This window comes from Flavobacterium bizetiae, from assembly GCF_902804475.1.
Lineage (GTDB): Bacteria > Bacteroidota > Bacteroidia > Flavobacteriales > Flavobacteriaceae > Flavobacterium > Flavobacterium bizetiae.
Genome location: NZ_CADCSU010000056.1, coordinates 1 through 46,056 on the forward strand (window position 1 = coordinate 1; position 46,056 = coordinate 46,056).

At 34.0% G+C, this 46,056-nt stretch carries 42 protein-coding genes; 26 read left to right on the top strand and 16 right to left on the bottom strand.

Translation table 11 applies throughout. The features are described 5' to 3' along the window. The first annotated feature begins 81 nt into the window (after window positions 1-81). Window positions 82-1,599 (top strand): 2,3-bisphosphoglycerate-independent phosphoglycerate mutase, encoded by a 1,518-nt coding sequence (gene gpmI / locus FLACOL7796_RS05350; protein WP_173969836.1) that lies wholly within the window; start codon window positions 82-84, stop codon window positions 1,597-1,599. Window positions 1,600-1,698: 99 nt separating this feature from the next. On the opposite strand, the gene FLACOL7796_RS05355 is transcribed toward gpmI, so the two are convergent. Next, complete coding sequence (locus FLACOL7796_RS05355; RefSeq protein WP_173969800.1) at window positions 1,699-2,952, bottom strand: DUF445 domain-containing protein; 1,254 nt, start codon at window positions 2,950-2,952, stop codon at window positions 1,699-1,701. 246 nt (window positions 2,953-3,198) lie between these two features. On the opposite strand from FLACOL7796_RS05355, the gene map reads away from it, so the two are divergent. From map to pruA, 6 genes are all read left to right on the top strand, one after another. Next, entirely contained in the window at window positions 3,199-4,017 is an 819-nt protein-coding gene (gene map / locus FLACOL7796_RS05360) for a type I methionyl aminopeptidase (protein WP_173969801.1), read from the top strand. A gap of 26 nt (window positions 4,018-4,043) precedes the next feature. Next, window positions 4,044-4,817 (top strand): class I SAM-dependent methyltransferase, encoded by a 774-nt coding sequence (locus FLACOL7796_RS05365; protein ID WP_173969802.1) that lies wholly within the window; start codon window positions 4,044-4,046, stop codon window positions 4,815-4,817. 128 nt (window positions 4,818-4,945) lie between these two features. Next, complete coding sequence (locus FLACOL7796_RS05370; protein WP_173969803.1) at window positions 4,946-7,849, top strand: DEAD/DEAH box helicase; 2,904 nt, start codon at window positions 4,946-4,948, stop codon at window positions 7,847-7,849. 84 nt (window positions 7,850-7,933) lie between these two features. Then, a complete protein-coding gene (locus FLACOL7796_RS05375; RefSeq protein ID WP_173969837.1) occupies window positions 7,934-9,202 on the top strand; it encodes a type IX secretion system plug protein in 1,269 nt (422 codons plus the stop codon). A 79-nt stretch (window positions 9,203-9,281) separates the two neighbouring features. Continuing rightward, entirely contained in the window at window positions 9,282-9,668 is a 387-nt protein-coding gene (gene apaG / locus FLACOL7796_RS05380) for a Co2+/Mg2+ efflux protein ApaG (RefSeq protein ID WP_065452127.1), read from the top strand. A gap of 158 nt (window positions 9,669-9,826) precedes the next feature. Next, window positions 9,827-11,452, top strand: coding sequence for an L-glutamate gamma-semialdehyde dehydrogenase (gene pruA, locus FLACOL7796_RS05385; RefSeq protein ID WP_173969804.1), 1,626 nt, complete (start codon window positions 9,827-9,829; stop codon window positions 11,450-11,452). Window positions 11,453-11,546: 94 nt separating this feature from the next. Here pruA and FLACOL7796_RS05390 read toward each other — a convergent pair whose 3' ends face one another. From FLACOL7796_RS05390 to FLACOL7796_RS05400, 3 genes are all read right to left on the bottom strand, one after another. After that, window positions 11,547-13,292 (bottom strand): CocE/NonD family hydrolase, encoded by a 1,746-nt coding sequence (locus tag FLACOL7796_RS05390; RefSeq protein ID WP_173969805.1) that lies wholly within the window; start codon window positions 13,290-13,292, stop codon window positions 11,547-11,549. 136 nt (window positions 13,293-13,428) lie between these two features. After that, a complete protein-coding gene (locus FLACOL7796_RS05395; protein WP_173969806.1) occupies window positions 13,429-14,148 on the bottom strand; it encodes a LytR/AlgR family response regulator transcription factor in 720 nt (239 codons plus the stop codon). Next, window positions 14,145-15,206: a sensor histidine kinase gene (locus FLACOL7796_RS05400; RefSeq protein WP_173969807.1), complete on the bottom strand. Its 1,062-nt coding sequence runs from the start codon at window positions 15,204-15,206 to the stop codon at window positions 14,145-14,147. The genes FLACOL7796_RS05395 and FLACOL7796_RS05400 overlap by 4 nt, the downstream gene beginning before the upstream one ends. A 472-nt stretch (window positions 15,207-15,678) precedes the next feature. On the opposite strand from FLACOL7796_RS05400, the gene FLACOL7796_RS05405 reads away from it, so the two are divergent. Continuing rightward, window positions 15,679-16,410, top strand: a complete 732-nt coding sequence (locus FLACOL7796_RS05405) for a hypothetical protein (protein WP_173969808.1) — start codon at window positions 15,679-15,681, stop codon at window positions 16,408-16,410. A gap of 81 nt (window positions 16,411-16,491) precedes the next feature. Here FLACOL7796_RS05405 and FLACOL7796_RS05410 read toward each other — a convergent pair whose 3' ends face one another. Both FLACOL7796_RS05410 and rsmG read right to left on the bottom strand, forming a co-directional pair. After that, a complete protein-coding gene (locus FLACOL7796_RS05410) occupies window positions 16,492-17,907 on the bottom strand; it encodes an alkaline phosphatase (protein WP_173969809.1) in 1,416 nt (471 codons plus the stop codon). 163 nt (window positions 17,908-18,070) lie between these two features. After that, window positions 18,071-18,700: a 16S rRNA (guanine(527)-N(7))-methyltransferase RsmG gene (gene rsmG, locus FLACOL7796_RS05415; protein WP_173969810.1), complete on the bottom strand. Its 630-nt coding sequence runs from the start codon at window positions 18,698-18,700 to the stop codon at window positions 18,071-18,073. 107 nt (window positions 18,701-18,807) lie between these two features. Here rsmG and FLACOL7796_RS05420 point away from each other — a divergent pair, with 107 nt between their 5' ends. The 6 genes from FLACOL7796_RS05420 (at window position 18,808) to FLACOL7796_RS05445 (ending at window position 25,838) form a co-directional block, all read left to right on the top strand. Further along, window positions 18,808-19,902 (top strand): fatty acid desaturase family protein, encoded by a 1,095-nt coding sequence (locus FLACOL7796_RS05420; protein ID WP_173969811.1) that lies wholly within the window; start codon window positions 18,808-18,810, stop codon window positions 19,900-19,902. A gap of 67 nt (window positions 19,903-19,969) precedes the next feature. Beyond that, a complete protein-coding gene (locus FLACOL7796_RS05425; protein WP_173969812.1) occupies window positions 19,970-21,160 on the top strand; it encodes a pyridoxal phosphate-dependent aminotransferase in 1,191 nt (396 codons plus the stop codon). 348 nt (window positions 21,161-21,508) lie between these two features. After that, the gene (locus tag FLACOL7796_RS05430; RefSeq protein ID WP_173969813.1) at window positions 21,509-21,967 is read left to right on the top strand and encodes a ferritin-like domain-containing protein; all 459 of its coding nucleotides are present in this window, start codon (window positions 21,509-21,511) and stop codon (window positions 21,965-21,967) included. A 123-nt stretch (window positions 21,968-22,090) separates the two neighbouring features. Further along, a complete protein-coding gene (locus FLACOL7796_RS05435) occupies window positions 22,091-22,636 on the top strand; it encodes a dihydrofolate reductase family protein (protein ID WP_173969814.1) in 546 nt (181 codons plus the stop codon). Between the two features lie 48 nt (window positions 22,637-22,684). Next, window positions 22,685-23,707, top strand: coding sequence for an RHS repeat domain-containing protein (locus FLACOL7796_RS05440; protein WP_173969815.1), 1,023 nt, complete (start codon window positions 22,685-22,687; stop codon window positions 23,705-23,707). Between the two features lie 259 nt (window positions 23,708-23,966). Beyond that, complete coding sequence (locus tag FLACOL7796_RS05445; protein WP_173969816.1) at window positions 23,967-25,838, top strand: peptidase U32 family protein; 1,872 nt, start codon at window positions 23,967-23,969, stop codon at window positions 25,836-25,838. A gap of 43 nt (window positions 25,839-25,881) precedes the next feature. Here FLACOL7796_RS05445 and FLACOL7796_RS05450 read toward each other — a convergent pair whose 3' ends face one another. Then, window positions 25,882-26,676, bottom strand: a complete 795-nt coding sequence (locus FLACOL7796_RS05450; protein WP_173969817.1) for a hypothetical protein — start codon at window positions 26,674-26,676, stop codon at window positions 25,882-25,884. A 495-nt stretch (window positions 26,677-27,171) separates the two neighbouring features. On the opposite strand from FLACOL7796_RS05450, the gene FLACOL7796_RS05455 reads away from it, so the two are divergent. From FLACOL7796_RS05455 to FLACOL7796_RS05470, 4 genes are read left to right on the top strand one after another with little or no spacing between them, the layout of a single operon-like run. Next, entirely contained in the window at window positions 27,172-27,660 is a 489-nt protein-coding gene (locus tag FLACOL7796_RS05455) for a hypothetical protein (RefSeq protein ID WP_173969818.1), read from the top strand. Next, on the top strand, window positions 27,657-28,817 hold the full coding sequence (gene purT / locus FLACOL7796_RS05460) for a formate-dependent phosphoribosylglycinamide formyltransferase (protein WP_173969819.1): 1,161 nt from the start codon (window positions 27,657-27,659) through the stop codon (window positions 28,815-28,817). Before FLACOL7796_RS05455 ends, purT begins: the two co-directional genes overlap by 4 nt. Window positions 28,818-28,819: 2 nt before the next feature. Then, the gene (locus FLACOL7796_RS05465) at window positions 28,820-29,137 is read left to right on the top strand and encodes a DUF6370 family protein (RefSeq protein ID WP_173969820.1); all 318 of its coding nucleotides are present in this window, start codon (window positions 28,820-28,822) and stop codon (window positions 29,135-29,137) included. Continuing rightward, complete coding sequence (locus tag FLACOL7796_RS05470) at window positions 29,137-29,712, top strand: Crp/Fnr family transcriptional regulator (RefSeq protein ID WP_173969821.1); 576 nt, start codon at window positions 29,137-29,139, stop codon at window positions 29,710-29,712. The genes FLACOL7796_RS05465 and FLACOL7796_RS05470 overlap by 1 nt, the downstream gene beginning before the upstream one ends. A gap of 226 nt (window positions 29,713-29,938) precedes the next feature. Here the strand turns inward: FLACOL7796_RS05470 and aceA are convergent, their stop codons facing one another. Both aceA and aceB read right to left on the bottom strand, forming a co-directional pair. Then, window positions 29,939-31,219 (bottom strand): isocitrate lyase, encoded by a 1,281-nt coding sequence (aceA, locus tag FLACOL7796_RS05475; protein WP_173969822.1) that lies wholly within the window; start codon window positions 31,217-31,219, stop codon window positions 29,939-29,941. A gap of 89 nt (window positions 31,220-31,308) precedes the next feature. Next, a complete protein-coding gene (gene aceB / locus FLACOL7796_RS05480) occupies window positions 31,309-32,958 on the bottom strand; it encodes a malate synthase A (RefSeq protein WP_173969823.1) in 1,650 nt (549 codons plus the stop codon). A gap of 196 nt (window positions 32,959-33,154) precedes the next feature. Here aceB and FLACOL7796_RS05485 point away from each other — a divergent pair, with 196 nt between their 5' ends. From FLACOL7796_RS05485 to FLACOL7796_RS05505, 5 genes are all read left to right on the top strand, one after another. Then, window positions 33,155-34,636 carry a helix-turn-helix domain-containing protein gene (locus FLACOL7796_RS05485; protein WP_083693556.1) on the top strand — a complete coding sequence of 494 codons (1,482 nt, stop codon included), beginning with the start codon at window positions 33,155-33,157 and terminating at the stop codon, window positions 34,634-34,636. 5 nt (window positions 34,637-34,641) lie between these two features. Beyond that, a complete protein-coding gene (locus FLACOL7796_RS05490; protein ID WP_173969824.1) occupies window positions 34,642-35,001 on the top strand; it encodes a hypothetical protein in 360 nt (119 codons plus the stop codon). A 619-nt stretch (window positions 35,002-35,620) separates the two neighbouring features. Then, window positions 35,621-36,337 (top strand): pirin family protein, encoded by a 717-nt coding sequence (locus FLACOL7796_RS05495; protein ID WP_173969825.1) that lies wholly within the window; start codon window positions 35,621-35,623, stop codon window positions 36,335-36,337. Window positions 36,338-36,509: 172 nt separating this feature from the next. After that, a complete protein-coding gene (locus FLACOL7796_RS05500; RefSeq protein WP_173969826.1) occupies window positions 36,510-36,740 on the top strand; it encodes a (4Fe-4S)-binding protein in 231 nt (76 codons plus the stop codon). Window positions 36,741-37,031: 291 nt separating this feature from the next. Next, window positions 37,032-37,565: a YceI family protein gene (locus tag FLACOL7796_RS05505; protein ID WP_173969827.1), complete on the top strand. Its 534-nt coding sequence runs from the start codon at window positions 37,032-37,034 to the stop codon at window positions 37,563-37,565. A 257-nt stretch (window positions 37,566-37,822) separates the two neighbouring features. On the opposite strand, the gene FLACOL7796_RS05510 is transcribed toward FLACOL7796_RS05505, so the two are convergent. Further along, the gene (locus FLACOL7796_RS05510; protein WP_173969828.1) at window positions 37,823-38,686 is read right to left on the bottom strand and encodes a helix-turn-helix domain-containing protein; all 864 of its coding nucleotides are present in this window, start codon (window positions 38,684-38,686) and stop codon (window positions 37,823-37,825) included. Window positions 38,687-38,887: 201 nt separating this feature from the next. Between FLACOL7796_RS05510 and FLACOL7796_RS05515 the strand changes: the two genes are divergently transcribed. Together FLACOL7796_RS05515 and fabD are read left to right on the top strand one after the other, a co-directional pair. Beyond that, window positions 38,888-39,250: a DUF983 domain-containing protein gene (locus FLACOL7796_RS05515; RefSeq protein ID WP_041517577.1), complete on the top strand. Its 363-nt coding sequence runs from the start codon at window positions 38,888-38,890 to the stop codon at window positions 39,248-39,250. A gap of 71 nt (window positions 39,251-39,321) precedes the next feature. Then, the gene (gene fabD, locus FLACOL7796_RS05520) at window positions 39,322-40,197 is read left to right on the top strand and encodes an ACP S-malonyltransferase (RefSeq protein ID WP_056190824.1); all 876 of its coding nucleotides are present in this window, start codon (window positions 39,322-39,324) and stop codon (window positions 40,195-40,197) included. An 87-nt stretch (window positions 40,198-40,284) separates the two neighbouring features. Here the strand turns inward: fabD and FLACOL7796_RS05525 are convergent, their stop codons facing one another. The 6 genes from FLACOL7796_RS05525 to FLACOL7796_RS05550 form a co-directional block, all read right to left on the bottom strand. Next, the gene (locus FLACOL7796_RS05525) at window positions 40,285-40,608 is read right to left on the bottom strand and encodes a hypothetical protein (protein ID WP_173969829.1); all 324 of its coding nucleotides are present in this window, start codon (window positions 40,606-40,608) and stop codon (window positions 40,285-40,287) included. Continuing rightward, a complete protein-coding gene (locus FLACOL7796_RS05530) occupies window positions 40,596-40,790 on the bottom strand; it encodes a hypothetical protein (protein WP_173969830.1) in 195 nt (64 codons plus the stop codon). The genes FLACOL7796_RS05525 and FLACOL7796_RS05530 overlap by 13 nt, the downstream gene beginning before the upstream one ends. 58 nt (window positions 40,791-40,848) lie before the next feature. After that, window positions 40,849-41,754 (bottom strand): DMT family transporter, encoded by a 906-nt coding sequence (locus FLACOL7796_RS05535; RefSeq protein WP_173969831.1) that lies wholly within the window; start codon window positions 41,752-41,754, stop codon window positions 40,849-40,851. 78 nt (window positions 41,755-41,832) lie between these two features. After that, entirely contained in the window at window positions 41,833-42,849 is a 1,017-nt protein-coding gene (gene galE, locus FLACOL7796_RS05540) for a UDP-glucose 4-epimerase GalE (RefSeq protein WP_173969832.1), read from the bottom strand. A 16-nt stretch (window positions 42,850-42,865) separates the two neighbouring features. Then, on the bottom strand, window positions 42,866-43,306 hold the full coding sequence (locus FLACOL7796_RS05545) for a nuclear transport factor 2 family protein (RefSeq protein WP_173969833.1): 441 nt from the start codon (window positions 43,304-43,306) through the stop codon (window positions 42,866-42,868). A 2-nt stretch (window positions 43,307-43,308) separates the two neighbouring features. After that, a complete protein-coding gene (locus tag FLACOL7796_RS05550) occupies window positions 43,309-44,442 on the bottom strand; it encodes a DegT/DnrJ/EryC1/StrS family aminotransferase (protein ID WP_173969834.1) in 1,134 nt (377 codons plus the stop codon). A 136-nt stretch (window positions 44,443-44,578) separates the two neighbouring features. Between FLACOL7796_RS05550 and FLACOL7796_RS05555 the strand changes: the two genes are divergently transcribed. Beyond that, on the top strand, window positions 44,579-45,808 hold the full coding sequence (locus FLACOL7796_RS05555) for a 3-deoxy-D-manno-octulosonic acid transferase (protein ID WP_173969835.1): 1,230 nt from the start codon (window positions 44,579-44,581) through the stop codon (window positions 45,806-45,808). Window positions 45,809-46,056 lie beyond the last annotated feature (248 nt).

A 46,056-nucleotide genomic window follows, 5' to 3' on the forward strand; every position in this document is an offset into this window, starting at 1 on the left:
GTTCATTTTATTAAACATAATTGTACAATTGCTTTCGCGCACATTTTAGAAATGACTTATCTTTGTAAAAAACTAAAAATGATGAATAAAAAAGTAATACTTATGATTTTAGACGGTTGGGGAAAATCTCCCGACCCTAAAGTATCTGCAATAGACAATGCAAATGTTCCTTTTATAAACAGCCTTTACCAAAACTACCCAAGTGCACAACTTAGAACCGACGGATTAAATGTTGGTTTGCCTGAAGGACAAATGGGAAACAGCGAAGTAGGTCACATGAACCTTGGTGCCGGAAGGATTGTATACCAGGATTTAGCCAAAATAAATTTAGCTGTAGCACACCAGACACTTGCCAAAGAACAAGTTCTTGTTGATGCTTTTACTTATGCTAAAGAAAACAATAAAAAAGTACATTTTTTAGGATTAGTTTCTGATGGTGGAGTTCACTCTCACACTTCTCACTTACGTGGATTGATTGATGCATCGCAAGAATATGGTTTAGACCAGGTATATGTGCATGCTTTTACAGATGGTCGTGATGTTGACCCGAAATCTGGCGCAAAATACATTCAGGATTTAGAGGAGCACATTAAAGATACTCCGGTAAAAATAGCTTCTATCATTGGTCGTTATTATGCGATGGACCGTGATAAGCGTTGGGAACGTGTAAAATTAGCTTACGATTTAGTCGTAAATGCTATTGGAACTCCTTCTAAAAATGCAGTTGCAAGTATTCTTGACAGCTATTCTCACCATGTTACAGACGAATTCATCGAACCAATTGTAATGGTAGATGAACAAGAAAAACCATTAGCTACAATTGTTGAAGGTGATGTGGTTATCTTCTTTAACTTCAGAACAGATAGAGGTCGTGAACTTACAGAAGCACTTTCTCAACATGATTTTCATGAGCAAAACATGCACAAGCTAAACTTGTACTATGTAACGCTTACAAATTATGACGAAACATACCAAAACGTAAAAGTAGTTTACAATAAAGATAATATTACAGAAACTCTTGGTGAGGTTCTTGAAAAAGCCGGTAAAAAACAAATACGTATTGCCGAAACTGAGAAATATCCGCACGTAACATTTTTCTTCTCCGGTGGTAGAGAAACGCCTTTTGAAGGTGAGTCGCGTATTTTGAGAAATTCGCCAAAAGTAGCTACTTACGATTTACAACCAGAAATGAGCGCATATGAACTTACCGCTGCCCTTGTTCCTGAATTGAATAAAAAAGAAGTTGATTTTGTTTGCCTAAACTTCGCAAACGGAGATATGGTAGGCCATACAGGAATTATGAGTGCTGCAATCCTTGCTTGTGAAGCTGTTGATGCTTGTGTAAAACAAGTTATCGAAGCCGCTCTTGCCAACGATTATACAACAATCGTAATTGCCGATCACGGAAATTGCGAAACTATGATTAATCCTGACGGAAGCCCTAATACAGCACACACAACGAATCCTGTGCCGATTATTTTAGTTGACAAAGAATTAAAAAATATCCAAAATGGTGTTTTAGGTGACATTGCTCCTACTATTTTGGAGTTAATGGGAATTCAGCAACCAAATGCAATGACTTGTCATTCGTTGTTGTAGAAACACATTAATTTTTAAAACCATATAAGGATCTAAGTTCATTTAATAAAGCTACGTACAGCTTATAATAACTTATATTACTTATATGGTTTATTTTTTTTACATAAAATAGTGATACGTCCACTCGACGCAATAGATTACAATCCCGATTAAACCTCCAACAAGAGTTCCGTTGATTCGAATGTACTGAAGATCTTTTCCTATTTCTAATTCTAATTTTTCAGATACTTCTTTTCCGTCCCAGCTTTTTACGGTTGACGAAATTAAATCTCCAATTACTTTTTTATTGTTTAACAGAATAGACAACAAATCGTTTTTGATAAAATTATTGATCTTGTCTATCATTACGGGATCTTCTTTTATACCGTTTCCGAAACCCTGAATCAAGCCCGAAATACTATTTTTAATAGAGGATTGATCTCCTTTATCCAAATCATTCGAAATAGACAATTTTATTTCATCCCAAATTCCGTTTATATAATCCTGAACTTCTTTTTTACCTGCAAAACTCAAAATCATATTATTGATCTTGATTCGCATTTCTTCGGAGTTTTTTACTTTATCAAGAAAATTATAAACGTATTCGTCTATTTTAATTCTCACCGCGCTTTCCGGATTTTTAGCTTCATGTAAAAACTCGGCCAAGCCATTAAAAATACCTTCTGAGATTTTTTTATCGGCTAAGCCAAAACTCAAAAATGGCGTAGATTCTTTTACTTTTTTACGAATCAGATCCTTGTTATTACTTAGTTCCGTACTCATGACATCCAGAACATTGGTTAGCAATTCATCTTTTACATTTCCTTTTTGTAAAGGTTCTAAAGCCAAAGCAACCCAATCTCCAAAATTAATTCCTTCTAGCTTTTCTTTAAATTGATATTGAATAAATCGCTTTATATCTTCGTCTTTTATTGTTTTTAAAATTCCGGGAATAATATTTACCGCCACCAGATTGGCAATTTTATTGGCATTTTCTTCTTGTGACAACCAATCTGAAGCTTTTGTAGCAAAGTTGAATTCTTCTAATTTAATTTCTAATTTTTCGCGATTCAGAAATTCTTCTGAAACAAAATTTCCCAGGTTTTCTCCAATCTCATTTTTCTTAGTCGGAATAATTGCTGTATGCCAAATCGGAATTCCTAACGGATGACGAAATAATGCCACAACAGCAAACCAATCGGCAATTCCTCCTACCATTGCCGCCTCGCTAAAAGCCTGCAACATGGGAATTTTAAAATAAATAGCTATGATAAATAAAAGTACCGCAATACCTAAAAGTGCCAAAGCATTGCCTTTCATTTTATTTAAAGCTTTCTTTTTGGATATATTTTCCTGATCTATAGACGTTTCCATAATTTAAATAATTTTAACTCTTACTAATTTACGTTTTTTCTGCCAAATAGTAATTGGAAAAACCAATCGATATTAATTGTCGGTTCACCATGAATTCAGAAATTTTTCTTTATCAACTTTTGACTTAAATCCTGATTCATGAAATCTCACTACCTAAAACAATCTAATTTGTCTCAATTTGTGTCAATTCGTGGCGAAAAATTTTAAATAAAAAGTCGTACTTTTGCCAACTGAAAATCCGAAATTATGATTATAGTAAAATCACGTGAAGAAATCGAATTAATGCGCGAAAGTGCTTTGATCGTATCTAAAACATTAGGAATGATTGCTTCTGAAATTAAAGAAGGAGTTACCACATTATATTTAGACAAATTAGCTGAGGAATTCATCCGTGATCACGGTGCTGTACCAAGCTTTTTAGGTTTATATGATTTTCCGAATTCACTTTGTATGAGTCCAAATTCGCAAGTAGTACACGGAATACCTAATAATACTCCATTACAAAGTGGTGATGTTATCTCGGTAGATTGTGGTGCTTTTAAAAATGGATATCACGGTGATCACGCTTATAGTTTCGAAATTGGAGAAGTTGCCCCTGAAGTTAAAAAGCTTTTGCAAGTGACTAAAGAATCCCTTTATATAGGAATAAGAGAATTTAAAGCCGGAAACCGCGTTGAAGATGTTGGAAACGCAATTCAGAAATATACTGAAGGACACGGTTATGGAGTAGTTCGCGAATTGGTAGGTCATGGTTTAGGGCAAAAAATGCACGAAGAACCAGAAATGCCAAATTACGGAAAACGTGGTCGTGGTAAACTTTTTATTGAAGGAATGGTTGTTGCGATTGAACCAATGATTAACATGGGAACAAAAAACATCAAGCAACATAAAGACGGCTGGACAATTACCACTGCTGACGGAAAACCAAGCGCACATTTCGAACACGACGTGGCTTTAATTGATGGAAAACCAGAATTATTATCGACTTTTCAATACATCTATAAAGCTCTTGGAATCGAAAGCAACGAAGAAGATGAATTCAGAAAAGTGCCGTTAGTTCTATAATTAAAATTCAACCCCGAATAAACCCTGTGAAAAAATTATTCAAATTAGTACTTAATACAATACCCCGTCCATTATTAATTCGTTTGAGTTATGTAGCTCGACCAATTTTGGCATTTTCATTAAAAGGAACTAAATATACAGATCCTATAGATGGAAAAAGTTTTAAATCGTTTTTGCCTTATGGATACGGAAAACAACGTAATAATGTGCTTTCTCCAAGTACACTTTCGTTAGAAAGACATCGTTTGCTTTGGTTGTATTTAAACGATCAGACTGATTTTTTTACTGCACCAAAAAAAGTACTTCATTTTGCTCCGGAACAAGCTTTTTACAAAAGATTCCGCAAGCAAAAGAACCTTGATTACACTACAACTGATTTATTTTCGCCTTTGGCTGATGTAAAAGCAGATATTTGTAATTTGCCTTTTAAGGATAACGAATACGATGTTATTTTATGTAATCACGTTTTGGAGCATATTCCGGACGACACAAAAGCAATGCAGGAATTATTTCGTGTATTAAAACCAGGCGGAATGGCTATTCTTCAGATTCCACAGGATTTATCCAGAGCGGTAACATTTGCTGATGATACTATTACAGATCAAAAAGAACGTGCCAAAATTTTTGGACAATACGATCACGTTCGTATTTATGGCCGCGATTATTTTGATAAATTAAGAAGCATTGGCTTTATCGTAATCGAAGAAGATTATACTAATAAAATTACACCAGAATTGGTAGAGAAATATTGTTTGGCAAAGGGAGAAATCATTCCGCTTTGTTTCAAACCAGAAAACTAAATCAGTCGGATTTTTTCACCATATAAGTGATACAAGTTCATTTAAAAAGTTTTCAAAATAGCAGTATTTTGAAAACTTTTTAATTTTAGATTACTTCCCAAATTACAACCCAACCAAACCTACATATCTTGGATCTTTCAAATTCATTTCAATTTTGTTTTGATATCAGTTTTGAAAAAAATCTGAATCATTATATTCCTACCTCTTATATCGTTGAAGATACCGACGACATTAAATATTTAGATAAAAAAGCCACTAAAGATGTTCTTGAAAGTTTCTTTATTGTATTTGACAATTTAGATGCTGATACCAAAAAAATCCTGACGGTTTGCGAATCTTTAAAGCCTGACTTTATTTTCAAAAAATTTAGCGCAAAAATCAAATCGGCGAAAACCATTGCTGATTTACAAAAAGATTCTAAAATTGAGTTTGCAATTCGTCAGCATTTACAACTAAATTTAAGTTCCTTTTATAGTCTTATTGTTCAAAAACAATTTCCGTTATCTATTAATATGGGAGTTGAAAAGGATTTTTATCGTTCGAGAGTCAATATCGATCCGCTGTATTTTGAACCTCAGATTGAGTTTAACAAACATGCTGAAGGAATTACATATACGCTTTCGTTAAAAGAAAACGAAACTACATTTTTGCCCATGAACAGCAGCATTGAGACACTGCTGGATGAACCGAGCTGGTTGATTATCGACAAAAAGCTTGGGCAGTTGAAGGATCTTAATTCTAAAAAGCTTTCTCCTTTTTTAAAGAAAAAATCAATCGAAATACCTTCAAAACTAGTTGATACTTATTTTAAAAATTTCATCCCTGAAATAGCTAAAAAAATAGATATTGAAGCTACTGGTTTTGAAATTGAACATCGCGATCAAATTATTTCAAGCACGATTCAGCCTGTTTTTGATTTCTTTAAAAACTGTTATTACCTCAACCTTTATTTTGATTATAACGGTTATTCATTTGACAGTAGCAAAACTAAAAAAACACATTCGTTTGTTGATTTTAGCATTGCTAACGAACCTAAAATCATTCAGTTTAAGCGCAGTTCTGCCGAAACTTTATATACAGATAAATTACTTGAAATTGGTTTATTAAAAATCAAAAACGAGTTATTCGGATTAAATTCTGATACCGAAAATCCAGATCCTTACATCAATATTCAATTTGTTATTGACCGTAAAGAAGAACTGGAAAGTTTAGGATTTACAATCCATAATTTAAAACTGGAAGGCAAAGAAATCATAACAGAAAATCACACTATTTCGGCTTCGCGAGAAGAAACGAAAGAAGATTGGTTTGACATTAGAATAATTATTACGATTGGTGTTTATACGATTAATTTCAGCGAAATTATCCCCAATATAAAAAGCAAGGAGAGACTCTTTTTATTGCCTGATGGAAACTATTTCCTAATTCCTTTAGAATGGCTGAGCAAATATGGTTCTCTGGCAAAATTGGCCAAAACAGAGAATGGAAATCTATTATTGCGTAAAAGTAATTTTGCTGCTCTGGATGCAATTCCGGAAATCAAGGGCGATATTATTCAAAAGGCAGAATATACATCTTCAGATTTATTAAAAGCGGCACTACGACCGTATCAAATCGATGGAGTAAAATGGCTTTTAGGTCATTTTAATTCTAATTTGGGCGCTTGTTTGGCTGATGATATGGGTCTTGGTAAAACATTACAAACTCTGGCGGTTCTGGTTGCTGTACAGGAACAATTGGGTTTTACGACTAAAACAACGAATTTTGATTTGTTTCAAAATGAAACTACTATCGAAAGACAACCTTTAAAAGCCCTGATCGTTTTACCTTCTTCATTGGTTTTTAACTGGTACAATGAAGCTGCAAAATTTACGCCGCACTTTTCTAAAATGCAATACGTGGGTAATGACAGGAAATTATTAGCGAGCAGATTAGAATCAACTGATTTAATTTTTACCAGTTACAGCATTGTTCATCGTGATATTTCAATTTTAGAAAAATACAATTTCCGCTATTTAATTTTAGACGAAAGTCAATACATTAAAAATAAAAATTCTAAGATTTTTAAAGCTATTACTAAAATAAATACACATCATAAAATGGCGCTAAGTGGTACGCCTATCGAAAACTCATTAGACGATTTATGGTCGCAAATGCAATTTATAAATCCGGATATTTTGGGAAGCTATGATTTTTTTGCTCAGAATTTTAAAATTCCGATTGAGAAAAAACAAGACGAGAATAGTTTATCTGAATTGAAAAACCTCATCCAGCCTTATATTTTGCGACGAACCAAAGAACAGGTTTTAAAAGATTTGCCGGAATTAACAGAGCAGATTTACTATTGCGATATGGATCCTGAACAGGAAAAATTATATGAAAAAGAAAAATCTAAGGCGAGGAACTTTTTACTAAAAACCGATGGATCAAGTCCGGACAAAATTAGCATTATCAATACATTGATGAAGTTAAGACAGCTGAGTAATCATCCGAAAATGATCGATCAGGAATCTGAAATTGATTCAGGAAAATATAATGCGGTTACTAATTATCTGGAGACTTTAGTAAAAGAGAAACAAAAAGCGATTATTTTTAGTTCATTTGTTACTAATTTGAATTTTTATACGGATTGGTGCAAAGAAAACAAAATAGCGTATTGTGAAATTACCGGTGAAACCCCGTCGAGCAAAAGAGAGCAACAGGTAAAACTATTTCAGGAAAAAGAAGAGCCTTTATTGTTTTTTATTTCGCTTAAAGCAGGTGGTGTTGGTTTGAATATTACCAAAGCTTCGTATGTTTTATTTTTAGATCCGTGGTGGAATCCTTTTGCTGAAAAGCAAGGAGTTGGAAGGGCACACAGAATTGGACAATTGAACAAAGTCAATGTGATCAGGTTTATTTCGAAAAATACGGTCGAAGAAAAAATAATCAAATTGCAGGAAAACAAAAAGTTGTTATCTGATTCACTTTTAGAAGAAAGTTATATCAATGACGAAATCGAAGTTAATTTAGAATACATTTTGAGCTCTTAACAAACCGTTTTCTAAACCAATACAAGTGGCATCCTGTTACATTATATAAAATTCTTATATTTACAATCTTACAATTGTAATATGATGCCAAAATTTTTGTTTAGAAATCTTCTTCTGATTTTCGTTTTTGCTTCGGCTACAGCCCAAGTTCAGGGAATACAAACCGAGATCGATCCTCCTTATAATATAAAAACAGTTTCGTTTGTTAAAAATGATAATAATGTAGTTCCTATATTTGAACTGGGTGATACTTTTACTTTTCAGTTTGATGACTTGTTTGGTAATGAAGCCAATTATTATTTTGAAGTAATACATTGCGATTATAACTGGAAACCAACAGATATTCCTAAAACAGATTATGTGACCGGTTTCGACAATCAAAGAATTACAGATTATTCTAATTCTTTTAATACGCTTCAGGTGTACTCGCATTACCGACTTTCGTTCCCAAATCAGTTTACGACTCAATTACGAATTTCAGGAAATTATATGCTGAGAATTCTTAATGAAGACAAAGAGCTGGTTTTCTCAAGGAAATTTATTTTATACGAAAATCATTCGACTGTTTCTGCTCAGGTAAAAAGAAGCCGCGATGTTACCAATATTGATTACAAACAGAACTTAGATTTTTCAATCGCTTCAAACGATATAACTTTTCAGACTCCAACACAAAACGTAAAGATTCTGTTATTACAAAATGGTAATTTTAATACGGCTATTAAAAATGTTCCTCCACAATATACGATAGGCAACCAACTGGTTTATAAATACAATACCGAAACACAATTTTGGGGCGGAAATGAATTTTTATATTTTGAAAATAAAGACATTCGTGCTGCAAGCAATAACGTAGGAAGAGTTGGTGCCAATCATGACATCTACAATTCTTACTTGTATACGAATCAGGCAAGAGGCAATCAGATTTATACAGTTTATCAAGACGTAAACGGAAATTTTGTGGTAAAAAACATCAATGCTTCTAATAACGAAATCGAAGCAGATTATGCCTGGGTTTATTTTACGCTTTCGGCGCCTACTTTCAGATCGACTACGAAGGATATTTACATTACGGGAATGTTCAACAATTATAGTTTGTCTCCAGAATATAAAATGGACTATAATACAGAGAAGGGTGTTTTTGAAAAAGCGGTAATGATCAAACAAGGTTTTACAAATTTTCAATATACAATTGCCGATAAAAAAGGCGTTATTGATTTTGAAAATGCTATCGACGGAAACTTTTATCAAACTGAAAATGAGTATACCATATTGGTTTATTATAAAGAAAGTTCAGATCGTTATCAAAGAGTTATAGGAAAGGGAAACGCCAACTCAATAAACATCATAAATTAAAACATTGTTAAGGATTTAGATCGAAAGATTTTTTTTTGTAGCTTTGCACGTATAACCCACACATATATACTACTTTAGTATGGTTTCTCAGATAACAAGAGGCATAAAAATATCTGTTTTGACTAGTTTTGAAGGTACTTACTTCAAGAACTACAAGATTCACTTTGCTTTTAGTTACGTAGTTACAATCGAAAATCACAGCAAAGATTCAGTTCAGTTAACTTCTCGTCATTGGGAGATATTTGACTCTTTAAATGATTTAGAAGTTGTAGACGGAGAAGGTGTTATTGGTAAAAAACCGGTTTTAAAACCTGGCGAAAATCACACTTATAGCTCAGGTTGCTTATTGTCATCTCCTTATGGTGCAATGAAAGGTTATTTTAATATGATCAATTTTACTTCTACAAAAACATTCAAAGTTATTGTTCCTACTTTTAGAATGTGTGCTCCTTTTGCTTTAAATTAAAAACCAGTTTAAAAAGGGCTGCTTTTTTTATCGTTATCTTAATCATAAATTTGTCAAATTATTAATTTATCCTTTGTACTTTTGTGCAACGTTAGATTATTCGTAACAAATCAAATCATCTAACCCTTAAACAGTTTAATTATCTAATTTTAAATAACATGCTAAAAGGATTCTTTCATGTACCAAAAGCGGTAAACGAGCCTGTAAAAAGCTACGCACCTAACTCACCAGAAAAAGCAGCGGTTCAGGCGGCTTACACAACATTGTGGAATTCTCAAATCGACGTTCCGTTATACATCGGAAACGAAGAAATCAGAACTGGAAATACAAGAACAATATCAGCTCCTCACGATCACAAACACATTGTAGGAACTTATCACTTAGCTGAAAAACAACATATCGAAAAAGCAATTGCTAATGCGCTTGAATCAAGAACAGCATGGGCAAACATGGCATGGGAACAACGTGCTGCTATTTTCTTAAAAGCTGCTGAACTTATTGCAGGACCATACAGAGCTCGTATTAACGCTGCTACAATGATTGGTCAATCTAAAAATATTCACCAGGCAGAAATTGATGCTTCTTGCGAATTGATCGACTTTTTACGTTACAACGTAGAATTTATGACTCAAATTTACGGAGATCAGCCAAAATCTGATTCTACTACATGGAATCGTTTAGAATACAGACCTCTTGAAGGTTTTGTTTACGCCATTACTCCTTTCAACTTTACTGCTATTGCTGCAAATCTTCCTGCAAGTGCTGCAATGATGGGTAACGTTGTGGTTTGGAAACCAAGTGATAGCCAGGTTTTTTCTGCAAAAATTATCATAGATGTTTTCAAAGAAGCTGGTGTTCCTGATGGTGTTATCAACGTTGTTTTTGGAGACGCTTTAATGATTACTGATACTGTTTTAGCAAGCCGCGATTTCGCTGGAGTTCACTTTACAGGATCAACTCATGTATTTAAAGATATCTGGGCTAAAATTGGTGCCAATATTCACCACTATAAAACATATCCAAGAATCGTTGGAGAAACTGGTGGTAAAGATTTTATCATTGCACACCCAAGCGCTAACGTAAAACAAGTTGCTACAGGAATTACTCGTGGAGCATTTGAATTTCAAGGACAAAAATGTTCTGCAGCTTCAAGAGCTTATGTTCCGCAAAGTTTATGGCCAGCTGTAAAAGAACAATTAATTGCTGATGTGAAATCGATGAAAATGGGTTCTCCGGAAGATTTTGGAAACTTTATTACAGCGGTTATTCACGAAGGTTCTTTTGATAAATTAGCTGGTTTTATTGATCAGGCTAAAAAAGATGCTGATGCTGAAATCATTGCGGGTGGAAACTACGATAAATCTGTAGGTTACTTTATTGAGCCAACGATTATTGTAACTACAAATCCTAAATATACTACAATGGAAACCGAATTATTCGGACCAGTTATTACTATATATGTTTACGAAGATGCAAAATGGGAAGAGACTTTAGAATTAGTTGATACTACTTCTGAGTATGCTTTGACAGGAGCTGTATTTAGCCAGGATCGTTATGCTATTGAAGTAGCAACTACGAAATTGCAAAATGCTGCGGGTAACTTCTACATCAACGATAAACCAACAGGAGCGGTTGTAGGAATGCAGCCTTTTGGTGGAGCAAGAGCTTCAGGAACTAACGATAAAGCAGGTTCTGCATTGAACTTATTGCGTTGGGCTTCTCCTAGAACTATCAAAGAAACTTTTGTAACTCCAGAAGATTATAGATACCCTTTCTTGGGATAATATCTGATTTTAGACTTTAGAGTTCAGATTTTAGATTATAAAAAAGCCGCAATTTCAGAATGAAATTGTGGCTTTTTACTTTTTATTAAAACTTCTATTCCTTCCAAATGGGAATTTTTATAAAACTATCATTGTACCATTTTACTTTTAAGGGTTCTTTGGCATCTTTAATCGTTTCGTCGCTAACCACTTTTCCTGTACCATAATTGAGTTCTGAAAATGCATTTTTATTTACATTTAAAGTAATCAGCAATCTACTGCCTTTTCTTAATTGTTTACTCACCACACGGGTATTCGAAAAAGGAATTGTTTCTATTTTATTTGGCGTCAACAAATTTCTCGTAGTACTATTTTTGGTATAACTCGCGCGGCCAATAAAATAAGCTAAATGAAAATATTCTCCTTCAGGTGTTACTTCATATAATGTGATACCTACATCCATATCTTTTTTATTAATACTTGCTTTTATTTCTCCCAAAAAGGAACCATTTACCAAAAGCGGTTGTTTTAATGGATCGCTTATAAAAACATATCCGTTTGTGGTATCGATTTCTTTTTTAATAATAGGATCAGGATAGTAATCGTTGTTTTGTATTTGTCTGTCGGCAAAATCTACTTCTTGTGATAAATAATTAATTCTGGCTGGCTTTTTAGCATTCAAAGAATAGAATTTTCCGGATTTATTATTCGTCAAATACATTTTCAGAAAACCATTACTCATTTTATCAATTGACGGAGCACTTCGCCATTCATTAGCTCCCATCACCTGATAATTAATCCTGTCTTTTAAAATTTCCGGTTTTGGTCCGTTTTTCAAGATATGATCCAACCATTCATATGTTATTTTTCTGGTATTAATTAAAGCATCTGCATCAACTTTATAGCCATTGATGACGGGATAACCTCCTTTTTGCGCTCCAAAATGACTGTACGGACCAATTATTAAATAAAAATTAGCTTTCGAATTATACTTTTGAAGTTCTCTTAAATAATACAAACTCGAATTTTGAGAATCATTATAATATCCATCAAAGACTAAAATTGGAATATTTATTTGAGCAAAATCTTTTTGGTAAGGTGACATTTTCTGCCAATATTCATCAAATGAAGGATGTTGGATCCATCGCTGAAATAACCTGTTTGGACTTCCGTCTATACTGTCCATTTTATTGTAGGCAACTCCCGTTTCCCACCATTTAAACTGCATATTTCTAAATCGCTGTCTGTCATTTCCCGCCACGGTATCCAGATATTTATTACTGCCTACATAAAACGACCATTCATAATTAGGATTTATAAACACATTGTTTTCCATTGGCAAACCCATTCCTGCCCTATTCGCAACATAAGGCACTATGGTTTTAAGAGCAGGATGCATTTTTTTGCAGGCCGCCCATTGTGTCAACCCATTATAACTGCCGCCATACATTCCTACACTTCCGTTACACCATTTTTGTTTACTAATCCAATCGATAACATCATAGGTATCATTGGCTTCATTTTCGTACGGAAATATTTCGTTGGGACTAAATCGTTTACCGCGTGAATATGTCATAACACCAACATAATCTTTATCTGCCGCTTCTTTCAAAGATTTAAAATCTTTCCCTCCTTCTGAAGCATAAATTGTATGCTGAAGTATTACAGGTTTTGGAACAGCATTTCCTTTTTTGCGTATTACAATTGCTGATATAAAAGCACCATCGCGGGTTTTGATCATTATGCTGTCCTGAATATCATAAGCACTTTTTAAATCTTCTGATTTTGTTTTACTGGTTTGCTGAGAAAATGTATTTGATATGACGAGAATAAGAAATACAAAATTTAGAATTGTTTTCATTGGATGATTTTATTAATAAGCTTTATTTTAAAGCTTTGTGATTGATAATAATTTGTTTCATTAAATATGAAAAAGGCATACTGATCTGCAACTAATAGCATTAGCTGTTTGCATTATAATAATTTGAATTAATGGATTAAATCCCGTTCTGGTTCCTGAATCGGGCCGATTGACGATTGGAGACTTCTAATAGTTCTCCGGTTTTGAGTTTTACTTCTAGCCTGCCGCCTATTGTAGTTTTTACTTCCTGAATATATTGTATGTTAATGATTTCAGTTCTGTTGATCCTGAAGAAGATATTCTTATCCAGTATTTCTTCCCACTGGCGAAGAGAACGCCTCTGAAGTGCTTTTTTATCCTGAAAAAACAATCTCGTATAATTTTCTAAAGATTCAATTAAATAGATCTCGTCTAATTGAATGAAGAATCGCTTCTCCCCGTCTTTTATAAAAATCTTTCGGTCTTTTGCCAAAGAATCATTCAGCGAGAATTTCATATTTATAGCATCTCTTATTTTTTGAATTGCTTTTGCAAAACGTTCCTCTCTTATGGGTTTCATTAAATAATCTAAAGCACTTACTTCAAAAGCTTGTATGGCATATTGATCATAGGCTGTAATAAACAAAACTGCGGGTACATTATCTAACGATTCTAACAAATCGAAACCGGATTTTTCAGGCATCTGAATATCGAGAAAAATCAAATCCGGCATTTCTGTTTCAATCAGGATCTTTGCATCATCAGCATTTTCGGCCTCGCCAATAAGTACAAAATCTTCATAGAATTGTAGAGCTCTTTTTATCTCTTCTCTTGCTAAACGCTCATCGTCGATTATAACAACTTTTATTTTTTTCATTTTGATGGAATTAAAATAGTAGCCAAAACTGTTTCGTCGTCCATCTGTATAATATTAAAAGAAGCATTTCCGTTATATTGCAGCAACAATCTTTCTTTCAGGTTCTGTAAACCAATACCTGAATCTTTAATATCATTACTTAGTTTTCCTGAGTTTTGAACTGTAATCTTTATAAAATCATTTTTCCTGTCAATTTTTACGGCAATAAATCCTCCGTTTTTTCTTTTTTCAATTCCGTGTTTTATGGCATTCTCTACAAGTGACTGAATACTGAAAGGCAGAATTAAATGCTGAGATAAATCTAAACTGGTTTCAATTTTTATTTGTAAACGTTCCTCAAATCGTATTTTTTCTAATTCGAGATAATCTTTTACAAGATCAATTTCGTCATTGAGCGATATTAATTTGCTAATATTAGTATTTAAGGAATTTCTTAAAAGTTCAGACAATAAATCAATTGCTCTTCTGGCGGCAGCAGGATTTTCTATCACCAGAAATTTTATGTTGTTTAATGAATTAAAAAAGAAATGAGGATTAAGTTGCGCACTCAGATTATTCAGTTGGGCTTCTTTTATGATAATGGATAATCGGGCATTTTCTTTTACGGTTTCTAATTCAAGTCTCGAATAATGATAAAGATGGTAGGCCAATACCCAAATTGACATTAATCTGGTTCCTGTAATAAAAACTTGCAATTGTACCGATTTAAAAAAATCTAAAAAGGAAACCGTTTCATTTTTGAAAATTAACAGGCGCACCAAATAAAGTTTTCCGATAATAAAAAACATATAGAATAAGGAAAGCACCAAAACACTGAGCGCCATTTTGGGCAATAACTCTTTTAGATTCAATTTATTCCATTTTCTTTTTAAAGCAAAATTTCGATACATATGAGTCAACGCAATACCAATCAATATATCAAATATTAAATCTGTTGCGCCCATTTTCCAGATAAAATTACCACTCAGGAAAGCTGATAATCCCCAATACAAAGAAGCAGTAGTCCACCCAATGAGTTGAATTTTCCAATATGTCGATATTACTGTAGTTGTTTTCAAAAGTAAATTTGTTAGTGCTGTAGTAAAGGTATTCCTCTAATAGAGATTGAGCAAATAAAAGTACAGGAACGAAAAATAATAGCGGATGAATGACTATTTATCTTTGTTTTGGCCTCAAAATAATGATTAAACATTCTTATCTCTTTCTTTTTGTGTCCATGTCTTTAAAAACGCCAAATCATTAAAAAACAATCACTTATAATTAAAAAATAAAAACCAAAAGCCTTTTCCCTATATTCTGACAATCTTATGTTTACAATATTTGTAATACTTTTCTTATTATATTGATTATCAACACGATAGGCGAATAAAAATCCTATTCTGTTATTTTAAAAACTTATTCTAATACTCTGAAAATATATCTCAACATAAATTTACATCCAGATTTAAAGCCGAAAAAATGAAGCAAATTCAACAGAGACTTTACAATCAAAATTTACAAAAATTCAAAAAAAGACATAAAAAAGTACCGATGAGAAATTTACAAAACACGCCTCCTATAATTGTACAGGCAAAAAGTATTGGACATCCAATTGACTTTAAATGGAACAAAAAAAAGATAGATCAGTTTTTAGATCCTTTAGAAGGAAATGATGAACTTGAACATGAATTAATGCAAATTAACCATAAAGCTTCTATGGGGCTTACTGCAGCTTTGCTTGAATGGATATACTGGAGATATACCGGATACACCAAAATGAATAATGATACCCATAAAAGAATCGAGGCTTTATGGTGCTCAATTGGTAATATCGAAAACACAAAACCATTAGTTTTTGATGCTGATTTTGATATCTCGGCATCGGGATACGTAAACGGACCTTTATGGATCGCTCTTATGAATGTAACAATGGTTGATACTATGTACAGAAGAGGATTACACGCTATTCAGAGCGAACTTATTGGACTAGTATTATTAGCACGCCACATTACACCAAGAAAACGCGTTTTTGACAAATGGTTCAACAGAACAATAGCAGTTTTAAAACGCGATTATCCATGCCAATACAGTAATGAAGATTTAGATCAAAATTACGAAGCTTTTTATGATTCATCACATGAACCTGTAATTTGCCGTGATTTTTTCTTTAATCCTGAATTCGAAAATTCTATTGAGGCATCAGAAAACGCCATCAATGAACTGATTCATAATTTAGATACTAAATCTAATCAGTTTTTATGTTTCCCAAAAAGAGCTTCTTAATTAGGATCTTCTTTTAAAACACAAACCCCACAAACTTCAATATTTTTTTGAACTTGTGGGGTTTATTATTTATCTGATAAACTAAAACTTATTCTCTACTTCTGCCGCCTGCAACATGAGATAATGCAAATCGGTATTTTTTACGAAAGGTTTTAAAAGTTCACTTCCAGGACCAAACATTGCCAACTCTACATAATCAGCAGAATGGTCCATGCTAATCCATCCTACAGAATTTATTTTGCCCTGCATTTCTGCAAAAGCTTTATAAGGTAATTTTTTGTAATTGTACAAACCATCTTCTTTATGCAAGCCATCGTAATAGCTTAAGACCGTTTTTGCGTCTTCATCAGAAACGGAATGACCATTTGCCTTTTCGATAATTTCCTTTACTTGCGAAACAGATGATTGCGGTTTTATTTGATTTAAAATCCATTCATTCGTCTGTGTGTATTTCTGGATGCTATCAAAATTATCATTGGCATCTTTACCATAAATAATTCCGGGATTCGCATTTCCGTGATCTGTCGTAATAATTACCAATGTTTCTTTGTCCTTTTCAGCAAAATCTATCGCAATTTTTACCGCCTCGTCAAATTCAATCTGATCGTTAATTAATCCGGCAATATCGTTTCCGTGCGCCGCCCAATCGACTTTCCCGCTTTCAATTTGCAAAACAAAACCATTTTTATGACCTTTCATTCTGTCAATAGCTTTTTGCGCCATTTCAGCAAGACTCGGAATTGTTTTTTGTAAATTTTCGTCGCTATTTCTGTCCACATAATAAGGTAAACCATCTTCTGCAAATACGCCTAAAATAGGCTGAGCATTAGAAGCCGCTTCCATATCAGAACGTGTTTTTACAACCTGATATCCTTTTGCTTTAAAAGCAGCAAACATATCTTTTTTATCTTTTCTTAATTCCGGACTAAAATAGTTTGAACCTCCGCCCATCATAACATCAAAACCAAGATCTAAATATTGCTCGGCAATATCATCCTGTGCATTTCTGCTTTTACTATTTACACAAAAACCAGCCGGAGTCGCATGAGTTATAGGAACCGTTGTAACACAACCCGCCATTTTTCCTGACTTCTTGAACTTTTGCCAAATTGGTAAATGAGGTTCTCCCTGCGGACTCACATTAAGTACGCCGTTATTTACTCTAAAACCACCTCCCCAGGAAGAACTTGCTGCCGAAGAATCTGTTACAATAGAACTCGCAGAAGCGGTATCCATTAGAGCTCTTGAAACTCTGTTGTCTTTGTATAACTGAATCCAGTTAGAACCTTTTCCCGTTTTTCTGTTCAGGAACAAATCAGTCATATTAAGAGTTCCTGTACTCATTCCGTCACTAACAAGTAGAATAATATTTTTTGCTTTCTTATTTTTATTTACTGACTCTAAATCTAAAATATTTGCAGAACCCTGAAACGGATTCATCACTGCGGCTCCAATCGTTAATAAAGAACCATTTTTAAAGAACTTCCTTCTATCCATTATTACTTTATTTATAGTAATTTCAAAGATAAAGAAATACGCTCAACCACAAAATTATCATTGTGTTATGATAATTGATTCAAAAGACATCTTACATAAAAAGAAAAACCCGACAGTATACTTATCAAAGCATCCCGTCGGGTTTTTATTATTTCAAAAAAGATTAAACAGTAAACTTCAAAGGCAAATGCACCACTTTTTTGGTTTCAAAAAATTCGTCTTCAAAAATCGTAGACAAATCATATAAAGTTGCTTTTGGGAAATCCTTTAATTCCTCAGTCAAATCGCCTCCTTTTAGATAAAGAATTCCGTTTTTCAACGTGTGTTTGTGCTGCTTTTTAATTTTAGTTTTAATCCAGGAAACAAAATCCGGCATATTGGTAACGGCACGACTTACGATAAAATCAAAATCGCCTTTTACATTTTCAGCACGCAATTGTTCCGCTTTTACATTTTTAAGTTCTAATGCATCAACAACGCCCTGAACCACTTTTATTTTTTTGGCGATAACATCAATCAGATAAAAACGCGTTTCAGGAAAAAGAATCGCTAAAGGAATCCCTGGAAATCCTCCACCGGTTCCAACATCAAGAACAGTTGTTCCCGGTTCGAATTTCATGATTTTTGCAATTCCAAGAGAATGCAAAACATGTTTTGTATATAAGGCATCAATATCTTTACGCGAAATCACATTGATTTTTTCATTCCAATCGTGGTATAAAAAGTCTAATTTTTGAAATTGTTCGATTTGAATGTCGGTCAAATCAGGAAAATATTTCAATATCTCATCCATTGCTCTAATTTTTTAACAAAAGTACTACTTTACAGTTGAAATATTTAACTCAATTTTGCAAATTGAAAATTTATAATAATTACCTTTGAAAACTATTTAAATTAATTATGAATAACACTGCGCCTACATTTGCTAAGCAAGACAATCTGAAGTTCTTCAGAACACTTAACTCACGAGTAAACAATTACTTCAAGGAGAACAATATTCAGAAAACAGGAAACTGGAAGTTGCACTTAAAAGCAATTATTCTTTTTGCAGTTTTTCTAACACCGTACTTTTTAATCTTAACTCTTGACATGCCATTTTGGGCTCAATTGTTACTAAACATTTTGATGGGAGTTGGAATGGCCGGAATTGGAATGAACGTGATGCACGATGGAAACCACGGATCGTATTCTTCTAAATCATGGATCAACAAGATTATGGGCGGAAGTATTTATGTTTTGGCCGGAAACGTTGATAACTGGCAAGTACAACACAATGTATTGCACCATACGTATACCAATATTCACGGTCATGACGAAGATCTTGATGCCGGAAGAATTATTCGTTTTACGCAAAACGCAGAGTGGCACCGTTTTCATAAATTTCAACACTATTATTCTTTTTTCTTATACGGACTTTTGACTTTCAATTGGGCTTTAACAACTGATTTTAAGCAAATGAAAAACTACCTAAAAAGAAAACTCTCATACGGAGCACCACAAAGTCCTACCAAATTATGGACCGTTCTTGTGATTACAAAAATCATATACATTATAATCTGGATGGCTTTACCAATGATTCTGGGCGTAACATGGTGGAAAGTAGTGATTGGATTTTTCGTAATGCACTACACAGCAGGACTTATATTAAGTATTGTTTTTCAATTGGCGCACGTAGTCGAAGAAACTTCGAACCCGGTACCAAACGAAGAAGGAGAAATGGAAAACACCTGGGCAATTCACCAATTGTACACAACAGCTAATTTTGCTCCAAAAAACAAAATAATCAACTGGTTTACCGGAGGATTAAACCACCAGATCGAGCATCATATTTTCCCGAATATCAGTCATATTCACTACGGAAAAATTGCCGAAATCGTAAAACAAACTGCAATAGAATGCAACTTACCTTATCATGAATTCAGAACCATGAGAGGCGCTGTTATTGCACATTACAAGCATCTAAAAGATCTTGGAATGAAACCGGAACTAGCATAAAAAAAATCTATTAATAATTAACCTTCCTTAATTAAAGTTGAAATTAAGGACATTCAAAAATTTTATAATGAATCATATTCTTTCAGACAGAATCAACAACTTAGCGACATCACAAACCTTAGCAATGGCTGCTTTAGCACGTGAATTAAAAGCACAGGGAAAAGACATTATCAGTTTAAGTTTAGGAGAACCTGACTTTAATACACCAGACTTCATCAAAGAAGCAGTAAAAAAAGCAGTCGATGAAAATTACAGTACATATTCTCCGGTAGAAGGTTATTTAGAATTAAGAGAAGCAATTTGCAAAAAGTTCAAAAGAGATAATAATTTAGATTACAAACCAACTCAAATTGTAGTTTCTACAGGAGCAAAACAATCTTTATACAACATTGCACAAGTAATGTTAAACGATGGTGACGAGGTTATTTTACCGGCACCATACTGGGTTTCTTATTTCGAAATTGTAAAACTTTCAGGAGGAGTTCCGGTTGAAGTTCCAACATCTGTAGATACTGATTTCAAAATTACACCAGAACAATTAGAAGCTGCCATTACACCAAAAACAAAAATGATGTGGTTCTCTTCTCCTTGTAACCCATCTGGATCTGTTTACAGCAGAGAAGAGTTAACAGCTCTTGCAAAAGTTTTAGAAAAACACCCAAACATATATGTAGTTGCTGACGAAATTTACGAGCACATCAATTTCTCAGGAACATTCTGCAGCATCGGTTCAATCCCGGGAATGTTAGAAAGAACTATCACTGTAAACGGAGTAGCAAAAGCATTCGCTATGACAGGATACAGAATTGGTTACATCGGAGCTCCGGAATTCATCGCAAAAGCATGTACAAAAATTCAGGGGCAAGTAACTTCAGGAGCAAACTCAGTAGCGCAACGTGCTACAATTACTGCTGTAGAAGCTGATCCTAGCGTATTAAACCACATGGTTCAAGCGTTCCACACTCGTAGAGATTTAGTGGTTGGATTATTAAAAGAAATTCCAGGAGTAAAAATCAACGTTCCAGAAGGAGCATTTTACGTATTCCCAGACGTTTCTTCTTTCTTCGGAAAAACATTAAAAGGAACTGAGATCAAAGATGCAAACGACGTTTCGATGTACCTTTTGGCCGAAGCTAACGTTGCAACAGTAACAGGAGATGCTTTCGGAAATCCAAACTGTATTCGTTTCTCTTACGCAACAAGCGACGATATCTTAAAAGAAGCATTACGCAGAATCAAAGAAGCTTTGGCTGTGTAATACCCTAAATAATTTTATTAAAAACGGCTTAAGGTTAAAAGTTTCATCACTTTTATACTTTAAGCTGTTTTTTTATGCGATTATTTTGGGCGTGTTTCGCCGCGGCGAACCGGGCTATTCGCTGCAAGTCCTCGCACTTCCTTCGTCAGGCTGTGGGCTTTCCACTTCTATCCCTCACGCAAACCCAACATACAGTAATTAGTGAAAATTTGTGCAATTCGTGGCAAACAAATCTTAATCTTTCAAAATTCCCATTCCACAATTTTATAAACACCCATCATAATTCTATAAGACATATCGCTTTATAAAATCCCAACTTTGTATTATAAAATTTAAAAAACATTTATTATGATACATACAGATGAAACCACAGAAAAAGCAGTTAGTACATTAGAAGGATTAATTTCAATTCTTGAAGACGGAAAACTAGGATATACCAATGCAGCTGAACACGTAAGCAGCCCGGCAATCAAAACCGACTTTCTTGATTATGCCCGCGAACGTGCTTTATTTATTGTAGAAATACAAGACGAAATCAATAAACTAGGAAAATCAACAGATACTGCAGGTGGCGGACCATTAGGAGCCATACACCGCGCCTGGATCGATATTAAATCATCCTTTACAAGTGGCGATACCGAAGCCATCATCAATGCCTGTATTACAGGAGAAGAAGCAGCTATCGAAAAATACAAAATGGCCCTTGAGCATAATCATCTTGATAGTTCTCAAATTGCAATTGTTTCAAAACAATTAAACACCATCGAAAATACTTTGGCAAAAATTAAAGCGAAAAAATTGTCATAATATTTGGCACTATTTTTTTGAGAAGAAAACTACTTGGTTAATAAACTAAGTAGTTTTTTGTTTTTAATACATCTGAAATACTATATTTTTATCTCCAAAACATAAAACAAAATTTATCGAAAAATGAAAAAAGTAATTTTAGACTTAGCTGTAACCCTCGACGGTTTTATTGAAGGTCCGAACGGAGAAACCGATTGGTGTATTATGGACGATGACATGGATTTTGATGGTTTTTTATCCAGTATCGATACTATTTTTTACGGCAGAGTAAGTTATGATATGTGGGGAAATTACCAACCGGATGAAAATGCAAATACTGATGAAAAATCGCTTTGGAAAGAAGTACATGCTAAAGAAAAATACGTTTTTTCAAGTCAACACAAAAAAGACGACAATGCCACTTTCATAAATTCTGACATCGCAAATACAGTAAACGAAATCAAGAAACAATCCGGAAAAGACATCTGGTTATATGGTGGGGCCAGCTTAATTAAAACTTTTATTCAATTTAATCTTATCGATACCTATAGAATATCCGTGCATCCAATCGTTTTAGGAAACGGCAAACCATTATTCGAAGATTTAAAAAAACGAATAGAATTAAAATTACTTGAAACCAATATTTTCAAATCAGGCGTTGTTCAACTTATTTACGAACCTATCAAATAAAATATTATTTTTATCAGGAATAAGCACAACCAAAAACAACCACCCAAAATGAAGAAAATAATACTAGGCGCCATAATGGCATTTAGCATAATTAGCTGTTCAAGCGAAGAAAATCCTACTACAACACCAGAAGTAATAGCTCCTGAACCATCAAAACCTCCAATCGTTAAAGTTCAGCTTAAACCAGCAATTACCAATAATATCAAATCATTAACAGGAAAAAAGCTTGAAGATGATTTAAAATTAGTAAAGAGAGTTTATTACTATAAAGATGTAATGAATTTTACTCAGGAAGCAGCTATTAAAGACTCATTGAATACATTTAGAGACACAATAAAGCGCTGGTGGGGAAGCAGAACCGATTATGAGTACGATGAAATGAGACAATTAAAGTCTACTAAAAAATACGCAGCAGGCTTTAATGGTAATCAGGCTAGTACAAATATAGACTTCATGGATACTTTTACCTATTCTAATAGTAAAGTAAGCACCACTACAGAAAACAGATATTTATATGATGCAAGAGGTAATATCACCGAACTAAAAACAAATGGTGATATAACTGTTCAGTATTCTTACGACGATCAGGACAGAATTACGCAGGCAAAAAGATATGAAGCCTACGATAATATTAATTTTCCAAACATTTCAGGTTATAGATTTATAATAGACTTCGTTTATCTGGATTTGGGTGATAACAAAGTAAAAGTTTCAGCCTATTACTGGATGCAGACTTTCGATAAAACAGGTCACATTGTACCAGGTCAGGAGCATCATAGCCTTAGCGATGACGTATATAATATTGACACTTCTAAACCGGGAATTTATGCCAATGAAGCTTGGTATAAAATAACAAGCTACCCTATCCTGTCTTATATGCAAACTCAAGGTAGTGATAAAATAACTTTTTCACCTACTCCAACAACTCATATTACAGACTGGCTATGGTATGCAAGCAGACCAATAAAAGAGTACTATATCTATAATAAAGAAGGTTATCTTATAAAAAAAATAACCACTACCGATTATATAAACGGAACAGCATCTTCTATAACTTTGTTTGAGTATTAATCTGATCCAAACTAAAAAGCAATCTAGTAAACAACCATTTTCCTAAAATCAGGAAGATGGTTGAGATTTGCTATCAGACAAAAAAACTGAATAAGCAGAATAATTTATCACGAAGTAAAACTTCTATTTTTAAATATCATCATTCCATATAACCCAACTATTTCAAAAAAAGTCACTTCAGTATTAGTAAACTCGAAATATTTATAAGAACTTTGCAAACTTTTTTCCGTGAATACCACAGAAGGTTAAAGTCTTAAAAATGAAGAAGATCGAAATATTAGCTCCGGCTAAAGATTTAATTGGAGGAATGGCAGCCATAAATAGTGGCGCCGATGCAGTTTATATTGGTGCGCCACAATTTGGAGCACGTTCAAATGCCAACAACTCTATCGAAGATGTTGCTGCATTAGTACAATATGCGCACTTATTTAATGCTCAGGTTTTTGTGGTTATGAATACCATTTTGTACGACAACGAACTTGAAACTTGCCGTTCAATGATCTGGGAATTATACGACATTGGTGTCGATGCCCTTATTATTCAGGATATGGCAATTATGGAAATGGACTTGCCTCCTATCGTACTTCACGCAAGTACACAATCCAATAACCGTGATGCCGATAAAATTAAATTCCTTAAAGATGCCGGAATCAAACGTGTGGTTTTAGCCCGCGAATTGAACTTACATCAAATTAAAACCATTTACGACGAAGCCGATGTTGAATTAGAATTTTTCGTAACCGGTGCATTATGTGTGTCCTTTAGCGGAAACTGCTATATGAGTGTGGCAAACGGAGAACGCAGCGCCAATCGTGGTTCTTGCGCACAAAACTGCCGTTTACCTTATAACCTAATCGACGGAAACGGAGAAACTTTAATCAAAAACAGCCACTTACTTTCGATAAAAGATTTAGATATTTCAGAGCAAATTCCAAATCTTATCGAAGCCGGAATCGTTTCTTTTAAAATCGAAGGCCGATTAAAAGATGTAGTTTATGTAAAAAACAACGTTTCTTATTTACGTCAAAAATTAGACAGCTATTTAGAAGGAGATGGACGCGGAAAATACATCAAAGCTTCTTCCGGAACTTGTACTTATACTTTTGATTCTTCTTTAAACAGAACCTTCAACCGTGGTTATACCGATTATTTTGTAAATGAAAGACACAGTTCCATTGGTTCTTGGGAAACTCCAAAATCAAAAGGTCAATATATTGGTAAATTAATCAGAACTGTTGGAAACGCTTACGAAATCGAAAATGGCGAATTGCTAAACAACGGTGACGGACTTTGTTTCATCAACGAAAACAACGAAGCTGACGGAATCTACGTAAACAAAGCCGAAAACGGTAAAATTTATCCAAACGTTTTAAAAGAAGTAAAAGACGGAACTTTCATCTACAGAAATAATGACGCCGCTTTCATTAAAATTGTAGAAAGAGAAGATAGCGCTGTTCGTAAATTAAGCACGACTTTATTACTTACAGAGACTGAAACTGGTTTCGAACTTATCGCAACCGATGAAGACGGAAATGTAAGCACCGTAAATTTAGAGCACGCAAAAGAGCAGACTAAAACCGGTGAATCAATCGAAGAAAACATCAAAACGCAATTGGCAAAAACGGGCTTCACACCTTACAAAGCCGATGAAATCAACGTTATGTTTTCTCAAAACTGGTTCCTTCCTATTTCAAAAATCAACGAAATGCGAAGAACCGTTTACGATCAGTTAACCGAAATTCGTTTGGCAAATTACAAACGCGAAGAACACCAAATAGTAAAAACGTCACATCCGTATCCTGAAACCAAATTAGATTTCATGTACAACGTTTCGAACAAAACAGCTCGTAAATTCTACGAACGTCACGGTGTAACCGAAATTGAAAAAGCATTCGAATTACAATGGGATCCAGGAAAATCTCGTGTAATGACCACCAAATATTGCATCAAATACGAATTAAAAAAATGCCCGATACATCAAAAAGACATTGTAGGCGTTAAGGTAAAAGAACCTTTGGTTTTAAAACAAGGCGAATTGGAATACAAACTAAAATTCAACTGCAAACCCTGCGAAATGGAAATCTGGGAAAAAGATGCTGAATTCGAAATCGAAGAAGATCATTTTCATTAAAAATACAAAAGCGATACTTTTTTAAGGTATCGCTTTTTTTTATTTATTTCTTTTTAGCAGTTGTTTTTGATCCTGCTTTTGGCGTTGCCTTTGTTTTTGTCGCTTTTACCTCAGATTTTTGTTCTGCTTTTTGTTCTTGTTTCTTTGGTTTCACATTATATAAAGCCACAACTTTCTCAATGTCATCATATTTATATTCTTTATCTTCAATCTTTTTAGCGATTTCCGGATTATCCTTAAAATAATAAACTCCATATTCCCTAAAAAAAGCATTATATCCTGCCGAGAGAGCATTCGAACTCATAGAAACCAATACAGGATAATCCTCATTACTTCTCTTCAAATAATGATTAACATCTCTAGAAACCACCTTCATCTTTTCCTCCTTTACCTTCTCTTTTGTCTTTTCATCCTCCACCTTAACCTCTTTTATTCCGTATTCCTCTCCACCTATATATAAAGAAGCCTTCCCTTCAATCATTTTACAGATCCAATTTTCATCAATAGTCTTAAATTCTGTACCCTTTTTTTTGTACACCTTCGTTTTTGTCCATACAAAAGTGTAAGACAGTTTTTTATTCGCATCAAAAATCTGAATTGAATCTAAATCTTTACTCGCATATTTTTCATTCTCCTCTCCTACTTTAATTTTTACTTTTTTATCAGCAGAACCAGGAAATTTAACAATCCCGCTAATTTTTTGTTTGTCTTTTTTAAAAACAATCGCATCAGCTTTTTGCTCTCCCATTCCTAACTTAAATGTAATTCCTGCCGATTGCGCTTGTAAAAGAGATGTAACGCACAAAGCACTCATCACTAAAAAAATATTTAATTTCATTCTTTTGGGGTTTTATTTATAAGCTGGCAAATATAGAAATATCGCATCGTTTTAAAGAAAGTTTCAAAGCCACCAAACATGAAGTTATGCCATAATTATTAACAAAAATTTACCCATAAAAATAATTTGGGCGTGTCCCTCCGGGCCGGGCTATCCGCTACAAGTCCTCGCACTTCCTTCGTCAGGCTGTGGGCTTTCCACTTCTATCCCTCACGCAAACAGCTTCATAAGAACTTTTACGTTATAATTTCATTTCATACTTCCCAAAATCTTGTCATTCCGAGGAACGAGGAATCTCCGCGAGTAACTCTGTTCAAATAAGCCAATCTTTGTCGAGTTTCTAGTGTGATTTCTCCCTTTGGTGGAAATGACAAACTGCATGGTTACTTTGTCTTAAAATTAAAATCTCATACAAAAAATAAATCTGCTGGATCTGCAAAATCTGCGAGAAATTAAATTCCATTTTATTTATCTTTACTCTCAAAATAATTTTAAATGGAATCAAAAAACAACATACAAAAACACGCAATTGTTGCTGGGATTTTTGTGACCTCTTTTTTTCCACTTTTAATTTTTTCCGAAAGCTATTTCATTTTCCAATGTATACAAATATGCAATTTCGGTATGTTTTGGAATCCAATTTTCTGGGGTATTATGTTTCCATTATTTATAGTTTTTCTATTTTGGATTACGGCTAAAAAAATAAGCCCATCATTAAATCAAATACGTTATTTCAAAGCTTGTTCCCAATTTTCTTTTGGAGTAAGTTTAAAAATTATAATCGCTCTTTTTACCATATATGCTGTTGGATTATTCGTAAACGGAATTTCATCAGTATTTAACGCACAAATTCCTTATCAAATTTTATTTTCAATACTGATGATTTTATTCTTATCATTTATATTAATGATTATAACTTTTATAAGCAGTTTAATAATTGTAAAAGCGAGCCAAAGCAACCAATATTTAAATCAAACAAAATGAAAATACTACTCCTCGGTTCAGGCGAATTAGGCAAAGAATTTGTCATTGCGGCACAACGAATCGGACAAACCATAATTGCAGTTGATAGTTACGAAAATGCTCCCGCAATGCAAGTTGCACACGGTTTTGAAGTCATCAACATGCTCGACGGCGAAGCTTTAGATAGAATTGTAGCCAAACACCAACCAGATTTTATAGTTCCAGAAATAGAGGCCATTCGTACCGAACGTTTTTACGATTACGAAAAACAAGGCATCACCGTTGTTCCTTCAGCGAAAGCGGCAAACTTTACCATGAATCGCAAAGCAATTCGTGATTTAGCGTCAAAAGAATTAGGTTTAAAAACGGCCAAATATCAATACGCAACTTCTGCCGAAGAATTACAAAAAGCCGTTCAGGAAGTTGGAATTCCTTGCGTGGTAAAACCTTTAATGTCTTCGTCTGGAAAAGGACAATCGACTATAAAAACAGAAAGCGATATCGAAAAAGCATGGCAATATGCTGTTGCAGGTTCTCGTGGCGATGTTATCGAAGTTATTGTAGAAGCATTTGTAGATTTTAATTCAGAAATTACGCTTTTAACGATTACTCAAAATAATAATCCAACCTTATTTTGTGCGCCAATTGGTCACAGACAAGAACGTGGCGATTATCAGGAAAGCTGGCAACCCGCTTTAGTTTCAGAAAAAGATTTATATGAAGCCCAAGATATGGCCGAAAAAATTACTGAAGCGCTTGGCGGAGCCGGACTTTTTGGAGTTGAATTTTTCCTAACCAACGATGGCGTTTATTTCTCTGAACTTTCTCCGCGTCCACATGATACCGGAATGGTAACTTTGGCCGGAACACAGAATTTCAATGAATTCGAATTGCATTTACGTGCTATTTTAAGCCTTCCTATTTTCGAAATCATTCTTGAAAAAGCCGGAGCAAGTGCCGTAATTTTAGCATCAGAAGATTCTACAAACCCTACTTTTACCGGAATCGAAAAAGTAGCTGCTTTACCAAAAACCGATTTCAGAATCTTCGGAAAACCAACTTCAAGACCTTATCGCCGAATGGGAGTTGTATTAAGTCATGACTCATTAGCCACTCCAATAGAAGAAATTGTAGAACGCGCCAAAGAAACTTCAAAATTAATAACCGTAAACTCTTAAAAATGAAAAAAGCATTATTTATATTCTTCCTATTTGTTGGAATCGCAACTCAGGCTCAGGATAAAAAAACAACCGAAAAACCTCAAATCGTAGAAACTGCTTGTGGCGAATGTCAATTTGGAATGAAAGGTAAAAGTTGTGATTTAGCCGTTCGCATTGATGGAAAACCTTATTTCGTTGACGGAACCACAATCGACGAACATGGCGACGCTCATGCCGAAGATGGTTTTTGCAATAAAATCCGTAAAGCTTCAGTAACCGGAAAAGTAGTCAACAACCGTTTTAAAGCCACTTCATTCACTTTGATAAAAGAACAATAATGGAGTTAATTCTTGAAAATATTGCCAAACACGTTTCGTTAACACCAGAAGAACAAGCTCTTTTTTTATCAAAAACCGAAAAGCATACTTATAAAGCCAAAACCATTTTACTAAGCGCCGGAGAAGTTTGTAAACATTCTTACTTTGTCAATTCCGGAATTTTAAGAAGCTTCAATATCAACGATAATATCGTAGAACATGTTCTGTCATTTGCCTGTCAGGGTTGGTGGATCAGCGATATGTACAGCTATTTTTCACAAAAACCAGGACAGCTTTTTATAGAAGTTTTAGAAGATGCAGAATTAATTTCTTTGTCTAAAGAAAACCAGGAACAATTGTTTCACGAGATTCCTAAATTAGAACGTTTTTTCAGGATATTAATAGAGAATTCATTAGTTGCCAATCAACAGCGATTAATGGACAATTTAAGTTTACCAGCCGAAGAACGTTTCGATAAATTCTGTAAAAAATACGGGACTTTAGTTCATAAAGTTCCTCAAAAACAAATCGCCTCTTTCATTGGTGTAACACCAGAATTCTTCAGCAAAATGAAAGCACGGCTTTTGAAGAAATAGTTTTTTTGCCACTCCCGATAACTATCGGGATTCGCAGATTAAAGGGATTAAAAAAATGTTGCCACGAATTACACAAATTTCCACTAATAAAATTGGTTTAAAATTGAAAATAAAATTCGTGGAAATTTGTGTAATTCGTGGCTAAAAAAATCATTTTAATCCGTGAAATCTGTGGCAAAAACAAAAAACAAAAAAGCCAGTTAATAAACTGGCTTTTTCTTTTGAATTAAAATTGCTCAACCTCTGTAGAATGTTCCATCGCCGTTATCGTTGATTTCCCTATCATCACCGTATTCTGAACAGCATCGAAATAAGAAGTTCCTACGAACGCCTGATGTTTTACCGCTCTGAATCCGCTATTCTGTAAAGCGAATTCTCTTTCCTGCAATTCAGAATATCCTGCCATTCCGCGTTCTTTATACGCTTTAGACAATTCGAACATACTCGTATTCAAAGCATGGAATCCTGCCAAAGTAATGAACTGGAATTTATATCCCATCGCAGCCAAATCTTCTCTGAATGTTTCCATTTCAGCAACTGATAATTTTGCCGCCCAGTTAAATGATGGTGAACAATTGTAAGCCAACATTTTATCCGGGAATTCTTTTTTCATGGCATCAGCAAACTTTTTAGCATAAACTAAATCCGGATTACTGGTTTCCATCCAAATTAAATCAGCGTAAGGCGCATAACTTAAACCTCGTGCGATTCCCTGATCGATTCCGCTATTTACGTAGAAGAAACCTTCATTTGTTTTTTCGCCAGTTATAAATTTAGCATCTCTTGGGTCTGCATCGCTGGTCAATAAATTAGCCGCATCCGCATCTGTTCTTGCCACAATAAGTGTTGAAACTCCCATAACATCAGATGCTAAACGAGCTGCAATCAATTTATTAATTGCTTCTTGCGTTGGAACCAAAACTTTCCCACCTAAATGTCCGCATTTTTTGGCGGAACTTAACTGATCTTCAAAATGAACTCCTGAAGCCCCCGCTTCAATCATTGATTTCATTAATTCGAAAGCATTTAAGTTTCCGCCAAAACCAGCTTCAGCATCCGCCACAATCGGAACTAAGTAATCTTTTTTATCTTCAACCCCATTTACGGTCTGAATCTGATCAGCACGTAACAAAGCATTATTTATTTTCTTTACCACCATAGGCACACTGTTTACCGGATAAAGCGATTGGTCAGGATACATTTCTCCCGCCAGATTTGCATCAGCAGCAACTTGCCAACCGCTCAAATAAATCGCTTCCAAACCAGCATCGACTTCCTGAATCGCCTGATTTCCTGTCAACGCGCCCAAACCAGCAACATAATCCTGACTTTTTAACTTTCTCCATAATTTTTGCGCTCCCATTTTGGCAATAGAATGCTCAATTTGATACGATCCCTGAAGCGTCACTACTTCTGTAGCGGTATAAGGACGTTCAACACCTTTCCATCTTGGGTTCGTAATCCAATCGTTAATCAATTCCTGAATTCTGTCTTCTGTTGTTTTCATAAATAGTTTAGTTAAAGTGGTTAGTAAAAGCATTTCATTCAATTAAAAATTGAGAATTAAAAATTAAAAAGCGGTGTTATTTACTAAAATTATGCGCAAAAAATATTTTTAATTTTTAATTCTAAATTTTTAATTTTTAATAAATATTTGTAGCACGGAATCGTTAAAAAATCAACGAAATCTGGATTTACAACCAATCTTTCTAAGACTTTTTCAGCAAGAGGAAATTGACGTTTTTCGTGATTTTCCTCGCCTAATTCGTCTTTGATTTTTTTAAATTCGTCTAAGGCCAATTCATGATAATAAGCCAAATCTAATTTTCGTCCATTATCTAAAAGCACTTTATTTTGAAGCCATTGCCACAATTGCGATCTCGAAATTTCGGCCGTTGCCGAATCTTCCATTAAATTATGTAATGCCGCTGCGCCTTGTCCGTTAAGCCATGAAGCCAGATATAAAACTCCAACGTTGATATTTTTTCGAACACCATTTTCAGTGATGATTCCAATTGGTGGTTCAATTAGATCTGCCTCTGTAATTTTTCGATGTTCTCTTTTTATATGAATCTGGTTTGGAGTTGGCATTCCTTTATCAAAAATTTCTTTTGCAATGGCAACCAAATCCGGATGTGCTACCCAGGTTCCATCATGACCATTTTTTACTTCACGTTCTTTATCGGTTTTTACTTTTGCAAAAGCTATTGCATTGGCTTCTTCATTATTCCGAATCGGAATTTGAGCTGCCATTCCGCCAATCGCATGAATACCTCTTTTATGACATCTTTGAATTACCAAATTTGAATAAGCGTTCATAAAAGGCGAAGTCATATTTACCTGATCGCGATCTGGAACAATGAATTTTGGATTTTTTCTAAACTTTTTGATATAGGAGAAAATATAATCCCAACGTCCGCAATTCAAGCCAACGATATGTTCTTTTAGTTCGTAAATGATTTCATCCAACTGAAAACTAGCGGTAATAGTCTCGATTAAAACCGTCACTTTTATTGTGCCTCTTTTCAGTTTTAAATAATCCTCGGTAAAATCAATTACAGTATTCCACCAACGCGCTTCGAGATAATGTTCTAATTTCGGAATGTAGAAATACGGTCCTGAATTGTTTTCTAAAAGTCGTTTATGATTGTGAAAAACATACAAACCAAAATCTACCAAAGAACCCGAAACTTCATTTCCTTCTATCAAAACATGCTTTTCAGGCAAATGCAAACCTCTCGGACGTACAATTAGCGTTGCCGTTTTCTCATTTAAATGATAGGACTTTTGTTTTGCCAAATCGGTATAGGTAATTGTTTTGTTAACCGCATCGATTAAATTCATTTGCCCGTCCATCAAATTTTGCCAGGTTGGCGAAGTACTATCTTCAAAATCGGCCATAAAGGTTTTGGCACCAGAATTTAAAGCATTGATAATCATTTTACGATCAACAGGCCCGGTGATTTCTACTCTTCTGTCCAGTAAATCTTTTGGGATTTCTCCAGCTGTCCAATTACCTTCTCTGACACTTTTTGTTTCCGGAGTAAAAACCGGCATGACGCCCTGATCAAAAGCAGTTTGTTTTTGTTCGCGTTGTAACAATAACAGTTTTCGTTGCGATTCGAATTTTCGATGCAAATCGGTGATAAAAACAATTGCTTCTTCTGTCCAGATCTTTGGATAAGAAAGCTTCTTTTCGGCTAAAAATTCCATTGCCGTCTCGGTAATTTCTAATTGGTTTTTCATAGCTGTGGATTTTATTTTCATTAGTAAGAATCGAATAGCTTATATCTTTTTTAAATTTTAAAAACACAACTACTTGATATCTAATAATTTCTACACCACAATATTAGAAAAAAGTTTTTTACAAAACAAGCGAACGTTCGCTAAATATTAAAAATAATTTTTTGGCGATTATTTTTGAATTGATTATATTTGATTTATGGATATCGAAAAAGACTATATAAAGCTGATCTTTGGGCTAAAACTCAAGCAAGTTCGCACCCAAAAAAATCTTTCACTTTTTGGCTTAGCCAAACTCACAAATCTTTCAAAATCATACTTAAATGAGATTGAAAAGGGAAAAAAATATCCAAAAACAGATAAAATTTTACTGCTTTGTACGCATTTAGACATTCCTTACGATCAATTAGTGTCGTTAAAACTCGATAATAACCTCGCTCCGATTGGCGAAATCTTAAAGTCAGGAATTTTAAAAGAGATTCCGCTGGAGCTTTTCGGGATTCAGGAAGCTGATTTAATTGACATTATTGCCAATGCTCCGGCAAAAGTCAATGCGTTTATTAGTACGATTATCGAAATTGCACAGCATTACAATTTAAGCCGAGAAAGTTTCTTTCTGGCTGCTTTGCGTTCGTATCAGGAAGCGCACAGCAATTATTTTGAAGATCTTGAAGAGAAAGTAATTGCGTTTTCGAAGTCGTTTCAGATTAATCTGGATTCTAAAATTAGCATTGAAGAATTGCAAGCTATTCTAAAAGAAGAATACGAATACACTATAAAAGAAATTGTTTTTACAGACCAGGAAGCTTTGGGTGATTTGCGTTCGATTTATGTTCCTAAAAGCAAAACTTTATTGCTTTCTACAGAACTTGATGCACCGCAAAAAGCTTTTATTTTAGCCAAAGAAATTGCCTATAATTACCTAAACATTTCAGATCGACTACTGACTTTCAGTTGGATTAAGTTTGAAAATTTCGATCAGGTTTTACACAATTTTTACGCTTCTTATTTTGCCGGTGCTTTATTATTGCCGAGAAAATTAATTGTAGATAAAATCAATTCTTTCCTGGAAAATGAAAATCCAAAACCGGAAGCTTTTGTAGCATTAATAGAAAGCTTTGAAGTTTCGCCGGAATCGTTTTACCAGCGTTTAACCAATTTACTACCGAAAGATTTTCAGCTGAAAAACTTGTTCTTTTTAAGATTATCGCATCGGGTTGGTTCTGATGTTTATCAAATTAATAAAGAATTACATATTACGCATCAGCAGGAACCACACGCGAATGAAACCAACGAACATTATTGCAGAAGATGGGTTTCGGTTAAAACGATTGACGAAGCGATCAAACAAAATAAATCTCACTTTTTTGATGCTCAAATATCAAGTTACGCTAATAGCGGAAATGAATATTTGGTTTTCTCTTCGGCTACAAAAGATCCTTTTTCTGAAAATTACATCCGAAGTATTTCTGTGGGAATCTTAATTACTCCGGCAATGAAAAAGAAATTCAAATTTATTGAGGGCAAACCTTTGGTGAAACGAATTGTGGGGGTTACTTGCGAGACTTGTGCCGTTCAGGATTGTCTCGAAAGAGCTGCGCCGCCAATTGTTTTAGAAAGAAAAAAACGTCATGAGAATACCGATGCAGTTGTACAACAGTTTATAAGTCAATATAGTTAAGCACCATGAAATATTTTACTTTAATACTAACATTACTTTCTATTAATTTAGTCCAGAAAACGGAAAAGCTCACTGGTCGTTATAATTATTTAATCGAAGACAACAATTCCTACCTTCAAAAGGACAAAATCACTTTTAATGATAGTGTTTTTGCTTTTGATAATAAGTATCTGCCAAAAGGAAAAATTTCGTATGGCAACGTAATACTATTGGACAATTTTATCAATACTGACTTAATTATAAGTATCCCAAAAGACCAAATTAAAAAAGACACTATTCCGTTTTTCATGCATGATAAGCAAAGTTCGGCTGCGAATTATCTTGATGAAGTTGTTGGAAAAGGGATATTGATTAGGATTAAATAATTCAGTTTTTAATAATCTCGCAAAGTCGCGAAGTCGCAAAGTTTTATTGCTCTTTTTGAAATTAACCACAATCTTGTCATCTCGACGGAGGAGAGATCACACTAGAAACTCCGATCCAATAATCGCCAATATTTGTCGATTATGATTGCGTAGAATGGATTGATCCCGAAGCTTCGGGACATCCCTACAACATAATTCGTTCCTCTGGAACTTTTATGCAAATTGCATTTCTTCTAAAAATAAAACTTCTCATTTAGCCCCGATAGAAACGAATCGCCAATCTTTGTCGAGCCACTTGTGTGATCTCTCCTTCGTCGAGATGACAAACTGTGCGGTTACTTTATTTATTAAGCTGTACATACAGCGACTTATGAAAATAAAACTTCTAATCTAGCCCCGATAGAAGTGGAAATCCTTTTGTGCCGGTGTTCGGCACAAAAGATTGAAATGGATAGCGGGACGTAACGTTTTTTTGAAAACGTAAACTTCTGCTCCTGAAAAAACTTAGCATCTTAGCCCCTCAGAATCTCATAAAAATCTTTTCTTAATCTAGGTTAAGTGCGTTTCATTGACCTTGGTGGTATCTTTGTACTATAAAAATAACAAAACATATAAGATCATGGAAAATATAGTATTGCACAAAGCAGAAACAAGAGGAAACGCAAATCACGGATGGTTGAACGCTTATCACAGCTTTAGTTTTGCGAGCTGGTACAATCCTGAAAGAATTCAGTTTGGAGCGCTTCGTGTTTTGAACGATGACACGATTGCGGGCGGAATGGGTTTTGGAACGCATCCTCACGATAATATGGAAATCATTACGATTCCGCTTGAAGGAGACTTGGCACATAAAGATAGTATGGGGAATACTGAGATCATTAAACATGGTGATATTCAGGTGATGAGTGCAGGAACTGGTGTTCAACACAGTGAATTTAACCCAAATGCTGATCAGCAAACTAAGCTTTTACAAATCTGGTTGTTCCCGAATAAAAGAAATGTAGATCCTCGTTACCAACAAATTACTTTAAATGTTGCTGACAGACATAATAAATTAGCGCAAGTTTTGTCTCCTAATGCAGACGATGAAGGGGTTTGGATTCATCAGGATGCCTGGTTTCAAATGGGTAATTTTGACTCAGGTGTGTCTACTGAATATAAAATTAAAAAAGAAGGAAACGGGGTTTATGCTTTCATCCTAAAAGGAAATGTAACGATCAACGGTCAGGAATTAAACACTCGTGATGCTGTTGGAATTTCAGGAACTGATACTTTAAACATTAAAGCCAATACAGATGCTGAGTTTTTATTGATGGACATTCCGATGAACTATTAATTCATAGATTACAATTAATATTTTTTTCTTGAAACGATATATAAGTTGATATTCAGCTTATTATCGTTTCTTTTTTGCCCAATTTTTATCAGAACTAAAAAAGAAAACGTATTTTTATTAGATAAAATTTGGTTTTATTCTACTCAAAACTAACCATTTAAAACTTTCGATCATGAATCCAGATAACTTAACCAAAGAATATACAAACGGAGAAGTAACCATTATTTGGCAATCCGGAAAATGCATACATTCTGCTAATTGTGTAAAGAATAATCCGGATGTTTTTCATCCAAAAGAAAAACCCTGGATTTTACCTGAAGCTTCGACTTCTGAAAAAATCATAAAAACGATTCATAAATGTCCTTCGGGAGCGTTGACTTATTATTTAAATAACAAAGATTAAATTTAATCCACTAATAATTACTACGCATAGTTTTTGCCACAGATTAAAATGATTAAAATAATTTTTCAATCTGTGTCAAGTTGCCACGAATTTCACGAATGAGCACGAATTAATTAGTAAGAATTAGTGGAATTGCTTCGCCTATTCACTATCGCTCGGGTCGTGGCAAAAAAAAACTCTAAAATAAAAAATCGCTTTTTTCATTTCTTAATCTAGGTTAAGTGTGTTTCGAGTACTACGGACGTAACTTTGTCCTATCAAAATGAAATTAATTATTTAAAAATAAAAATTATGGCAACTACAAAATGGTCAATTGACCCAACACATTCAGAAATTGGTTTTAAAGTTAAACACATGATGTTTACAAATGTTTCAGGTAAATTTGGAACTTACGACGCAACAATTACTTCAGACGGAGAGAACTTCGAAAATGCTGCAATCGAATTTTCTGGTGATATCGCTTCTATCGATACTGCCAATGCAGACAGAGACGGTCACTTAAGAAGTGCAGATTTTTTTGATGTTGAAAACAATCCGAAATTAACTTTCAAGGCTTCTTCTTTCAAAAAAATTGATGCTGGAGATTATGAATTAACTGGAGATTTAACAATCAAAGGTATTTCAAAAGAAGTTAAATTTCCTGTAGAATATAGCGGAATCTTAACTGATCCTTGGGGAAATATAAAAGTAGGTTTAAGCATAGAAGGAAAAATCAATCGTAAAGACTGGGGTTTAAACTGGAACTCTGCGCTTGAAACAGGGGGTGTTTTAGTTGGAGAGGAAGTTCGTTTAAACATTGAATTACAATTTGTAAAACAAGCTTAATTCTTTTAGAATAGATTTAATTTGATTGGTTAAAAGCCAGCACTTTTTTAGGAAGTGCTGGCTTTTTTTGTTTGCCACGAATTACATTAATTTGCACGAATTATTATTTTTATTTTTTTGCCACAGATTAAAAGATTAAAAAAGATTTTTTTTCTGTACTACGCGAATAATAATCAGTGTAAATCTTTTAATCTGTGGTAATATATTTCCACTTATAAAAAAAAAATAGTGCAAATTAATGTAATTCGTGGCAAAAACTATCGCGCAGTATTTCGGAATTCTGTTGGTGACATTCCGGTTTGTTTTTTGAAAAATCGGGAGAAATAGGAGTAATCTTCGTAACCTACTTTGAACGCTACTTCGTTTACGGCTAATTGTTTGTCGATCAGCATTCTTTTTATTTCTAAAACGACACGATCTGTAATGACTTCGGTGGCTGTTTTTTGAAGAATTTCGTTGCAGATTCTGTTTAAATGCTTCAAAGTTATATTTAGTTTTTCGGCATAAAAAGAAGGCAATTTTTCTTGTCTGAAATATTGCTCCAAAAGCATTTCGAACTTATCAATTTTAATATTATAGGAATGCGTTTGATGCGAATAGGTTTCGTTGTATTTGCGCGCAATTTCGATATGAATGCAATCTAGTAAATTAAGCATTTTATCGAGTTGATAGCGATTTTCGTGACTGTTTTCCTGAATTAGCAAATCAAAATAAGGCTGAATTTTTGGAATTTCTTTTTCATCGAAAACCATTTCCGGCCGATTATGAATCGAATGATAAAAGTTATATTCGTTGATATTTTTTTGCCCGAAATAGAGATTATACAATTCCTGCGAAAAGATGATCACAAAGCCTTCAATATCTTCAGACAAATTCCAATGATGCATTTGTCCGGGCTGTAAAACGAATAAACTTCCTCTTTTTATTGCGAATTGATCAAAATCGACTTCATGCTGCCCTGAACCTTTTGTAAAAAATACCATTAAATATGAATCGTGTCGGTGGGGTTCTTCGACAAAACTATGACTTTTTAGATGTTCTTTGAATGTATTTACATAAAAATCACGGTGAATATCGTTGCAACTGAAATTCTGAACACTATAAACGGGATATCTTTTCATATGCGATTAAATTTTAGATTTCAGATTTTAGATTTTAGATTTTAGATTTGGGATTTCAGATTTTGGATTTTGGATTTTGGATTTTGGATTTTGGATTTTTTTCTTAAAAAATGTCTTTATTGTGCTATAAGTAGCGAAGATATAAAAAAGACTTTAATACTACTCTGGATTACCTTTGTATAAATAAAAAACAACAAGATCATGTCAAGTGCATTAACTCATATTTTAAGCAACGAATGTCCTATTTGTCATAAAGGAAAAGTTTTTAAAGACAAAAATATTTTTCTGAATTTTGGTTTACCAAAAATGAATGAATACTGCAGTCATTGCAACTACAAGTTCCAGAAAGAACCTGGTTATTTCTTTGGCGCCATGTATGTAAACTACGGATTAACAGTTGCTCAGGGAATCGCCACGTATTGTATTGCACAGTTTTTCTTTGAGAAAAATTTCGATTTAAGAATTATTCCCATTATTGCAGTTGTGATTACTTTACTCACATCTTTTAATCTTAGATTTTCAAGATTAGCGTGGATTTATATGTTTAAGGATTATACGAAGTAAAAAAGTGTTATTTTTGCCTTTCAATTGAAACTAATTTTCAATTCAAAAAAATTCAATCTTAAATTAGACAAATGAAAGCATACGTATTTCCGGGTCAGGGCGCACAGTTTACAGGAATGGGCAAAGACTTATATGAATCATCGGCTTTAGCCAAAGAATTATTTGAAAAAGCTAATGAAATTCTAGGTTTTAGAATTACAGATATCATGTTCGAAGGTACTGCCGAAGAACTAAAAGAGACTAAAGTAACTCAACCTGCTGTATTTTTACACTCGGTTATTTTAGCAAAAACTTTAGGCGAAGATTTTAAACCAGAAATGGTTGCAGGACATTCTTTAGGAGAATTCTCTGCATTAGTTGCTAACGGAACTTTATCTTTTGAAGATGGTCTTAAATTAGTTTCTCAACGTGCTCTTGCTATGCAAAAAGCTTGCGAAATTACTCCATCTACAATGGCTGCCGTTTTAGGTTTAGCTGATAATATTGTAGAAGAAGTTTGCGCTTCAATCGACGGAATCGTGGTGGCTGCAAATTACAACTGTCCTGGACAATTGGTTATTTCAGGAGAAACTACTGCCGTTGAAAAAGCTTGTGAAGCTATGAAAGCTGCCGGAGCAAAACGCGCTTTGATTTTACCTGTTGGAGGAGCTTTTCACTCACCAATGATGGAACCTGCAAGAGAAGAATTGGCTGCTGCAATTGAAGCAACTACATTCTCTACTCCTATTTGCCCTGTTTACCAAAACGTAACAGCAAATGCGGTTTCTGACGCCAACGAAATCAAAAAGAACTTAATTATTCAATTGACAGCTCCTGTAAAATGGACTCAATCTGTACAACAAATGATCGCTGATGGTGCTACTTTGTTTACCGAAGTTGGTCCAGGAAAAGTATTAGCTGGTTTGATTAATAAAATCGATAAAGAAGCGGTTACTGCGAATGCTTAATTAGTATTCAGTTTTTAGTAGCTGTTTTCAGTTATTGACGATATAAAAAAAATCCTCATGAACAGATTGTTTATGAGGATTTTGCTTTTACAGCTCATTTGCCTCACAAGAATTATTATTTATAATACCTGTTATTAAATAATAATTCTCGTTTTTTTCAAAAAAGATATACCATGTTGTTCTTGGATTTACTTTATAAAAAATATAATTTGAACCTAAATATTTAATATTATTTGGAGTTTTCTTATGTGTTGTTTTCTTTATTCTATCAGGAATTGCCTTGTAAATATCAGATACATACTTTTCTGCAGATTCTATAAATCCAAAATATTCTTTCTTATACAATTCATTAATCAAATCATCTAAAAATCTAACAACATCTGGTGTAGAGTTTATTTCTATTTGCCCCACCACTCTCTTATTCTCTTGATTGATTCCGCTTTAGCTTCTTCCAGTGTTAATCCTTTTGCGAACTCAGCATCAAAATCAAAGGTTTCAGGATCTATTCCTTTAAATTTAGGCTTTTGAATTTCATATTCAACCGCAGGTTCTTCAACCTTATCATTCTTCGGATCTTCTTTTTTCTTATTCATATTTCCTACAATTTAATCTTACAAATTTACAAAATAAATTAAATCAAAGCGATTCTTTTTACAAAGCTTTCTTTTCCTTCTTTTTATAATTTACAATAAAAACACCCAGAATAATAAGTGCTGTTGCTATAACAAAATCAATTGTGATTACTTCATCTAAAAGCAGCCAGCCTAAAAAAACAGCGATTATTGTATTGATATACGACAAAATCGAAACCTGAACCGCTGTAACGTGTTTTAAAGCATAATTATAACAGAAAAAAGCGATCACCGATCCAAAAATTGACAAATACAAAGCGGCGAAAATACTTTTTGAACTCCACGAATTAAAATCCGGATTTGGCGAAAAAATAGACGCCAATACTAGCTGAATACAAGATGCCATTGTAAACTGATAAAATAAATTCAGTGTTATGTTGTTCGATTTATTAACGTGCGTTTTGGTATAAATTGTTCCCGCTGCCCAAGCTAAAATTGCAAGCCCCATAAACATTACTCCGGTTCTATAGTCAGCATCTAAAAATGATCCGAGTCCGTCTTTAAAAATAAAAACTACTCCGGAAAACCCAATAATTACACCTACAAATCCTCTGATACTCATTTTTTGCAATCCAAACATAATACTTCCCAAAAAAATAAGAATTGGAGTCAGCGCATTTATGACCGATGCTAATCCGCTTGGTATATTTTGCTCCGCAATTGTAGTAAAACCATTGGCAATCACAATCATTAAAATCGAAGGAACAAGCTGACGTTTTAAATTTTCCCAGCCAATCCATTCTAATTCTTTTTTGAATAATAAAATCGTCATCATTACCAATCCCGCTAATCCCTGACGTATTGAAGTTACAAACCAGGGCGGAATCGTTTCAACCGCCACCTTAATCCCTAAAAACGTTGTCCCCCAAACAATTCCAACAGCTGAGAGAGCAATAATTAATTTATAATCTAAATTTTGTTTCATAAAATGCCAGTTAAAAAAAATCCCAAATTATATTGCTATAATCTGGGATTTAAAAAAATTTATAATTTTATTCAAAAATTATTTATTCCTCACTTTTTGTTCCCATTTCCAGGCGCTTGCCATTGCTTCGTCTAAACTTAGTTCAGCCTTCCACCCTAAGACATTATTTGCCTTATCTGTATTTGCATAAGCTTCAGTAATATCTCCCTCACGACGAGGCTTAATTACGTACGGCAATTTTTTATCACTTACTTTTTCAAAGCTATGAATGACTTCCAGAACAGAACTTCCTTTTCCTGTTCCTAAATTGAAAGTTTCAACTTTTGCCAAATTCTTTTTATTCAGTAAACGCTGTAACGCAATTACGTGTGCTTTTGCCAAATCTACAACATGAATATAATCACGAACTGCAGTTCCGTCAGGCGTTGGATAATCATCTCCAAAAACTGATAATTCATTACGTAATCCTACTCCTGTTTGCGTAATAAAAGGTACTAAATTTTGAGGAACTCCTAATGGTAATTCTCCAATTTCAGTACTTGCATGCGCTCCAACCGGATTAAAATAACGTAATAAGATTGCGCTAATATTAGTTACTTTGGCTGTATCTGTAATGATTTCTTCTCCTATTTGCTTTGTGTTTCCGTAAGGAGACATTGCTGCCTGCACGGGAGCATCTTCTGTAATTGGCATTTTTTCGGCCTGACCGTAAACTGTACAAGAAGAACTAAAAATAAAACTTGCTTCAGGTTTTTGCTGTAATTCCTGTAACAAATAAACCAGCGAAGCAATATTGTTTTCATAATACAATAAAGGCTGCTCAACACTTTCTCCCACTGCTTTTGAAGCTGCAAAATGAATTACTCCAGTAACATCGTTATGCTTTTTAAAGAAATCCTGAACTGACGCTTTTTCTCTTAAATCTAATTTTTCGAATAAAGGCGTTTTTCCTGTAATAGCCGTAATTCCTTTTAAAACCTCTTCTGAAGAGTTCGAAAGATTATCAATTATCACTACTTCAAAGCCTTCGTTTTGCAATTCGACTACAGTGTGAGAACCAATAAATCCTAATCCTCCTGTTACTAATACTTTCATTTTGTGGTTGTTTTTATTATGTAGTTAATTTGTATGCTTGTCTGGCAATCAAAATCCAGTTATTTTTTTGCTTTTGCCAAACAAGCATTATTCCTATTTTAATATCTCTGTCAATTCCGTCATCTTTAGTGTGCGCCGAAAGAACGTGTCTCACTATCGCTACATCATTTTGAATCGATATGGTTTGATTTTGAAAATCTATAGTAACGAAATCCGATTTTCCGCTTACGATTCCGTCTATAAATTCTGTCTGATTTTGAAAATTACCATTCGAATGAACGTAACTCAAATTTTTAGAAGTCAACGTTTTTAATTTTGCACCATCAGCATCAATCATTGCTTTACGCAAAATTTCAACCTGATTACTGACTGCTGTTTCTTCTTTAGCATTCGATTTTTGAGCAAAAACCGAAAACTGAAGCAGCATCATTAAAATTAAAAAACGAAAACTTTTCATAATTATTTATTCAAAAACTCTAAAACAGCATCTGTAATAAATTTAATTTGCTCATCGTCAAGCTCTGTATGCATTGGTAAAGCAATAACTTCTTGTACTAATTGATTCGTAACCGGAAATTGCTCTTCTTTATAACGAGGATCAACATATGCTTTTTGAGAATGCAACGGAATTGGGTAATAAATCGCACACGGGATTTGCTTATCCTGCAAATGCTGCAATAAGGCATTTCTGTCTGCATCGATAATTCTCAATACATACTGATGAAAAACGTGATCATTTTCGTTTGCATCAAATTCCGGTGTAATAATATGTGCATTTCCTGCGAAAGCTGCATTGTATTTTGAAGCCGCTAAACGACGTGCAGTATTGTACTCATCTAAAAGTGGCAATTTCGCATTTAAAACTCCAGCCTGAATACTATCTAAACGAGAATTTACTCCCACAACATCATGGTGGTAACGCTCGTACATTCCGTGATTTACGATTCCGCGAATGATGTGTGCCAATTTATCGTCATTAGTAAAAATTGCTCCACCATCTCCATAACATCCTAAGTTTTTAGAAGGAAAAAATGAAGTTGCAGCAACGTGACCAATTACCCCTACTTTACTTTTTGTACCTGATTTCGAAATATAATCAGCACCAATTGCTTGTGCATTATCTTCGATTACATATAAATTATGTTCTGCAGCAATTTCCATAATCGCATCCATATTAGCCGCGCGACCAAATAAATGTACCGGAACAATTGCTTTTGTTTTTGGCGTAATTGCTTTTTTAATTGCGTCAATATCAATGTTCATATTCGTCATATCAACATCAACCAAAACCGGAGTTAATTGCAATAAAGCAATAACCTCAACAGTTGCAGCAAAAGTAAAATCGGCAGTAATTACTTCGTCGCCTGGTTTTAAATCTAATCCCATCATGGCAATTTGCAAAGCATCAGTACCATTTGCACACGGAATTACGTGTTTTGCTCCTAAATAGTCTTCAAGATTTTTTTGAAATTGATGAACCAATGGTCCATTTATATAAGTATTTGTATCTAAAACTTCTTGAATCGAAGCATCAACGGTAGTTTTTATTTTTTCGTATTGACTCTTTAAGTCAACCATTTGAATTTTTTTCATTTTCAATATATTTTTAAAATTAAAGACCCGTTTTGTAATCAGAATCTCTAAAAGGAAGAACAAAAATAGTTATTTAATACCTTCAAACCAATGAAAATAATCGAAAGAACCGTAATTTAGCCACAAAAATAAACAGATGCTTTTTCTATATAATTTAGTTATTTCTATTGCGGGGTTTTTTCTGAAAATTGTAGCACTTTTTAGTCCGAAAATTAAACTTTTTGTAGCCGGTAGGAAAAATGTTTTTTCTATTCTGGAAGAAAAAATAAAACCCTCAGATAAAACTATTTGGTTCCACTCAGCCTCACTTGGCGAATACGAACAAGGCTTACCCGTAATCGAAAAAATCAAAGAAAAATATCCTAACCATAAAATTATCCTTACTTTTTTCTCTCCTTCAGGTTACGAAGTACGCAAAAACAATACAGTTGCAGACGTTACTGTTTATTTGCCATTAGACACTAAAAGTAATGCGAAGAAGTTTTTAAAATTAGCGCATCCTGAATTGGCATTCTTTATTAAATATGAATTCTGGCTGAATTATTTAAAAGAATTAGAAACAAGCAAAACTCCTACCTATTTAATTTCAGGGATTTTCAGAGACAATCAGATGTTTTTTAAATGGTATGGCGGTTTTTACCGAAAAGCATTAAAAGCGTTCACCTATTTTTTTGTTCAGAATGAAAGTTCAAAACAAAAAATTGAAGCGATTGGTTTTCACAATGTAATTGTTTCCGGTGATACACGTTTTGATCGTGTAAATGCTATTTTAGAAAGAGACAATACACTTGACTATATTGAAAATTTCAAAAATAATGCACCTACTATAGTAATAGGAAGCTCGTGGCCAAAAGACGAAGCTTTATTAGCCGAATATATTAATCAGGCACCGGATCATGTAAAATTCATTATTGCTCCGCACAACATCAAAGCAGATCAAATAGCGGGTTTAAAAAGTCAAATTACAAAATCGACTATATTATTTTCAGAAAAAGAGCAACAGGATTTATCAAAATTCAATGTCTTTATTATAGATACAATAGGATTACTAACTAAAATCTACAGTTACGGCACGATAGCTTATGTAGGAGGAGGTTTTGGCAATCCGGGGATTCATAATATTCTGGAACCGGCTACATTTGGAATACCAATTGCAATTGGCCCTAATTACTCTAATTTTGCAGAAGCAGTTCAATTAGTTGCACTTCAGGGATGTATTGTAATTTCTAACAACAATGAATTAAAAGAAAGTCTGGATCGTTTACTTAACGATCATAATTTTCTTGAAGAAAAAAGTCGCATTTGCAGATCTTATATTCAGGACAATACAGGAGCAACAAATACCATTATGAATATCGTTTCTTAAGCGATTTATTCAAAAAATATAGTATTTACTGTCGTTATTATTTATAAAAGAGCTTAAATGAGCTCTTTTTCGCTTTTTGAGCTTATCAAATAATGGATCAAAAACAAAATAAACTGCAAGGAAGAGAATAGAAACAGCCAATTCTCTTATTGAATATTCAACAAAAAATAATTTATTCGAAAAATACAACAATATAACATAACTTTAGCATTGTGGCATATTATTTGATAACTAAGATAATCGTGAGC

Coding starts and splice junctions, on each gene's coding strand:
- gpmI (WP_173969836.1), top strand. CDS start 82: ATGAATAAAAAAGTAATACTTATGATTTTAGACGGTTGGGGAAAATCT.
- FLACOL7796_RS05355 (WP_173969800.1), bottom strand. CDS start 2,952: ATGGAAACGTCTATAGATCAGGAAAATATATCCAAAAAGAAAGCTTTA.
- map (WP_173969801.1), top strand. CDS start 3,199: ATGATTATAGTAAAATCACGTGAAGAAATCGAATTAATGCGCGAAAGT.
- FLACOL7796_RS05375 (WP_173969837.1), top strand. CDS start 7,934: ATGCCAAAATTTTTGTTTAGAAATCTTCTTCTGATTTTCGTTTTTGCT.
- apaG (WP_065452127.1), top strand. CDS start 9,282: ATGGTTTCTCAGATAACAAGAGGCATAAAAATATCTGTTTTGACTAGT.
- pruA (WP_173969804.1), top strand. CDS start 9,827: ATGCTAAAAGGATTCTTTCATGTACCAAAAGCGGTAAACGAGCCTGTA.
- FLACOL7796_RS05390 (WP_173969805.1), bottom strand. CDS start 13,292: ATGAAAACAATTCTAAATTTTGTATTTCTTATTCTCGTCATATCAAAT.
- FLACOL7796_RS05395 (WP_173969806.1), bottom strand. CDS start 14,148: ATGAAAAAAATAAAAGTTGTTATAATCGACGATGAGCGTTTAGCAAGA.
- FLACOL7796_RS05405 (WP_173969808.1), top strand. CDS start 15,679: ATGAGAAATTTACAAAACACGCCTCCTATAATTGTACAGGCAAAAAGT.
- FLACOL7796_RS05410 (WP_173969809.1), bottom strand. CDS start 17,907: ATGGATAGAAGGAAGTTCTTTAAAAATGGTTCTTTATTAACGATTGGA.
- rsmG (WP_173969810.1), bottom strand. CDS start 18,700: ATGGATGAGATATTGAAATATTTTCCTGATTTGACCGACATTCAAATC.
- FLACOL7796_RS05420 (WP_173969811.1), top strand. CDS start 18,808: ATGAATAACACTGCGCCTACATTTGCTAAGCAAGACAATCTGAAGTTC.
- FLACOL7796_RS05425 (WP_173969812.1), top strand. CDS start 19,970: ATGAATCATATTCTTTCAGACAGAATCAACAACTTAGCGACATCACAA.
- FLACOL7796_RS05430 (WP_173969813.1), top strand. CDS start 21,509: ATGATACATACAGATGAAACCACAGAAAAAGCAGTTAGTACATTAGAA.
- FLACOL7796_RS05435 (WP_173969814.1), top strand. CDS start 22,091: ATGAAAAAAGTAATTTTAGACTTAGCTGTAACCCTCGACGGTTTTATT.
- FLACOL7796_RS05440 (WP_173969815.1), top strand. CDS start 22,685: ATGAAGAAAATAATACTAGGCGCCATAATGGCATTTAGCATAATTAGC.
- FLACOL7796_RS05445 (WP_173969816.1), top strand. CDS start 23,967: ATGAAGAAGATCGAAATATTAGCTCCGGCTAAAGATTTAATTGGAGGA.
- FLACOL7796_RS05450 (WP_173969817.1), bottom strand. CDS start 26,676: ATGAAATTAAATATTTTTTTAGTGATGAGTGCTTTGTGCGTTACATCT.
- FLACOL7796_RS05455 (WP_173969818.1), top strand. CDS start 27,172: ATGGAATCAAAAAACAACATACAAAAACACGCAATTGTTGCTGGGATT.
- purT (WP_173969819.1), top strand. CDS start 27,657: ATGAAAATACTACTCCTCGGTTCAGGCGAATTAGGCAAAGAATTTGTC.
- FLACOL7796_RS05465 (WP_173969820.1), top strand. CDS start 28,820: ATGAAAAAAGCATTATTTATATTCTTCCTATTTGTTGGAATCGCAACT.
- FLACOL7796_RS05470 (WP_173969821.1), top strand. CDS start 29,137: ATGGAGTTAATTCTTGAAAATATTGCCAAACACGTTTCGTTAACACCA.
- aceA (WP_173969822.1), bottom strand. CDS start 31,219: ATGAAAACAACAGAAGACAGAATTCAGGAATTGATTAACGATTGGATT.
- aceB (WP_173969823.1), bottom strand. CDS start 32,958: ATGAAAAACCAATTAGAAATTACCGAGACGGCAATGGAATTTTTAGCC.
- FLACOL7796_RS05485 (WP_083693556.1), top strand. CDS start 33,155: ATGGATATCGAAAAAGACTATATAAAGCTGATCTTTGGGCTAAAACTC.
- FLACOL7796_RS05490 (WP_173969824.1), top strand. CDS start 34,642: ATGAAATATTTTACTTTAATACTAACATTACTTTCTATTAATTTAGTC.
- FLACOL7796_RS05495 (WP_173969825.1), top strand. CDS start 35,621: ATGGAAAATATAGTATTGCACAAAGCAGAAACAAGAGGAAACGCAAAT.
- FLACOL7796_RS05500 (WP_173969826.1), top strand. CDS start 36,510: ATGAATCCAGATAACTTAACCAAAGAATATACAAACGGAGAAGTAACC.
- FLACOL7796_RS05505 (WP_173969827.1), top strand. CDS start 37,032: ATGGCAACTACAAAATGGTCAATTGACCCAACACATTCAGAAATTGGT.
- FLACOL7796_RS05510 (WP_173969828.1), bottom strand. CDS start 38,686: ATGAAAAGATATCCCGTTTATAGTGTTCAGAATTTCAGTTGCAACGAT.
- FLACOL7796_RS05515 (WP_041517577.1), top strand. CDS start 38,888: ATGTCAAGTGCATTAACTCATATTTTAAGCAACGAATGTCCTATTTGT.
- fabD (WP_056190824.1), top strand. CDS start 39,322: ATGAAAGCATACGTATTTCCGGGTCAGGGCGCACAGTTTACAGGAATG.
- FLACOL7796_RS05530 (WP_173969830.1), bottom strand. CDS start 40,790: ATGAATAAGAAAAAAGAAGATCCGAAGAATGATAAGGTTGAAGAACCT.
- FLACOL7796_RS05535 (WP_173969831.1), bottom strand. CDS start 41,754: ATGAAACAAAATTTAGATTATAAATTAATTATTGCTCTCTCAGCTGTT.
- galE (WP_173969832.1), bottom strand. CDS start 42,849: ATGAAAGTATTAGTAACAGGAGGATTAGGATTTATTGGTTCTCACACT.
- FLACOL7796_RS05545 (WP_173969833.1), bottom strand. CDS start 43,306: ATGAAAAGTTTTCGTTTTTTAATTTTAATGATGCTGCTTCAGTTTTCG.
- FLACOL7796_RS05550 (WP_173969834.1), bottom strand. CDS start 44,442: ATGAAAAAAATTCAAATGGTTGACTTAAAGAGTCAATACGAAAAAATA.
- FLACOL7796_RS05555 (WP_173969835.1), top strand. CDS start 44,579: ATGCTTTTTCTATATAATTTAGTTATTTCTATTGCGGGGTTTTTTCTG.